This is a genomic window from Streptomyces sp. NPDC002088 (assembly GCF_040296605.1).
Taxonomy (GTDB): Bacteria; Actinomycetota; Actinomycetes; order Streptomycetales; family Streptomycetaceae; genus Streptomyces.
In genome coordinates, this window is record NZ_JBEOXO010000010.1 from 283,385 (window position 1) to 326,719 (window position 43,335).

At 70.6% G+C, this 43,335-nt stretch carries 33 protein-coding genes (1 of these 33 running past the window's edge); 16 read left to right on the forward strand and 17 right to left on the reverse strand.

The window, feature by feature from the left end; genetic code table 11:
• From ABT114_RS23465 to ABT114_RS23495, 7 genes are all read right to left on the reverse strand, one after another.
• Window positions 1-124 carry the 5' portion of a TcmI family type II polyketide cyclase gene (locus ABT114_RS23465; protein ID WP_351144778.1) on the reverse strand. 209 nt of this gene lie to the left of the window's left edge, so 124 of the gene's 333 nt are visible here — the first part of the coding sequence; it begins with the start codon at window positions 122-124; its stop codon lies off the left edge, out of view.
• Window positions 125-241: 117 nt separating this feature from the next.
• Window positions 242-721 (reverse strand): SRPBCC family protein, encoded by a 480-nt coding sequence (locus ABT114_RS23470; RefSeq protein ID WP_351144779.1) that lies wholly within the window; start codon window positions 719-721, stop codon window positions 242-244.
• Between the two features lies 1 nt (window position 722).
• Complete coding sequence (locus ABT114_RS23475; protein ID WP_351144780.1) at window positions 723-980, reverse strand: acyl carrier protein; 258 nt, start codon at window positions 978-980, stop codon at window positions 723-725.
• Window positions 981-993: 13 nt separating this feature from the next.
• Entirely contained in the window at window positions 994-2,244 is a 1,251-nt protein-coding gene (locus ABT114_RS23480) for a ketosynthase chain-length factor (RefSeq protein ID WP_351144781.1), read from the reverse strand.
• A complete protein-coding gene (locus tag ABT114_RS23485; RefSeq protein WP_351144782.1) occupies window positions 2,241-3,509 on the reverse strand; it encodes a beta-ketoacyl-[acyl-carrier-protein] synthase family protein in 1,269 nt (422 codons plus the stop codon). The genes ABT114_RS23480 and ABT114_RS23485 overlap by 4 nt, the downstream gene beginning before the upstream one ends.
• Complete coding sequence (locus ABT114_RS23490; RefSeq protein ID WP_351144783.1) at window positions 3,506-3,949, reverse strand: cupin domain-containing protein; 444 nt, start codon at window positions 3,947-3,949, stop codon at window positions 3,506-3,508. Before ABT114_RS23490 ends, ABT114_RS23485 begins: the two co-directional genes overlap by 4 nt.
• Window positions 3,950-4,021: 72 nt before the next feature.
• Entirely contained in the window at window positions 4,022-5,182 is a 1,161-nt protein-coding gene (locus ABT114_RS23495) for a SchA/CurD-like domain-containing protein (RefSeq protein WP_351144784.1), read from the reverse strand.
• A gap of 262 nt (window positions 5,183-5,444) precedes the next feature.
• On the opposite strand from ABT114_RS23495, the gene ABT114_RS23500 reads away from it, so the two are divergent.
• Window positions 5,445-7,085, forward strand: coding sequence for an FAD-dependent oxidoreductase (locus ABT114_RS23500; RefSeq protein WP_351144785.1), 1,641 nt, complete (start codon window positions 5,445-5,447; stop codon window positions 7,083-7,085).
• A gap of 57 nt (window positions 7,086-7,142) precedes the next feature.
• On the opposite strand, the gene ABT114_RS23505 is transcribed toward ABT114_RS23500, so the two are convergent.
• Window positions 7,143-9,125 carry a zinc ribbon domain-containing protein gene (locus ABT114_RS23505; protein WP_351144786.1) on the reverse strand — a complete coding sequence of 661 codons (1,983 nt, stop codon included), beginning with the start codon at window positions 9,123-9,125 and terminating at the stop codon, window positions 7,143-7,145.
• Between the two features lie 163 nt (window positions 9,126-9,288).
• Window positions 9,289-10,269 (reverse strand): ArsR/SmtB family transcription factor, encoded by a 981-nt coding sequence (locus ABT114_RS23510; protein WP_351144787.1) that lies wholly within the window; start codon window positions 10,267-10,269, stop codon window positions 9,289-9,291.
• Window positions 10,270-10,346: 77 nt separating this feature from the next.
• Between ABT114_RS23510 and ABT114_RS23515 the strand changes: the two genes are divergently transcribed.
• The 6 genes from ABT114_RS23515 to ABT114_RS23540 all read left to right on the forward strand — a co-directional run bounded on the left by ABT114_RS23515 (window position 10,347) and on the right by ABT114_RS23540 (window position 21,999).
• A complete protein-coding gene (locus ABT114_RS23515) occupies window positions 10,347-11,636 on the forward strand; it encodes an MFS transporter (protein WP_351144788.1) in 1,290 nt (429 codons plus the stop codon).
• 11 nt (window positions 11,637-11,647) lie between these two features.
• A complete protein-coding gene (locus ABT114_RS23520) occupies window positions 11,648-12,157 on the forward strand; it encodes a MarR family winged helix-turn-helix transcriptional regulator (protein WP_351144789.1) in 510 nt (169 codons plus the stop codon).
• A gap of 55 nt (window positions 12,158-12,212) precedes the next feature.
• Complete coding sequence (locus ABT114_RS23525) at window positions 12,213-12,551, forward strand: DUF3817 domain-containing protein (protein WP_351144790.1); 339 nt, start codon at window positions 12,213-12,215, stop codon at window positions 12,549-12,551.
• A 75-nt stretch (window positions 12,552-12,626) separates the two neighbouring features.
• Window positions 12,627-14,327 carry a coenzyme B12-dependent isobutyryl-CoA mutase large subunit gene (gene icmA, locus ABT114_RS23530; RefSeq protein WP_351144791.1) on the forward strand — a complete coding sequence of 567 codons (1,701 nt, stop codon included), beginning with the start codon at window positions 12,627-12,629 and terminating at the stop codon, window positions 14,325-14,327.
• A gap of 280 nt (window positions 14,328-14,607) precedes the next feature.
• Window positions 14,608-21,687: a hypothetical protein gene (locus ABT114_RS23535; RefSeq protein WP_351144792.1), complete on the forward strand. Its 7,080-nt coding sequence runs from the start codon at window positions 14,608-14,610 to the stop codon at window positions 21,685-21,687.
• A gap of 21 nt (window positions 21,688-21,708) precedes the next feature.
• Window positions 21,709-21,999: a hypothetical protein gene (locus tag ABT114_RS23540; protein WP_351144793.1), complete on the forward strand. Its 291-nt coding sequence runs from the start codon at window positions 21,709-21,711 to the stop codon at window positions 21,997-21,999.
• Window positions 22,000-22,073: 74 nt separating this feature from the next.
• Here ABT114_RS23540 and ABT114_RS23545 read toward each other — a convergent pair whose 3' ends face one another.
• Window positions 22,074-22,790: a hypothetical protein gene (locus ABT114_RS23545; RefSeq protein ID WP_351144794.1), complete on the reverse strand. Its 717-nt coding sequence runs from the start codon at window positions 22,788-22,790 to the stop codon at window positions 22,074-22,076.
• Between the two features lie 84 nt (window positions 22,791-22,874).
• On the reverse strand, window positions 22,875-23,510 hold the full coding sequence (locus tag ABT114_RS23550; protein ID WP_351144795.1) for a TetR/AcrR family transcriptional regulator: 636 nt from the start codon (window positions 23,508-23,510) through the stop codon (window positions 22,875-22,877).
• A 232-nt stretch (window positions 23,511-23,742) separates the two neighbouring features.
• Here ABT114_RS23550 and ABT114_RS23555 point away from each other — a divergent pair, with 232 nt between their 5' ends.
• The 4 genes from ABT114_RS23555 (at window position 23,743) to ABT114_RS23570 (ending at window position 28,118) form a co-directional block, all read left to right on the forward strand.
• Entirely contained in the window at window positions 23,743-24,714 is a 972-nt protein-coding gene (locus tag ABT114_RS23555) for a tetratricopeptide repeat protein (protein WP_351144796.1), read from the forward strand.
• 669 nt (window positions 24,715-25,383) lie between these two features.
• Complete coding sequence (locus ABT114_RS23560) at window positions 25,384-26,061, forward strand: DUF6230 family protein (RefSeq protein WP_351144797.1); 678 nt, start codon at window positions 25,384-25,386, stop codon at window positions 26,059-26,061.
• Between the two features lie 133 nt (window positions 26,062-26,194).
• Window positions 26,195-26,806, forward strand: coding sequence for a DUF6114 domain-containing protein (locus ABT114_RS23565; RefSeq protein ID WP_351144798.1), 612 nt, complete (start codon window positions 26,195-26,197; stop codon window positions 26,804-26,806).
• Entirely contained in the window at window positions 26,796-28,118 is a 1,323-nt protein-coding gene (locus tag ABT114_RS23570) for a hypothetical protein (RefSeq protein ID WP_351144799.1), read from the forward strand. The genes ABT114_RS23565 and ABT114_RS23570 overlap by 11 nt, the downstream gene beginning before the upstream one ends.
• Window positions 28,119-28,213: 95 nt before the next feature.
• On the opposite strand, the gene pyk is transcribed toward ABT114_RS23570, so the two are convergent.
• From pyk to pta, 3 genes are all read right to left on the reverse strand, one after another.
• A complete protein-coding gene (pyk, locus tag ABT114_RS23575; protein ID WP_351144800.1) occupies window positions 28,214-29,641 on the reverse strand; it encodes a pyruvate kinase in 1,428 nt (475 codons plus the stop codon).
• Between the two features lie 115 nt (window positions 29,642-29,756).
• On the reverse strand, window positions 29,757-30,965 hold the full coding sequence (locus ABT114_RS23580; protein ID WP_351144801.1) for an acetate kinase: 1,209 nt from the start codon (window positions 30,963-30,965) through the stop codon (window positions 29,757-29,759).
• Window positions 30,962-33,052, reverse strand: coding sequence for a phosphate acetyltransferase (pta, locus tag ABT114_RS23585; RefSeq protein ID WP_351144802.1), 2,091 nt, complete (start codon window positions 33,050-33,052; stop codon window positions 30,962-30,964). Before pta ends, ABT114_RS23580 begins: the two co-directional genes overlap by 4 nt.
• A 284-nt stretch (window positions 33,053-33,336) precedes the next feature.
• On the opposite strand from pta, the gene ABT114_RS23590 reads away from it, so the two are divergent.
• Complete coding sequence (locus tag ABT114_RS23590) at window positions 33,337-34,362, forward strand: ATP-dependent 6-phosphofructokinase (RefSeq protein WP_351144803.1); 1,026 nt, start codon at window positions 33,337-33,339, stop codon at window positions 34,360-34,362.
• A gap of 284 nt (window positions 34,363-34,646) precedes the next feature.
• Here ABT114_RS23590 and ABT114_RS23595 read toward each other — a convergent pair whose 3' ends face one another.
• Both ABT114_RS23595 and ABT114_RS23600 read right to left on the reverse strand, forming a co-directional pair.
• Window positions 34,647-35,345, reverse strand: a complete 699-nt coding sequence (locus ABT114_RS23595) for a response regulator (RefSeq protein ID WP_351144804.1) — start codon at window positions 35,343-35,345, stop codon at window positions 34,647-34,649.
• Window positions 35,342-37,036, reverse strand: coding sequence for a sensor histidine kinase (locus ABT114_RS23600; protein ID WP_351144805.1), 1,695 nt, complete (start codon window positions 37,034-37,036; stop codon window positions 35,342-35,344). Before ABT114_RS23600 ends, ABT114_RS23595 begins: the two co-directional genes overlap by 4 nt.
• A gap of 145 nt (window positions 37,037-37,181) precedes the next feature.
• On the opposite strand from ABT114_RS23600, the gene ABT114_RS23605 reads away from it, so the two are divergent.
• The 4 genes from ABT114_RS23605 to ABT114_RS23620 all read left to right on the forward strand — a co-directional run bounded on the left by ABT114_RS23605 (window position 37,182) and on the right by ABT114_RS23620 (window position 42,003).
• Window positions 37,182-38,606, forward strand: a complete 1,425-nt coding sequence (locus ABT114_RS23605; RefSeq protein ID WP_351144825.1) for a cation:dicarboxylate symporter family transporter — start codon at window positions 37,182-37,184, stop codon at window positions 38,604-38,606.
• A gap of 228 nt (window positions 38,607-38,834) precedes the next feature.
• Entirely contained in the window at window positions 38,835-39,263 is a 429-nt protein-coding gene (locus ABT114_RS23610) for a MerR family transcriptional regulator (RefSeq protein WP_351144806.1), read from the forward strand.
• Entirely contained in the window at window positions 39,260-39,592 is a 333-nt protein-coding gene (trxA, locus tag ABT114_RS23615) for a thioredoxin (RefSeq protein WP_351144807.1), read from the forward strand. The genes ABT114_RS23610 and trxA overlap by 4 nt, the downstream gene beginning before the upstream one ends.
• Before the next feature lie 188 nt (window positions 39,593-39,780).
• A complete protein-coding gene (locus tag ABT114_RS23620; RefSeq protein ID WP_351144808.1) occupies window positions 39,781-42,003 on the forward strand; it encodes a HelD family protein in 2,223 nt (740 codons plus the stop codon).
• Between the two features lie 52 nt (window positions 42,004-42,055).
• Here ABT114_RS23620 and glgB read toward each other — a convergent pair.
• Window positions 42,056-43,335, reverse strand: a 1,280-nt coding sequence (glgB, locus tag ABT114_RS23625) for a 1,4-alpha-glucan branching enzyme (RefSeq protein WP_351144809.1), incomplete at its 5' end; no start/stop codon positions are given.

The following is a 43,335-nucleotide window of genomic DNA, read 5'->3' on the forward strand; positions in this document are numbered from 1 at the left end:
ACAGGGTGCGGCGGGTGACGCCGATGAGGTGCGGCAGTTCGCCGCTGTCGGACTCCGCGAACACGTTCGCGATGTCCGGGGCCGAACCCGGCGTCATCCGGGCCACGATCAGGGCTTGGTGCATGGGGGAGCGTCCTTTCGCGGGACTTTCGCGGGACTTTCGGGGGCTGCCGGGGGCGACAAGCCGGGCGGACCGTCCGAAGGGACGGTCCGCGGGCCGGCAGGGGGGAGGGTGGAGGGTTCAGTCGGTGGTGACGGAGGCGGTCGCGCGCTCACGGGCGCGCTTTTCGACCTTGTCCCGGATGAGTTCCAGCTGGACGACCGAGTTGCGGTTGATGTTGTCGGTCATCCAGGCGTCGTCGACGGGCGCGTCGGGCTTCATCGCGAAGTCCTGCGTCCAGTGCATCCGTGTGCCGCCGGGGGTCTCCGAGTACACCCACTTGATGTTCATGTACGCGAAGGGCCCGGTCTCGACCCGGCGGGCGTTGACCGTGAGCTTCGGCCGGTCGGGTTCCCGCTCCGACACCCAGCTCCAGACCTTGCCGTTGTCGTCCGGGTGCATGGTGAGACGGAAGGTGGTCTTGCCGTTCTCCCGGGACAGGACCTCGACGGACGCGTACTCGCTGAAGAGCTGCGGCCAGTTCTCGATGTCGTTGGTCATGTCCCAGACGACGTCCAGGGGGGCGTCGATGACGATCTCGTTCTCGGTGTGTCCGGCCATGTCAGGCTCCCGCCACTACGTTGCTGCCGACGACGTCGAGGAACTCACGCGGGGTCCTGCAGCGCTCCGCGTCGGGCGGCAGGACCATGCCGTGGTTGTTCTCCAGCTCGCCGACGATGCCGAGCAGGCCGAGCGAGTCCAGCCCGAACTCGTCGAAGCCGGAGTCGAGCCGGTCCGCCAGCTCCGTCGCGTCGACGGTGACGCCGGCCGCCTTCTTCATCAGAGCGGCCAGTTCCTGGACGCTCAGTTGGTTGTCCATCTGTTTCTCCTTCTCATGAGAGGGCATGGGCGCCGTGCCGCAGCACGAGTGCCGCGTTGGAGCCCATGAGTCCCCGGCTGAGGACCAGCGCCGTGCGCAGTTCGGCGGGGCGGGCACGCCCGGTCACCAGGTCGAGGTCGTGGCAGGGGTCGAAGACGTTCGGCGTGGGCGGCACGAGGCCGTGTTCCATGGCGAGCACCGCCGCCGCCACGTCCAGCACCGGCGCCCCGCAGTACGCCCGGCCGATCCCGGTCTTGGGTGCCGTCACCGGCACCCGCCGGCCGTGCCCGCCCAGGACGTCGGCGATCGCCAGCGCCTCGGCACGGTCGGCCGCCGGCACCCCGAACGCGTCCGCGAAGACGACGTCGACCTCCTCGGGAGCGCACCCGGCCTCGTCGAGGGCGACCCGGATCGCCTGGGCCAGCCCCTCCCGGGACTGCTCCCAGCGGGACGCGCCGGTGAAGCTCGCCCCGTGCCCGGCGACGAACGCCCGGACGGTGGCGTCCCGCTCCCGCGCGACCGTCTCCGCCTCGACGACGAGCATGGCGCCGCCCTCGGCGGGCACGAACCCGCGCGCGCCGTCCGTGAAGGGCCGGTAGGCGTGCGTCGGGTCGTCGCTGGTGCTGAGGTCCTCGTAGCCGAGCTGGCAGACCATCGAGTACGGCGCCAGCGGAGCCTCGGCGGCACCGGCCACGACCACGTCGGTGCCCCGCCGGACCGCCCGGGCGGCGTGCGCCAGGGCGTCCAGGCCACCGGCCTCGTCGCTGGCCACCACGCCGCACGGCCCCTTGAAGCCGCCGCGGATGGACACCTGGCCGGTGCTCGCCGCGTAGAACCAGGCGATGGACTGGTACGGACCCACGAATCTGGGCCCCTGCCCCCACAGCCGCTGCAGTTCCCGCTGCCCGAACTCGCCGCCGCCGGATCCCGCGGCGGTGACCACGCCGACCGCGAACGGATCCCGCTCGGTGTCGGCGCGGCCGAGCCGGGCGTCCGCCAGCGCGCCGTCGGCGGCGGCCATCGCGAAGTGGCTGAACCGGTCCGTCTGGACCAGGAACCGCTCCTCGATCAGTGCCGCCGGATCGAATCCGCGGACCTCGCCGGCGATCCGCAGGGGCAGGTGCTCACACCCCTCGCGGGTCACCCGGTCCAGGACGCTGACGCCGTCCTGCGTGGACTTCCAGAAGGTCTCGGTGCTCAGCCCGTTGGGGGCGACGACACCTATGCCGGTGACGACGGCGCGCCGATCTCGCTGTGGCTTCATCGCGTGCTCCCATCTGGTCGGGTCAGGATCACCGCGGACTGGAAGCCGCCGAAGCCGCTGCCGACGGACAGCACGTTGCGCAGCTTGGCCTGGCGTGCGGTGCGTGGCACGTAGTCGAGGTCGCACTCGGGGTCCGGGGTCGTGTAGTTCGCCGTCGGCGGCACGACCTGGTGGACGAGGGCCAGGACACAGGCCAGGACTTCGATCGCCCCGATGGCGCCCAGGGAGTGGCCCACCATCGACTTGATCGAGCTCATCGGCGTCCGGTACGCGTGATCGCCCAGCGACCGCTTCACCGCGGCCGTCTCGTGCCGGTCGTTCTGCTGGGTGCCGGAGCCGTGGGCGTTGACGTAGTCGATGGCGGAGCCGTCCAGGCGGGCGTGGGCCAGCGCGTCGTCGATGGCGCGCGCCATCTCCAGGCCCTCCCGGGTGAGACCGGTCATGTGGTAGGCGTTGCCGAAGGTGGCGTAGCCGCCGATCTCGCAGTACACGTGCGCGCCGCGGGCACGGGCGTGTTCGAGCTCCTCCAGGATCAGTACGGCTCCGCCTTCGCCCATGACGAACCCGTTGCGGTCCTTGTCGAACGGCCGGGAGGCGTGCGCGGGGTCGTCGTTGTTCGGGGACGTCGCCTTGATGGCGTCGAAGCACGCCATCGTGATCGGTGAGATCGGCGAGTCCGAGGCGCCGGCTATGCAGACGTCGACCCGGCCCTCCTGTACTGCGTGGAAGGCGTAGCCGATCGCGTCGAGGCCGGAGGTGCAGCCCGTGGAGACGGTCTGCACCGGGCCGCCGGCCCCGAACTGCTCGGCGACCTCGGAGGCGAGGGCGCTCGGGGAGAACGCGCGGTGCAGATGGGGACCCGCCAGTCGGTGGTCGACATCCCACCGCCGCCCGGTCTCGCTGACCGCCACGTAGTCGTTTTCGAGGCGCGTGGTGCCACCGACGGCGGTGCCCAGGGACACCCCCATGCGCCAGGGATCCTCCTTCTCCGGGTCGAGTCCCGCGTCGCGCACCGCCTCCCGGGCGGCGACCATGGCGAACTGGACATAGCGGTCGGCACGTTCGCTCGTCGCCGCGTCGATTCCGTGGGCGGCCGGGTCGAAGTCGACCTCGGCCGCGATACGCGAACGCAGACCCGCCGGGTCGAAGAGCGTGATGCCCCTCGTCGCGGTGCGGCCGTTCGCCAGGAGGTCCCAGAACGCCGGTACGCCCACGCCACCCGGGGCCACGATGCCGACGCCGGTGACCGCCACGCGCCGGGTCATGACACCGCCTCGGCTCGCGCGGGCGTCAAGGCCTGTCCGGCTCCCTCCATCTCGTCGGTCACCTCGGTGTCGACGTGGCCGAGCTTGGGGCGCGGCGCCAGCGGGCCCAGGTGGAAGACCATCCGGGCCTCCACATCGCCCACATTGCGGAAGCGGTGCCGCATGTTGATCGGGATCAGCAGGCCCTGGTCGGCCCGGATCGGGAACGTCTCGCCGTCCAGGTCGACTTCGAGCGCTCCGTTCACGACGTAGACGAACTCCTCGGAATACGGGTGGTAGTGCTCCCCGATGCGGTCGCCGGGCTGGATGATGGCGAGGCCCATGAAGCCGCTCTTGGCGCCCACCGCGGTGGGCGTGAGCATGGCGCGCAGATCACCTCCGCGCCGGGTGTTTGGCTCGGTCTCGCTCAGGTCCACGATGCGTGGGCGGGGCGTGGTCATGTGTGTTTCCTCCGGTTGGTGTGTGCCGACGGCGCCTGCGCGTCCGGCCGCGGGCCGGGCCGGACGCTCCGGTCAGGAGCCCGATGAGGTGCGGTCGGTGATCAGCTGCATGTCGGACCGCTCCAGGAAGTGCGCGATGTCCTTCTCGGTCTCCGGCGCCCCGTAGACGCCGAGCGCGTCGCCGTCGAGCAGGCGGGTCAGGACAGCCCCGTTGCGGTCGCCCTTGAGACCGAGGGCCAGGACGGGGTCGTGCTCGATGTCGCCCCGTACGTCGACCAGGCGGACCACGATGTCGTCGCGCTGGAAGATCGTGCTGCCGTGCACGGGGTTGGCGGGGTCGTCGGCCGCCGCCTCGTCCTCGCGGGCGAGCAGCCGCGCCAGGGCCATGCCGTTCCCCGCCTTCGCCGGGTAGAACAGCGCGTGCCGCTTCACGTCGGACGGCTCGCCGGTGCCGATCGCCACGTGGTGCACCGCGGGCAGCGCCGCCCGGGTGAAGAAGACCCGGGCCGATCCCGGATCGCTGAGGTCCCGGTCCTGCTCCAGATAGGGGTTGATGGCCTCCTCGACCGCCCGGACCTCGGGCTGCCGGGACACATGGCGCAGGGCGGCCATCAGGTCGCCCTCCACCTCGATGGCCCGGACCACCCGGTTGCCGTGCATGAAGAGCGAGGTGCGGCGCAGCCGGGTGTTCTCGTCGACCTGCGCCTGCGGCGAGGAGTATCCGGAGAGGATCTCGGCGACGATCCGCTCGCTGCCCGGCTTCACCGTGAAGGTGAGGGCGTGGCGCACCACGCCGTCGCCGAGCCGTGCCGTCGGCTGGAGGTGGCCCTTCTCCGACTCGGGCAGCGGCGGGGAGACGTTGCCCGTCTCGCGCAGGACGCTGAAGCGCAGGGAGCGGGTGTCACGGACGCAGCTGTGCAGCGGCTGGACCGTCTCGACGTGCTCCTCGCTGTTCACCCAGGCCAGGAACGGCGGGGCGCTCTCCCACTCGCTGGTGATGAGCCACTGCGAGGGGTTCTCGATCGACTGGCACAGCTGGTCGCTGATGTGGCCGGGCACGGAGGCCACTTGGTTGCGCAGCTGCTCGTAGGCTTCCAGGAACTGCTTCTGGGCGCCGTCGTGAAGGTCCAGCAGCAGGACGACCCGCAGGCGGGAGCCGTCGAACGCGGACTGCGACACACGCTCCGACACACGTTCCGTGACACGTTCCGTTACTCGTTCCGTGATGGTCATTCAGCACCCATCTCCTCGGTGACAGCCGGGGCGCTCCCGGTGTCGGGAGCGGCGATCAGCCCGGAACCCGATCGTGGTTCGGTCTGGAGGACGGCGCGAGTCGCGTGAACCACGTGGGTGACCACCCGGGCGAAGCGGGTGACGAACCGGCTGAACCAGTCGGGTGAATGGGGCGAGCGAACCCCTCCCGCCGGGGCATGGAAGCCCTGTAGCCGGGGGTCCATGGAAGCCCTGTAGCCGGGGTCCGCTGCTGGAGGCATTGATGAACGAAGAAGTCGACCACCACGTGCCCGTTCTCGTCGTGGGGGGCTCTCTCGTGGGCCTGTCCGCCTCACTGTTCCTGGGCCGTCTCGGCGTCCCGCACCTGGTCGTCGAGAAGCACTCGGGCACCTCGATGCACCCACGTGGGCGCGGGAACAACGTGCGCACGATGGAGTTGTTCCGGGTCGCCGGGGCCGAACAGCGGATCCGGGAGGCCGCGTCGACCCTGGCCGACAACCACGGCATCATGCAGACCCCGTCCCTCGTCGGCGACGAGGGCGAATGGCTGTTCAAGGAGATCGACCCGGGCGGCGGTCTGGCCCGCTTCAGCCCGAGCGGATGGTGCCTGTGCAGCCAGAACGACCTGGAGCCGGTGCTGCTGAAGTGTGCCCGCGACCTCGGCGGCGACATCCGGTTCTCCACCGAGCTGCTCTCCGTCGACCAGGACCGCGACGGGGTCACCGCGGTCGTCAAGAACCGGGACACCGGCGCGCACACCACCGTACGGGCCGAGTACCTCATCGCGGCCGACGGTCCGCGCAGCCCCGTCCGTGAGGGCCTGGGCATCGGCCAGACGGGTCCCGGTGACCTGTTCCACAACGTGAGCATCACCTTCGACTCCCGTGGTCTCGCGGACGCGGTCGGCGACCGGCGCTTCATCTGCTGCTACCTGACCGACCCGGAGGCGGACGGGGCACTCCTGCCGGTGGACAACGTGGAGAAGTGGGTGTTCCACGCCCCCTGGCACCCCGAGCGGGGCGAGACGCTGGAGGACTTCACCGAGGAGCGGTGCGCCGCCCACATCCGCCGGGCCGTCGGCGTCCCGGATCTGGACGTGAAGATCACCGGCAAGGCGCCGTGGCACGCGGCGCAGCGGGTCGCAGAGCGGTACTCGGCGGGCCGGATCTTCCTCGCCGGGGACTCCGCCCACGAGATGTCGCCGACCGGGGCGTTCGGCTCCAACACCGGCATCCAGGACGCGCACAATCTCGCCTGGAAGCTCGCCGCCGTGCTGAACGGGTGGGCAGGGCCCGGGCTGCTGGAGTCCTACGAGGCGGAGCGGCTGCCCGTGGCGCAGGCGACGAGCGCGCGTGCCGCCGCCCGCTCCGTGGAGCACAGCCACCCGGGCTACGCCCCCGCGCCCGGTGCGGCCGGCGGCGGTGGACGACAGGGCGGCGTCCTCAAGGTGGCCCTGGGCTACCGCTATCCGCGCGGTGCCGTCGCCGGCACCGACCCCCAGGGCCCGGTCGTGCCCGAGCAGATGGCGATGACCGGCGAACCCGGCAGCCGCGCCCCGCACATGTGGCTCCTGCGCACCGGCGTCCGCACGTCCACGCTCGACCTGTACGAGCGCTCCTTCGTGCTGCTCAGCGGCGCCGACGACGACGCATGGCACACGGCGGCGAGCAAGGTCGCCGAACGCCTCGCGGTACGCCTCGACTCGTACCGCATCGGCAAGGGCCCGCACGCGGACCTCGCCCCCCAGGACGCCACGGACTGGTCCGAACTCCACGGCACGACACCGCGGGGCGCGGTGCTGGTGAGGCCCGACGGATATGTCGCATGGCGCTCGGAGGGCTCGGTGGCCGATCCGGAGACCACGCTGTACGACCTCATGGCATCCCTGCTGGACCTGGTCTGAGGCTCGCAGCCGCAGGATCGGAAGAACGGCACCCCTGAGGGATCTCAGCGTCTCTGATCAGCTTAGTGATCCCATGTCAGACATAGCGTCTGGCGTGGGTTGTGCCCACTGCGGAGGGGTGGCGTGGGCGTGCAGGTGGAAGCCCGCGCCCAGTGTTGCTCCTCGTGGCCGGTGTCGGCTGGTGGTGGGTGTGCTGATCGTTGTCACGCCCTGGTGCCGGTGGGCTGCGCGGGGCAGTCGTCTCCGGTCCGTTGATGCGTGTCCCTCCGGACGCTTGCCCGCCGGGCCGCAGGGGCCGGTGGGGGAGGGTGCCCTGCGTCGCCTGGGCGCGGGGCGTGTGGTTTTCCGCCGGGTGGGGCCGGTCTTGGACCGGTCGGTCCGGCGGGACTCAGGGGGCTCGGTGATGACCGCTTGGGTTTCGAACGTGTCCACCACCGTACGGATCACCATCTGCACGGTGGTCCGGTCGGTGACGGTCCGGGCCTGATGCGTGAGGCCGCGTGCGGCGATGCGCTGCCAGGCGCCGTGGTCGCGGTCGCCCTGCCAACCGCATCCGGCCCGGTCGGGGCACAGGGCCCACTTCCAGCCCTGCACGGTGGGGCGGTCGGGGGCCTTGCGGTGCCGCAGCGGGCTCAGGCAACGGGGGCAGTGCCGGGAGGTGTTCCGGGGCGGGACGGTGACGACGGCGATCCCCGCCTCGGCGGCCAGGTGCCGGATGCGGTCGGCGATCTGCCCGCGCACCGTCTGGGACAGGCGCGTGTTCATGGTGCGGCCCATGCCGCCCGCTTCCATCGAACGCAGGTCTTCCAGGTAGATCACCGTGGCCTGGGTGGCGATGGCCTGGTCCACCGTCCAGCGGGCGGCGGCCCGGGCGAGGGCGTCGTTGAGGTTCGACCTGCGGCCGGACACGAAACGGAGCTCGTCTTGCAGCAGCTGATGTCTGCCGGACAGCTCATGCTGCTCGTCGGCGTCGATGAGCCGCTCGATGTGGTCGGCCTTGGTGTGCAGGTGCTCCGACAGGCGGCGCAGGCGGTGCTGCTTCGCGAGGATCCCGGCGGCCCGGAACTGGGCACCGTGCCCCAGCGCGGTGATGTGCCCGTCGTCGTGCAGCCGGGCGGCGCCCGCGGACAGCAGGGTGTTCAGGCCCCAGTCCACGCCGAGCGCCACGGTGTGGCCGGTGCGGGACGTCTTCGGCACGGCGTGGGTGTAGGCCAGGTCGGCGCGTACCTTGCTGCCCGCGGGGCGCAGGGTGGGCAGGTGCAGCACGGCGCCGGGCGGGATGGTGGGCGGCAGCGTGACGGGGCAGGCCACCCAGGTCCAGTCCCGGTAGGAACGCGGTTCGGGCCGGGTGGGCAACTGCAGGCGCAGCAGAGCCCGCTGTGGGTCGTCCTCGCCGCGTTCGATGGTGGCCTGCTGGCCGTCGCACGCCGACAGCAGCAGCATCCGCGCTGCCCGGGGCGCAGTCTCCAGCTCGAACACATCGGCTGGCAGGCGGCCGTGCTGTGTGGCGAAGGCGGTGATCTGCCGCGTGCGGGAGCGGATCACACCCGACGGGAGATGCCGGCCCCCGGGGATCGCCTCGCGTACCCGGTGCCACTCCTCAGGGGTGCGCCTGCCCGGATCGCCCGGCCACGTCTCAAGTACTGCGCAGGTCAGTTCGGCCCGCCAGTGGGCCGAGCGCAGGGCGCGCCCGGCCTGCTCCTGGGCCATGCGCACCATCCGGTCGTTGACCCTCACGCCCTGGGCCGGGGCGGCCGTCCAGCCCAGTCGGCGCAGCGCCATCCACGCGTTCGACGGCAGCTTCCGCCCGCCCGCGTCCTCACCCGAAGCCAGGACGTCCACATCGGTGGCGTTCCAGTGCCCGGCCAGCAGTTCGGCCGCCATACCGGACACCAGATCGGCGGCCCAACCCACCCGCTGTACCAGCACAGCGGCCGACAGGACCTCGCCGGTCTTCTCCACCACGCCCGTACGCAACAGTCCACGAGCACAGACCGTCCGGGCCGTCTCGCCCTCGCCGAGCGGCAGCTTCCGGCTCACCGACCCCCCTTCCCACCCGCAGTGCTGTCATCCGATCAACGACGCTCCCGCGAAAAGGTCACGCATTCGATCCACGCACTCAGATACGACACCGAAACCGGTACCGGACACACGGCGCCGCACCGACGGACGATGCATCGCTACGGATTCCAAAGGAAACACATCAGCCTCCCGAGGCCAGCGCGATCCCCAGGGGTGTCCGCTCGTACAGCACCTGATGCCCGTACCGCCGCGCGGTCAGCAGGCCCGCGTCGCGCAGGGCCGTCAGATGCGCGGACACCGACGACGGTGCGAGCCCCAACCGGTGCGCGAGGGCCGTCGTGGTGGCGGCCTCGTCCAGCGCCGTCAGCACGGCGGCCCGGCCGCGCCCCAGCAGCCGTACGAGCGCCTCGGACAGCCGGTCCGCCGGCTCGGCCCACAGGCCGCCGATACCCCGCGCCGGGTAGACGAGCGTCGGCTGCCAGGGCGGGTCGAAGCCGCTGATGACGTCCGGCCAGCTGAACACGCTCGGCATCAGCACCAGCCCCTGCCCGCCGAGGTGCCGCTCGTACTCGACGTGCGCCTCGACGGTCAGCGTCCCGGCGTGCCAGCCGCAGCGCCGGTTGATCTCCGGCAGCACCCCGCCGAGACCGACCTCGGCCAGCCGGCGTGAGTGGAAGGCGATGTCCGCCTCCAGCAGGGCCCGCAGCCGGGGCCAGTCCGGGGCGAGGAGGGTGTGCCAGACCTCCTCCAACGTGTCGGACAGCTCCCGGATCATGCGTGCCGGGTCCGCCAGCCACGCCCGGCCCCGCGGCGAGTCCAGCGCGCCCGGGGTGTCCGCGAGCGACCGTGCCGTGTCCGCGCGGGCCGCCTCGGGATCGGCGGCGCGGACCGCGGCGATCTCCTCCTCGAAGCCGGCCGCCGGGCCGATGGGAGGCGAGCCCAGCCAGTCGGGGGAGTGGCCGCGGCGCGGCATCAGCAGCCACAGGCCGGTCAGGTCCAGCGCGTCGGCCGCGGTCCGGATCCGGCGCAGCCAGTGGGCGTGGTAGCCGTGCCGGTCGGGTCGCTTGAGGGTGCGCACCACTTCCTGCGTCTCCCACAGCGGGGAGAGCGCGAACCGGCAGCGGAGGAAGTCGTCCTCCCCGAAGTGCAGACGCACCGGCACGACGCCACCACCCCAGAAGATTCGGCCTGTGCCGAAACTCTACGGATACCGGTCCTCGCGGCCGCACGCTGCTGCTCATGCCGGAAGAACCCGAGGCCACGACGACCCTGCCCGCCCCCTCCGCCCCCGCCCCCGATCCCGCACCGCCCACGGGATACGCCCGCGTCTTCGCGGTCCCCGAGTTCCGGGCCGTCTTCGCCGCCCATCTGCTGTCCATGCTCGGCGTGGTGGTCAGCGAGATCGCGCTGTCCGTCCTGGTCTACGACCTCACCGGCTCGCCCCTGCTGAGCGCGCTGGCCTTCGCGCTCGGCTTCCTGCCGTACCTGGTCGGCGGCACCCTGCTCGCCGGCGTTGCCGACCGCTACCCGGCCCGACGCGTGCTGGTGGTGTGCGACCTCGTCTGCGCCGGATGTGTGGCGCTGATGGTGGCGCCGGGCGCGCCCATCGCGGCGCTGCTCGCGCTGCGCTGCGTCCTGGCCGTCGTCTCACCGGTGTTCTCCGGGACCCGCATGGCCACGCTCGCCGACATCCTCGGCGACGGTGACCTGTTCGTCCTCGGCCGCTCCCTGCTGCGGATCGTCGCGCAGAGCGCGCTGCTCGTCGGCTACGGGCTGGGCGGCCTGCTGCTCACCGCCGTCTCCCCGCGCCACGCGCTGCTGGTCACCATCGGCACCTTCCTCGCCTCGGCGGCCCTGCTGCGCTTCGGCACCCGGCGCCGCCCGGCCCGGGCACGGGACACGGGCGCCCTGGTGGGGGACTCCCTCAGGGGCGCCCGGCAGGTGCTGGCCGACCGGCGGGTACGGGTGCTGCTCCTGCTCTTCTGGGTGCCGCCGATGTTCTCCGTCGCACCGGAGGCGCTGGCCGCGCCCTACGCCGACGACCTCGGCGTCGGCTCCACCGGCCTCGGTCTGCTGATGTGCGCGCTGCCGGTCGGCACGATCGCCGGGGAGCTGTTCGCGGGCGCGCGGCTGCGGCCCGCCACCCGGGAACGCGTCGCGCTCCCGCTGGTCTGCCTCACCCTGCTGCCCTACCTCGGCTACGCCCTCCACCCCGGCCTCGCCCTCTCGCTGCTGCTGCTCCTGATCTCGGGTGCGGGCTCCGCGTACACGCTCGGCCTGGACCAGTGGTTCGTGCGGGACGTGCCGGAGGAGCTGCGCGGCCGGGCCATGACCCTGCTGACCGCCGGGCTGATGACGGTCCAGGGCGTGGGCATGGCGCTGGCCGGTGCGGCGGCCGAGGCCGTGGGCGTGACCGCGGCGGTCGCGGGCGCCGGGGCGCTGGGCACGCTGTGCTGCGTGGTGCTCGCGGTACAGACCTGGCGGACCGAAAGGCGAGACGGGGCTGACCGCGATATGACCGGCGGGTAATGTCTGGTGCCGTGCCGAAGCCCCTCAGTCTCCCCTTCGATCCCATCGCCCGCGCCGACGAACTGTGGAAGCAGCGCTGGGGAAACGTGCCTTCCATGGCCGCGATCACCTCGATCATGCGCGCGCAGCAGATCCTGCTCGCCGAGGTCGACGCGGTCGTCAAGCCCTATGGGCTGACGTTCGCGCGGTACGAGGCGCTGGTGCTGCTGAACTTCTCCAAGGCGGGTGAGCTGCCGATGTCCAAGATCGGCGAGCGGCTCATGGTGCACCCGACGTCGGTGACGAACACGGTGGACCGGCTGGTCAGGTCCGGCCTGGTGGACAAGCGCCCCAACCCCAACGACGGCCGCGGCACCCTCGCCTCCATCACCGACAAGGGTCGCGAGGTGGTCGAGGCGGCCACCCGTGACCTGATGGCGATGGACTTCGGGCTCGGCGTGTACGACGCCGAGGAGTGCGGGGAGATCTTCGCGATGCTGCGGCCGCTGCGGGTCGCGGCGAAGGATTTCGACGAGCAGTAGGACAGGCCGCGACCCGGGACAAGATCTCCCGGAACGGACGGTTACGCTCGTCGGCATGAAGAAAAGCGTGCTGACGCGCTACCGCGTCATGGCCTACGTCACCGGTGTGCTGCTCGTCCTGTTGTGCCTGAGCATGATCGCCAAGTACGGCCTCGACGTCGACGGCGCCGCCGACTTCACCCGTGTCGTCGCCATCGCACACGGCTGGCTGTACGTCGTCTACCTGGTCTTCGCCTTCGACCTCGGCTCCAAGGCGAAGTGGCCCGTGGGCCGCCAGCTGTGGGTGTTGATCGCCGGGACGATCCCGACGGCCGCGTTCTTCGTGGAGCGGAAGATCAGCCGCGAGCTGGAGGCGAAGGTCGCGGAGGGTTCCCCCGCGGTCGCCAAGGTGTAACCCACACCGCCGTACGGGTGCCGTGCGGCGGTTGCCCATCGACATTTACTAGGACGTCCTAGTAAATTCGAAGGTATGGACGCTGACGCCATCGAGGAGGGCCGCCGACGCTGGCAGGCCCGGTACGACGCCGCACGCAAGCGCGACGCTGACTTCACCACGCTCTCCGGCGATCCCGTGGAGCCGGTGTACGGTCCCCGGCCCGGGGATCACTACGAGGGCTTCGAGCGGATCGGCTGGCCCGGGGAGTACCCCTTCACCCGCGGGCTGTACCCGACCGGCTACCGGGGGCGAACGTGGACCATCCGGCAGTTCGCCGGGTTCGGCAACGCCGAGCAGACCAACGAGCGCTACAAGATGATCCTCGCCAACGGCGGGGGCGGGCTCTCCGTCGCCTTCGACATGCCGACGCTGATGGGCCGCGACTCCGACGACCCGCGCTCGCTGGGCGAGGTCGGGCACTGCGGGGTCGCCATCGACTCGGCCGCCGACATGGAGGTCCTGTTCAAGGACATCCCGCTGGGTGACGTCACGACGTCGATGACGATCAGCGGCCCGGCCGTCCCCGTCTTCTGCATGTACCTGGTCGCCGCCGAACGGCAGGGCGTGGACCCGGCCGTCCTCAACGGCACGCTCCAGACGGACATCTTCAAGGAGTACATCGCCCAGAAGGAGTGGCTCTTCCAGCCCGAGCCGCATCTGCGCCTCATCGGCGACCTGATGGAGCACTGCGCGGCCGGCATCCCCGCCTACAAGCCGCTGTCCGTCTCCGGCTACCACATCCGCGAGGCCGGGTCGACGGCCGCGCAGGAGCTGGCGTACACGCTGGCCGACGGCTTCGGTTACGTGGAGCTCGGCCTGAGCCGCGGCCTCGACGTGGACGTCTTCGCGCCCGGCCTGTCCTTCTTCTTCGACGCGCACGTCGACTTCTTCGAGGAGATCGCCAAGTTCCGCGCGGCGCGCAGGATCTGGGCGCGCTGGATGCGGGACGTGTACGGCGCGCAGTCCGAGAAGGCGCAGTGGCTGCGCTTCCACACGCAGACCGCCGGTGTCTCACTGACCGCGCAGCAGCCGTACAACAACGTGGTGCGTACGGCGGTGGAGGCGCTGGCGGCGGTGCTGGGCGGCACCAACTCGCTGCACACCAACGCCCTCGACGAGACCCTCGCCCTGCCCTCCGAGCAGGCGGCGGAGATCGCGCTGCGCACCCAGCAGGTGCTGATGGAGGAGACCGGCGTCGGCAATGTGGCCGACCCGCTGGGCGGTTCCTGGTACGTCGAGCAGCTCACCGACCGGATCGAGGCCGACGCCGAGAAGATCTTCGAGCAGATCAAGGAGCGGGGCCTGCGGGCGCACCCCGACGGGCGGCACCCGATCGGGCCGGTCACCTCCGGGATCCTGCGGGGGATCGAGGACGGGTGGTTCACCGGGGAGATCGCGGAGGCGGCGTTCCGCTACCAGCAGTCCCTGGAGAAGGGCGACAAGCGGGTCGTGGGCGTGAACGTCCACACCGGCTCAGTGACCGGGGACCTGGAGATCCTGCGGGTCAGCCATGAGGTGGAGCGGGAGCAGGTGCGGGTGCTGGCGTCCCGCAAGGCGGCGCGGGACGACATGGCTGTGCGCTCGGCGCTGGACGCGATGCTCGCCGCCGCGCGCGACGGCTCGAACATGATCGGCCCGATGCTGGACGCCGTACGGGCGGAGGCGACGCTGGGGGAGATCTGCGGGGTGCTGCGGGATGAATGGGGGGTGTACACGGAGCCCGCGGGGTTCTGAACGGGCGCCGTTTCGGCGCTTTCCCAGCTTCCGCACAGCTGGATCACACCCGTAACGATCTTGTTACGGGTGTGATCATTTTGTCTGCCCCTGGTGTCCTGTGGGTTCTTGGTGAAGATTCCTTGATCTTCCCTTGGTGAACCTGAGCGTGAGAGCGTCCCTCGCCAGCGGCAGTGTTCCGGACCCCCATGCGTGCATCCGGGGACTGTCGACCCTTCAGGACATTAGTTAGGTAAACTACATGTCATCGGGAAGATCCTACGGCAGGCGCCGAAAGCGCTTGCGCGACACTCTCACCAGAGGGACGGCGGGGACGGCACTCGTCACCGCCGTCGCTCTGTTCGCCGGTCTGATACAGACCGTGCCCGCCTCCGCCGACACGGCCGAGGAGGACACCGGCTTCTACCGCAACAGCATCAGTGAGGCGGCGCGCCTCGACCGCTGTCTCACCGGCGTGGCCCTGCACTACGGCGGCGCCAACATGAAGGCGAAGGCCGTCGAGGGGCTGTCCGGCAGCGCCGACGAACTCCGCGCCGTCGTCGGTGACGTCGGGTGGATCGGGCTCGGCCCCCTGGGCCAGGCGCGCGACGCCGACAAGGAGGCGGCGCTCGACTACCGGGACGCTTCCGACGCCCGCACCGACGCGCTCGACGCGGCCAACAAGCCGTACGTCCAGTCCGCGTACACCAGCGACGACATGCAGTGGCACGCGCCGGAATTCGACGCGGACGTACGCCAGTTCACCCTGTTCACGCAGGAGGAGATGGCGGGCCGCCTGGGCTGGGACGGGCACAGCAACGCCAGTGCCGAGGCGATAGCCCGGGCCAAGGAGATCACCGAGGAGAAGCGCGGCCAGGACACCTGGAACGACTGGGCCGCCGACGACATGCTGCAGGAGTCGAGCCTCGACCAGACGCAGTTCTCGGGTGGCACCACCGCCAGCGACATCGCGTCCTACCTGCGGCACGGCGGCTACCTGAGCGAAGCGCCCGCCGAGGGCTCCGCGGAGTACCGCATCGAGGTCGAGGACCTCAAGCAGGCCTGGGCCGCCTGCGACTACCAGAACCCGGTCGACGCCCGTCGCGTGCTCAACGGCCCGGTGATGACCGCGATGGCCGAGTGGGAGGTGGAGTACGCCGCCCAGGCCGCCCCGCGCGCCACGATCATCCAGGCGGAGGCGGACGCCGCGGCGCACACCCGTGAGGCCACCGACGACATGATCGAGGCCATCGGGCAGGCCTGGCTGGCCGAGCAGATCCTGACCTGGCAGAAGTACTGGCAGGACAAGCTCGCCGCGGACCCCGAGGCCCTGGACCCGCCGGACCAGGCGATGTACGACCAGGCGGCGGCCGACCTGGCGAGTGCCCGCGGCAAGGTGGCCGCCCTGGTCACCTCCGCCGACGACCACGCCGAGGCCGCCGCCACCGCCGCCCAGAAGGCCGTGACGGCCCAGCAGGAGGCGTGGGCCATCGCCGACACCGGCAACGTGCCGCGCGGCCGGGGTCTGATGTACGCCCAGCAGTCGGTCCAGGTCGCCCGTGCCTCCGGCGCGGCCGCCGAGGCCGCCGCGAAGGCGACGCGGACCACGCTGGAGGCCGCCAACGCCACCGTCGCCGACAGCGACACCCTGCTGGCCAAGGCACAGACCGAGTCGCACGCGGTGAACACCGAGTTCCGCCGGATCGCCGCGCAGGAGGCCGCCGCCCAGGCGAAGGCCGCCGCCGACACCGCGGACGCCAACGCCGAGGCCGCCGCCGACAGCGCCACGGACGCGAAGGCCGCCCAGGCCACCGCCGAGGCGAAGAGCGACAAGGCCCACGACGCCGCCGCCACCGCGCAGACCCAGCGCGCCAAGGCCGAACTGGAGCACGCCACCGCCGTAGCCTCCCGCGTCAGCGCCGCCACCGAGCGCACCAAGGCGCAGACGGCCGAAACGGAGGCCGAGACCCAGAAGACGGCCGCGCAGGACGCCAAGACGGCCGCCGGCACCGCCGCCGACACCGCCAAGGACAAGCGCGCCACCGCCGACGCGAAGGCGAAGGCCGCCCAGACCGCGCGCGAGGCGGCCGTCGCCGCACTGCAGAAGAAGCAGGCCACCGCCGCCCGCGCCGCGGCCCTCCAGGCCGCCGCCACGGCTGCCGAGGGCAGCGCGGCCGCCGCCGAGACCAGGGAGGCCGCCGACAAGGCACGCACCGCCGCGGACCAGGCGGCGACCGCCGCCACCGCCGCGCAGACCGCCGCGAACGACGCCACCGCCGCCGCGGTCACCGCCCGCTCCGCCGCCACCAAGGCGGAGGGCGCGGCCGAACGCGCCCAGGCCGACGCCGACAAGGCGTGGTCGGCCTACCTGAAGGCGACCGGCGCCGCCGCGACCGCGCACGCCGCGGCCGCCGAGGCCCTGGACGCCGCCCAGGACGCCGCCACCCGGGCCGACAACGCCGCCACCGCCTCGGAGAACGCCACCGAACTGGCCAAGAAGGCCGCGGCGGAATCCACCGCCGCAGGCACCGAGGCAGCATCCGCCGTCGAGACCGCCGGTACCGCGGCCGGCCGTGCCTACGCCGCCGGACAGTCCGCGCTCGCGGCCCGCGACAGCGCCACCGAGGCGGTCGCCGCCGCCAACGACGCCGTGGCCGTCGGAACTCCGTACCGGGAGACGGACTCCTCGGCCGCGTTCGCCGTGCTCGTCGGCCAGTCCTCGAAGTCCCTGGCGGAGCAGCAGGCCGCCGCGGCCGAGGCCAAGGCAGCCGAGGCAGCCGACGCCGCCGAAGCCGCCCAGCAGGCGGCCGACCAGGCACTCGGCGACGCCAAGCTCGCCGCCGAGGCCGCCGCCCAGGCAGCCACCGACTCGGTGCGCGCCGCACAGGCCGTGACCCGGGCCCAGGCATCCGCGGCGGAGGCCACGGTCGCGCAGAAGGCCGCGCAGAAGGCCGCCGACTCCGCCTCCGGGTACGCCCAGCAGGCCGGCTCGGACGCCGTCAGCGCCCGTCTCACCGCCAACGAGACCGACACCGAGGCCGCCCAGGCCGACCGTGAGGCCACCGAGGCCGAGCGCGACGCCGTGAAGGCCGGAGAGGCCGCAGAGCGGGCGGCCGGCGCCGCCGGTGACGCGGAGAACGAGGCGGCCCAGGCGGAACAGGACGCCAAGGACGCCGAGGCGAAGGCGGCCGACGCCGACGCCGACAGCACGGCGGCCGAGGACGCCGCCGAACAGGCCGAACAGGAACAGCGCGAACAGAACGAGGCCGACCTGGAGGACGCCCTCAAGGACGGCAACACGCCCATCGCGGGCGGGGCCGACAACTGGCCCGCACTCGGCGAACAGGAGGAGCAGATCCTCCTCGACGAGTGCGGCCAGACCTGCGTCGACGAGTACAACGACGGACTCGCCGCCGTGTCGGTCGACGTCCTGGAGTGGACCGCCGCCAACGGCGGCCAGATCCTCCTCGACGAGCTCGGCGCCACGAAGGTCAAGGAGTGCCTGACCTTCGACGGAACCGAGAGCTGCCTGTGGTCGCTCGTCGACATTCCGTCCTCCGCCGTGATCGTCGGCCGCATCCCCGCCCTCGCCGAGGCCATCGAGAAGGTCAGCACCGGCATCCGGCAGGTCTTCACCGACGCCTACGACGCCCAGCGCAGGCTGACCGAGCTGACCGAGGTCATCAGCAGCGTCCGCAGCACGCCCCGCCTGGAGCAGTGTGTCGCGGGTGTCGCCCTGCACGTCGGTGGCGCCAACATGAAGGCCAAGGCCATCGAGGGCCTGTCCGGCACCGCCGACGAACTGCACACCGTCGTCGGCGACATCGGCTGGATCGGACTCGAACCCCTCGGCCAGGCCAGTGACGAGGACCGCGCCGCGGCCCTCGCCTACCGGGACGCCTCCGCCGCCCGCAAGGCCGGCCTGGAGGACGCCAACCGCCCCTACGCGCTCAGCTCCTTCAGCGACGAGATCTCGCTGCACGCGCCCGAGTTCGACTCGGACATCCTGCAGTTCACCCTCTTCACCCAGGAGGAACTCGCGGGCCGCCTCGGCTGGGACGGCCACAGCAACGCCGGCGCGGACGCCATCGCGCAGGCCAAGCAGATCACCGAGCAGAACCGGGGCAAGGACTCCTGGAACGACTACGCGGCGGACATCATGCTGCGCGAGTCGAACCTGACCAACACCCGCTTCTCCGGCGGCACCACGTCCACCGACATCGCCTCCTACCTGAAGCACGGCGGCTTCCTGACCAAGGCTCCCGCCGTGGACTCCGCCGAGTACCGCATCGAGGTGGAGAACCTCAAGCAGGCCTGGTCGTCCTGCGACAGCGCGGACCCGGTGGACCCGCACAACGCCCTCGCGTCCGTCGTCTCCACGGCGACCGCCGAGTGGAACGCGGAGTACGCCGCCCAGGCCGCCCCGCGCGCCGCGATCATCCAGGCGGAAGCCGACGCCTCCGCCGCCACCCGGGCCGCCACCGACAACATGATCGAGGCCATCGGCCAGGCCTGGCTCGCCGAGCAGATCCTGCTCTGGCAGAAGTACTGGCACGACACGCTCGAGGCCGAACCGGACAACATCTTCAAGCCCAAGCAGGCGCTGTTCGACCAGGCCAACACCGACCTGGCCCGCGCCCGTGGCAAGGTGCAGGCGCTGGTCACCTCCGCCAAGCAGCAGGCCACCGCCGCGTCCACCGCCGCCACCCGCGCGGTGACCGCGCAGCAGCAGGCGTACGACATCGCCGACGCCGCCGGTGTGCCGCGCGGCCGGGGCCTGACGTACGCCCAGCAGTCGGTCCAGGTCGCCCGCGCCTCCGGCGCGGCCGCCCAGGCCGCCGAGAAGGCGACCGAGACGGCGCTCAACGCCACCAACGCCACTGTCTCCGACGTCAAGGCGCTGCTCGCCCTGGCCCAGACGGAGACCCACGCGGTGAACACCGAGTTCCACCGCATCGCCGCTCAGGAGGCCGCCGCCCAGGCGAAGGCCGCCGCGGACAGCGCGGACGAGCAGGCCGACGAGGCCGAGGCCAACGCGGCGAAGGCCAAGGCCGCGCAGGCCACCGCAGAGAAGGAGGAGGAGAAGGCCCGCCAGGCGGCGGCCACGGCCCAGGCCGAGCGTGCCGAGGCGGAGATGGAGCGCGCCAACGCGGCCGCCGCGCGCGCGGAGGCCGAGCAGCAGCGGTCCAGGGCCGAGGCCGCCGAAGCGGTGGCCCTCGAAGAGCAGGGCAGGGCCAGCTCGGCACGCGCGGACGCGGAGACAGCTGGTACCACGGCGGCCAACGGTCTGGCCAGAGCGCAGGACGCCGAGGCGGAGGCCAAGGCGGCGCGTGACCGCGCGGTCGTCGCCGAGCGTGACCAGAAGGCCGCCGAGGCACGGGCTGCGGCCACGGAGGCTGCCGCGGCCGCGGCGGAAGGCACGGAGGACGCCGAGAGCACCAGGGCCGCGGCCACCGAGGCCCGGGCCGCAGCGGACGAGGCCACGACCGCGGCGGTTGCGGCACGAGCCGCAGCGAACGAGGCGACCGACGCCGCGATCGCGGCCAGGGCCGCCGCGACCCGTGCGCAGGGCGCCGCGACCCGGTCGCGCGCGTCCGCCGACAACGCCTGGGCGGCCTACCTCACCGCGGCCGGTTCGGCCGCGATGGCACACGCTGCGGCGGCGGAGGCCATCGACGCCTCCGAGGCGGCGGCGCAGAACGCCAAGAACGCCGAGGCGGACTCCAAGAAGGCGTCCGCGGCGGCGGCCACCGCGAAGGCGGAGGCGACAGCGGCCAAGGACGAAGCCGCCGAGACGGCCAAGTGGGCCGCCGAGACGGCCGCACAGGCCTACGCCACCGCGCAGTCCGCGCTGGCGGCACGGGATACGGCCACCCAGGCCGCGGTCCCGGCGAACGAGGCCATCGCGATCGGTACGCCCTATCAGCAGACCGACTCGTCCGCGGCGTTCGCGGTGCTGACCGGCCAGAGCGCGCTGACCCTCTCGGAGCAGCAGGCCGCGGCCGCAGAGGCCAAGGCCCTCGAAGCGGCAGGGTTCGCCACGGAGGCCCAGCGTCTCGCCGAACAGGCGGCAGCCGACTCCAAGCTGGCCCTCGAAGCCGCAGCCGCCGCGGCCAAGGACGCCGAGCGCGCCGCGCGTGCGGTGACGCGGGCCCAGAAGGCGGCGAAGGAGGCCGAGACAGCCGCCAAGGCGGCACAGACGGCGGCGAACAACGCCTCTGCCTACGCACAGCAGGCCGGCGACGACGCCATCTACGCCAACTTCGCGGCGAACGAGGCCGAGTCCGACGCGGCCGCGGCCGACCGAGAGGCCACGGAAGCGGAGAAGGACGCCGCGAGCGCCCGTTCCGCCGCGACCACGGCCGAGAACGACGCCGCGAGCGCGCGTGCCACCGCCACTCAGGCCGAAACGGACGCCACGGCGGCCGAAGCGGCGGCGACGAACGCCCAGAATCTGGCCGAGGAAGCGGACGCGGCGGCGACGCGTGCACAGGCGGCCGAGCGTGAACGGGCGCAGCAGGAGCGCGCGCAGATTGTCCGGGACGGTTCCGCGTACGTCGGACCGGTGCTCTCGGACGACGACATCGAACTCCTGAAGCTGTACTGCGGTCAGGAGTGCGTCGACGAGTACAACGCGATGCGCAACCTCTCCGCGAAGGACGTCATCGACTGGGTCATCGACAACCAGGGCGAGATCCTCATCCAGGTGTTCGGTCTGGACAACATCAAGGCATGCCTGGAGACCGGCGACTTCGAGAGCTGCATGTGGGCTCTGGTTGACGTGGTCGGCGCCGTGGCCGTGCCGCTCTCGAAGGTCGGCCCGGTCGCCAAGGCGCTGTACCGGATCGGCAAGGGCATCGACGCCTTCCTCGACTCGACGAAGTTCGCCAAGCGCATCGTGCAGAAGTACGAAGGCATCCTGCTCAAGATGCGGAAGGTCGCGGCCTCCTGCCTGGTCGACGGGAAGTCGACCCAGCTGATGCGGGTGGCCGCCACCGCCACCGACGACGATGACGACGACGTCCCGTCGTGGCACGTTCCCGACCTCTGCGACGGGGACGGGCCGGTGGAGATGACCGACTGGTTCTACGACGACGTCCGTGACTACCACTTCAGGGGCGGCTCCAAGGTGGACGCCGGAAAGGGCCTCTGGAACGACGACACGAGCGACGAGCGTCTGCTGGAGATCTTCATGAAGGCGGCGCAGAAGTGTAGTTCCCTGTCGGACTGGCACCAGGGTTCGGCGCCCGCCTACCGGGTCTGCGCCTTCGACCCCGGGCTCGGACACATCGGTTCGACGAGGCAGGGCGGTTCCGCCACCACTATGGTCGAGATCGTCATCTCCATCTACGGCACCGTCGTGACCATGTACCCCAAGTAAATCGCCTCAAGGAGTCTGCCGGTGTCCATTGCAGTCCGAGTTCTGAACGGAGGAAAGCATGTCGAGTCCGTCTTCGAGGACGACGACGAACTGTCCCTGTTCAGATTTGTCGCGGATGCTCCGGAAGCCAGTGTCCGCTGGGGCATCAGCGAGTTCCGGGACACGCTGTTCAACTACAAGCAGGCGTTGCAACTGCTTCGGGAAATGGACGAGTTTCCCGAGGGCCAGTTGACGCCGGTCCTGCGGAAACTCCGCGAGAGTGCGGAGTGGGTCTACAAGAGGAGCGGTTACCTGCTATTCCTGGGTGACTGACCCGAGGTACGGAAACGGAAGAGGGCCGCCCGCCCGGGCGGCCCTCTTTCACGGGAAAGCAGTCGGCGCGATCGTCAGCCCAGCTTCGCCAACTGCTCCTCGATCACCGGCTCCGGGATCGCGCTGTCCTTCGGCGTCAGCATGTTGACGCCGTAGAACGCCGCGATCACCCCGTTCTTCCGCACCACCGTGTACGTCATCGGCACCGTCTGCTTGGCGACGACGTTCGTGATGCGGTAGCTGACCGCGTCGTCCCCGAGGTCCGGGTCCTTGAGCTGCTTCACGTCCTTGTAGGTGAGGCCGAGCGTCTTGAAGCCGTCGCACTTCTTCAGGGAGGTGCGCAGGTCGGACATGACCAGCTTGGCGTTCTTCTCGGAGTGGGAGGCGAGCCACATCGAGCCGATGGTGGCGTTCGTCGCCTCGGAGGGTTCCAGGGAGCGGTGTTCCACGCTTACCGCTTCGATGTGGGTGTAGCCGCCGGCGAGGCTCGCGATCGGCTGGCATTCGGTTTTGTCGGCCTTCATGTCCCGGCCCGCCTCGGCGTCCGCCTTGGAGACCTGCTTGAACTCGAAGCCCTTGCTCTTCCCGGAGATCGTCGCCTTTTCCAGGGTTTGCGGGTCCATCGCGCCGATCCGCTTGGCCTCGACGGCGGCCTTCGCCTCCGCACTCGGCGTGCTTTTTGCGGTCGGCGTGACCTTCTTGTCGTCGGATCCGTCCGAACCACTGCACGCGGATATCACAAGGAGGGCCGGCAGTAGGGCGACGACCGGAAGGACCCTTCGCAATCTCATGCTTATTCCTGACGTTTCTCGCGGGGTGAAGCATTGGCGAAAGGATCTTACCGACGGAAAACCCGTCCCCCCATTACGTTTTGACTACGCTGTTTCTGACTGCGCTGAAGCACCCGTCAGCCCGAGCAGCAGCACCCGGGTGAAGCTCCGCACCCATTCCGCGTCCGCCGGTTCCGCGCTCACCAGGGTGCGGTGCACCACCGCGCCCGCGACCACGTCGAAGATCAGGTCGACCGTGCGGGCCGCCTCCCCGGGGTCCGTCTCGGGGGGCAGTTCGCCGCGGGCCTGGGCGCGGGCGCGGCCCGCGAGGACCAGACGCTTCTGGCGGTCGACGATCGACGAGCGGATGCGCTCCCGCAGCGCGTCGTCCCTCGTCGACTCCGCGACCACCGCCATCAGTCCGCTCTTCGCCTCCGGCCGGGCCAGGATCGCCGCGAACTGCAGCACCACGCCCTCGATGTCGGCGGCCAGGCTGCCCCGGTCGGGGAGCTCCAGCTCGTCGAAGAGTTCGGCGACCGCGTCGACCACGAGTTCGTGCTTGCCCGCCCAGCGGCGGTAGAGCGTCGTCTTCGCGACCCCCGCCCGCGTCGCCACGTCTCCCAACGTGAGCTTGGACCAGCCCAGTTCGACCAGAGCCTCCCGTGTCGCGGCCAGGATCGCGGTGTCCGCGGCGGCGCTGCGCGGGCGTCCGGTACGGCTGACTGGGGTGCGGCTCTGCATCCGACGACCATAACCGGCGGGTCCTGTGGGGCCGTGAGGGAGATCACCGAGGGGTGGTGTTCCGGAGGCACTCAGTGCCATTACGCTACGACTCGTAGCGAAAGCTCGTGACGGACGTACACGGGCGACGACCACATGGCGTGGGGTGGGGACCCGGCGCCGAACAGCACACGGCCAGGCCCGTCATTGACGACGTTTTTCACCATGAGTGGGAACGGGGGAGGATAGACGCATGCAGCCACGGAACATGTCCATGAGCGGCGTCGTCGACCTCGCCGCGGTGAAGGCGGCCCAGGAGGCCAAGGCCAAGGCCGAGCAGACGCGCGCCGAAGCGGCCCGCCAGGGCGGGGCGGGAGCCGTCTCCCCGGCCGACCTCGTCATCGACGTCGACGAGGCCTCCTTCGAAAACGAAGTCCTCCAGCGCTCCGCCGAGGTACCGGTCGTCATCGACTTCTGGGCGGAGTGGTGCCAGCCCTGCAAGCAGCTGAGCCCCGTCCTCGAGCGGCTCGCCGTCGAGTACAACGGGCGCTTCCTGCTCGCCAAGATCGACGTCGACGCCAACCAGATGCTGATGCAGCAGTTCGGGATCCAGGGGATCCCGGCCGTCTTCGCCGTCGTGGCGGGGCAGGCGCTGCCGCTCTTCCAGGGGGCGGCCGGTGAGGAGCAGATCCGGCAGACCCTCGACCAGTTGGTGCAGGTCGCCGAGGAGCGCTTCGGCCTGACCGGCCTGACCGTCGACGCGGACGCCGAGCCGGGCGGCCGGCCGGCCCCCGAGGTGCCGGAGGGGCCGTACGACGCGCTCCTCGAGGCCGCCGTCCGGGCGCTGGACGCGGGCGACCTGGGCGGGGCCGTCCAGGCGTACAAGAACGTACTGAGTGACGACCCGGGGAACATGGAGGCCAAACTCGGGCTCGCCCAGGCCGAGTTGCTCCAGCGGGTGCAGGGCCTCGACCCGCAGCAGGTGCGCAAGGACGCGGCCGGCAAGCCGAAGGACGTGCAGGCGCAGATCGCCGCCGCCGACCTGGATCTCGTCGGCGGGCATGTCGAGGACGCGTTCGGGCGGCTGATCGAGACCGTGCAGCGGACGGCGGGGGAGGACCGGGACGCCGTACGGCTGCGGCTGCTGGAGCTGTTCGAGGTCGTCGGGGCCGAGGACCCGCGGGTGGCGGCGGCGCGACGGGCGCTGGCGCGCGCCCTGTTCTGAGCGGGGCGGAGGCCGGTTCCGGGCGGGGCGGAAGCCCCGTTCTGACCTGTCGCTAAACGCCAGGGCATGTGATGCCCGAGTGAAAGATTTGCCGACGAGACGCCACTGCGGCCGCGCTTTACCAAATCTTGGTAATCGCGGCCGCTGTTACTGCGAGTAAGTCCGGGGCGTTGTTCTGTCGGATTCTGTCCGATGATCAACTACTTTGTTCCCCCCTTGAGTGCCACCCTGCGTCGCGGGTCGAGACCTGTGGGTCGTTGTTCGGTTATCCGGCCGTTACTAGCCAGTAACGAACCCCCTTGTGCGGGCGGCGAGAATGCACCACGATCGGCGACGCTCGGTCCATTCCCGTACCCCGACAGCCGGTTGGGGCGACGGGACACTGTGGGTCCCCACCGGGCAGAGCCGACGGCAGTGGCGTCGGCTCTTGGACAGGGGGGTCTTCGCCCGACGGCGAAGCCTGTCCGGCAGGGTTGTGCGTGATGTGTGTCAGGCGCGACCAGTGGTTGTCGCTCGGGGGTGATCGCCGGTGATTCGGGCGCGGTTCGCGCCACCGAGTGCAGGCGCTCCCCTTCCCGAGGACGTAGCACTTCTCCCATCCCTGCCCGGCCGAGCCGCCGACTAGGGGCGAGCCGGGGGCAGGCGATGTACGTCCGAGAAGGAGGAAATATGGAGTCCCAGGTGCGTGGCGGGACCAGATGGAAGCGGTTCGCTGTGGTCATGGTGCCCAGCGTTGCCGCCACGGCGTGTATAGGTGTCGCCCTCGCGCAGGGTGCACTGGCCGCGTCGTTCAGTGTGTCGGGCCAGTCGTTCAAGGTGACGGCGAAGGAGCTCCACGGCAACGGCTTCGCGCAGTACGGGGCGATCGACTCCGGTTACACGCTGACCGGTGAGAAGACCGCTCACCCGGTCGCGGTGTCGTCGTTCAAGACTGCCACCATCCAGAAGATGTGCCAGTCGGTCGTCACGCCGAACATCCCGCTGCTCGGGTCCGTCACCCTGACGCTGACGGCAGGTGACAGCAGCGACCCGGAGAAGCAGGTCTCGGCCGACAACCTGTTCATCGACGTCGAGGACCTCGGCGCCGACAAGGCCGTGTTCACCGGCATCGACATCGGTGTGGCCGCGGGCAACACGGGTCCCGTCGCCATGGAGGGCCAGGACGCCGGCAAGAGCACGGGCATGAAGGGTGGCAAGGAGCAGGCCAACCCTTACGGCTTCGCCCAGCAGGCGACGAAGGCGGACCTGTACGGCGTGAAGCAGACGGCGTGGGCGACCACCGCCGGAACCTTCACCCTTCCCGGCCTCAGCATGAAGCTGTCCAAGGGGTCCAACGAGTGCTACTAGGCACTCCGTGACAGGCGGGGGAGCTGCAAGGCGCCCCCGCCCGTCACCTCCGCCCGACTTCGCAACACCCCGCATCCCTCCATCGCAGTACCACCCTCACCACAGCAAACGCCGCACCAGGGAGCTGTTTTCCATGAGCGCCGAGACTCCTGCCGCACCGGGCCAGTTCACTCGCCGGAGGCTGCAGTTCCGCGCCTGGCGGGGAACTCGACCGTTCTGGGCCGGTCTGTTCGTCATGATCGGCGGCTTTCCGATCATGTACTTCCCGTACGCGCACCTCCAGGTCGGCCATCTGACGCTGGCGATGTCCACCACCGCGGGCGCCGGGTCGCTGATCATCGGCGTCCTGCTCGTCGTTCTGGGCATCAGTCTCTGGTTCCAGAAGCATGTACAGGTCTTCGCGGGTGTCGCGGCGATCCTGCTGGGGCTGGTGTCCCTTCCCGTGTCCAACTTCGGCGGCTTCATCGTCGGCTTCCTGTTCGCCCTCGTCGGCGGCGCGATGGCCGTGTCGTGGGCGCCCGGCGCGCCGCCCGAGGCGGAGCCGGCGCAGGAGTCCGACACCGGGGCGGGCGACTCCCCCGAGAACGCGGTGACCGACGGCGGCACTCCCGCGGGCGGTGCGTACGACGCCTCGTACGGCGAGGGCCCGGACTTCACCAAGGGCCCTGGCGGAACGGGCGAGACGAACGATCTGTCAGGAACGATCCCGGCCAACGGGGCGAACGGGAGGCACAGTGTCGGCTGACGAGGTGACTCACGGGATTGACGCGGACGCGTCGCTTGTGAGAACCGGGCCGCGCCACGCGGCTCCCAAGAAGCCGCTGTTCACCAGGTTCCACGTGCCGGCCGGCAAGGCGATAGCCCTGGCGGCGATGCCGACGGCGGTCCTCATGGGAATGGGGCTCACGCCGACGCTCGCCCTCGCCGACGACCAGCCGACGTCCACCAGCCAGGCGGCCGAGGAGTACAAGGACTGCGTCGCGGCCCTCGCGGACTCCACGGATGCCTCGGCATCGGCCTCGCCGTCGCCGTCCGCGTCGGCGAGCGCCAGTGAGTCGGCCGACTCCAAGACGGACGACAGCACGGACTCGGGGTCGAAGTCCTCGGACTCCTCGGACACGTCGGGCACGTCCTCTTCGTCGGATTCAGGTTCCGACGACAAGGCCGAGCCCACGCCGTCGCAGTCGTCCTCCGCGAGCGACTCGTCCGCGTCCGGCAGCAGCGATACGAGTACGGCGTCGCCCTCGGCGTCCGAGACCAGCGACAACCTGCTGGACACCATCGGGGACACGCTCAAGGACGTCTTCACCGGAGGCAGCGGCTCCACGGAGAGCGCGAGCGCCACCCCGTCGCCGTCCGCATCGTCGTCGGCGAGCGAGGACAGCTCCTCCTCGGACGAGAGCGTGTCCGACACCGTCAAGGACACGACCGAGAAGCTCACCGACACGGTGAACGACACCGTGAAGGACACCACCGACACGGTGTCCAAGGCGGCCGAGGACACCACCGAAGCGGTGGAGAAGGCGGCGGAGGACGCCACCGCGTCCCCGAGCCCCTCGGCGAGCTCCACCACGGACCCCGACGACTGCGCGGCCGCCACGGACGCGGAAGGCGGAGTCGACAACAAGATGCCGCTGCCCGACAACCCCTGGTACCTGAACGCCAGTTCACTGACGCTGAAGGGTGCCTCCTACAAGGGCATCGTCAAGGTCAAGACCGCCAACGGCACGGTCAAGGAGGTCCTGAAGTACGTCATCTCCGACGGGACGGACATCGGCGACCTGCACCAGACGGTGAAGGACGAGCAGTCGGGCAAGACGTACCACGTGCAGGCGGGCAAGGGCACCACGTCCACGATCACCGACGGCGACACGATCATGTACACCGAGAGCATCTCGGGCAACCTGTTCGGTCTGATCCCGATCACGTTCAGCCCGGAGAACCCGCCGCCGCTGGACCTTCCGCTGATCTACTTCACCAACGTGAAGGTCCAGCAGGCCGGCCAGTTCGGTGGCACGCTGACCGTCCCGGGGATGCACCAGTACATCACCGACTGACGGTCCCACAGAGCCCGTTCGGGAGCCGCACGGACTGAGGGCGCCCCCTGGTGACCAGGGGGCGCCCTCAGTGCCGTACAGCCGTGTCCGCGGCCTTACTTGCCGCTCTCGCCCAGGTGGTGGACCCGGACCATGTTGGTGGTGCCGGGGACGCCGGGCGGGGAGCCGGCCGTCATGACCACGATGTCGCCCGTGTCGAAGCGGTTGAGCTTGATGAGCTCCTGGTCGACCAGGGCGACCATCTCGTCGGTGCTGTTCACGAACGGCACGATGTGCGACTCCACGCCCCAGCTGAGCGCGAGCTGGTTGCGGGTGCCCTCGTCGGTGGTGAAGGCGAGGATCGGCTGGGAGGCGCGGTAGCGGGAGAGACGGCGCGCGGTGTCACCGGACTTGGTGAAGGCCACCAGGCCCTTGCCGCCGAGGAAGTCGGCGATCTCGCAGGCGGCGCGGGCGACCGAACCACCCTGCGTGCGCGGCTTCTTGCCGGGGACCAGGGGCTGCAGGCCCTTGGACAGCAGTTCCTCCTCGGCCGCCTTGACGATCTTCGACATCGTCTTGACGGTCTCGATCGGGTACGCGCCCACCGACGACTCCGCCGACAGCATGACCGCGTCCGCGCCGTCCAGGATCGCGTTGGCGACGTCGGAGGCCTCGGCGCGGGTCGGGCGGGAGTTGGTGATCATCGACTCCATCATCTGGGTCGCGACGATCACCGGCTTGGCGTTGCGCCGGCACAGCTCGATCAGGCGCTTCTGCACCATGGGGACCTTCTCGAGCGGGTATTCGACGGCGAGGTCACCACGGGCGACCATCACGGCGTCGAACGCCATCACGACGTCCTCCATGTTCTCCACCGCCTGCGGCTTCTCCACCTTGGCGATGACGGGGACCCGGCGGCCCTCCTCGTCCATCACCCGGTGGACGTCGGCCACGTCCTTGGCGTCGCGGACGAAGGACAGCGCGACCATGTCGCAGCCCATGCGCAGCGCGAAGCGGAGGTCCTCGATGTCCTTCTCGGACAGCGCGGGCACGTTCACGGCCGCGCCCGGGAGGTTGATGCCCTTGTGGTCGGAGACGACACCGCCCTCGATGACGATCGTCTTCACCCGCGGGCCCTCGACGTCCAGCACCTTCAGCTCGACGTTGCCGTCGTTGATCAGGATCTGGTCGCCGCGCGAGACGTCGCCCGGCAGGCCCTTGTACGTCGTTCCGCAGATGTGCTTGTCGCCCGGCACGTCCTCGGTCGTGATGACGAACTCGTCACCGCGCTCCAGCTCCACGGGACCCTCGGCGAAGGTCTCCAGACGGATCTTCGGGCCCTGGAGGTCGGCGAGCACACCGATGGCCCGGCCGGTCTCCTTGGCGGCGGCCCGGACGCGGTCGTACCGCGCCTGGTGCTCGGCGTGGGTGCCATGACTGAAGTTGAACCGGGCCACATTCATGCCGGCCTCGATCATGGCGACCAGCATCTCGTGGGAGTCGACCGCGGGGCCGAGAGTACAGACGATTTTCGAACGGCGCATGGGGCGATCCTATCGGTTTGTTTCGCTCCGGAATATTCCGTCTGGCGGAAGATACAAATGGGCGGGACCGTGCTCAGGCGTGTATTACTCGCCGGTATTACTCGTCGGCTGTTGCTCAGCTGTTCTTTCCGACCAGCGCGTAGGTCTGTGTGGCGATCTCCAGTTCCTCGTCGGTCGGCACCACGGCGACCGCCACCCGCGCACCGGCGGGCGAGATCAGCCGCGGCTCGTCGGCACGTACGGCGTTCAGTTCGGCGTCGACCGCCGGGCCCAGTCCCTCCAGCCCCGCGATCGCGGCCTCCCGCACAGGCGCCGCGTTCTCGCCGACCCCGGCGGTGAAGGCGATCGCGTCCACCCGGCCGAGCACCGCGAAATAGGCGCCGATGTACTTCTTGAGCCGGTGAATGTAAATGTCGAAGGCGAGCCGGGCCTCTTCGTCACCCTCGTCGATCCGCCGGCGGATCTCGCGCATGTCATTGTCCCCGCACAGGCCGAACAGACCGCTCCTCTTGTTGAGAAGAGTGTCGATCTCGTCCATGGACATTCCGCCAACACGCGCCAAATGGAAGATGACCGCCGGATCCAGATCACCGGATCGCGTACCCATCACGAGCCCCTCCAAAGGCGTCAGTCCCATGGAGGTGTCCACGCACCGGCCCTGCTCGACCGCCGACGCCGAGGCGCCGTTGCCGAGGTGCAGCACGATCACGTTCACCTCCGACGGGTCCTTGCCCAGCAGCCGCGCGGTCTCCCGGGAGACGTACGCGTGCGAGGTGCCGTGGAAGCCGTAGCGGCGGATACGGTGGCGGTCCGCGATCTTCGGGTCGATCGCGTAGCGCGCCGCGGCCTCCGGCATGGTCGTGTGGAACGCCGTGTCGAAGACGGCGACCTGCGGCAGGTCGGGGCGCAGCGCCTGGGCGGTGCGGATACCGGTGAGGTTGGCCGGGTTGTGCAGCGGCGCGACGGGGATCAGCCGCTCGATCTCGGCGAGCACCTCGTCGTCGATCACGGTGGGCTCGGTGAAGAACATGCCGCCGTGCACGACCCGGTGTCCGATCGCGGCCAGCTCCGGTGAGTCCAGGCCGAGGCCGTCCCTGGTCAGCTCCTCGGCGACCGCCTTGAGAGCCGCGTCGTGGTCGGCGATCGGGCCGGTGTGCTCGCGGGTGTCACCGGTGGTGAGGCAGGTGTGCTTCAGCCGGGAGGTCTGCTCGCCGATGCGCTCGACCAGGCCCACCGCCAGTCGGCTGCTGTCCCCCATGTCCAGCAACTGGTACTTCACCGACGAGGAGCCGGAGTTGAGGACGAGGACACGGGTAGGACTCACTGGGCGGTTGCCTTCTCGCTAGGGGTCTGGGCCTGGATCGCCGTGATGGCGACGGTGTTGACGATGTCCTGGACGAGCGCGCCGCGGGACAGGTCGTTGACGGGCTTGCGCAGACCCTGCAGGACCGGGCCGACGGCGATCGCGCCGGCCGAGCGCTGCACGGCCTTGTAGGTGTTGTTGCCGGTGTTGAGGTCCGGGAAGATCAGCACGCTGGCCTGACCGGCCACTTCGGACCCGGGCAGCTTGGTCGCGGCGACGGTCGGCTCCACGGCCGCGTCGTACTGGATGGGCCCCTCGATCTTCAGGTCGGTACGGCGGGAACGGACGAGGTCGGTGGCCTCCCGCACCTTGTCGACGTCGGCGCCCGAGCCGGACGTACCGGTCGAGTACGACAGCATCGCGATCCGCGGCTCCACGCCGAACTGCTCGGCGGTGGCGGCGGACTGGATGGCGATGTCGGCGAGCTGCTCGGCGTTCGGGTCGGGGTTCACGGCGCAGTCGCCGTAGACGAGGACCTTGTCGGCGAGGCACATGAAGAAGACGGACGAGACGATGTCGGCGTCCGGCCTGGTCTTGATGATCTCGAAGGCGGGCCGGATGGTGGCGGCCGTGGAGTGCACGGAGCCGGACACCATGCCGTCGGCGAGGCCCTCCTGCACCATCAGTGTCCCGAAGTAGTTCACGTCGCTGACCACGTCGTACGCCAGCTCGACGGTCATGCCCTTGTGGGCGCGCAGCTTGGCGTACTTCTCGGCGAAGGCGTCGCGCAGTTCGCTGGTGGCCGGGTCGATCAGCTGGCAGCCGCCCAGGTCGATGCCCAGGTCGGCGGCCTTCTTGCGGATCTGGTCTTCGGGGCCGAGGAGGGTCAGGTCGCACACCCCCCGGCGCAGCAGCACCTCGGCGGCGTGCAGGACACGCGGCTCGGTGCCCTCGGGGAGGACGACCCGCCGCAGGTCGGAACGGGCCTGCTCCAGCAGCTTGTGTTCGAACATCATCGGTGTGACCCGGTCGCTGCTCGGCGCGGAGACGCGCCCCAGCAGGCCGGCGGTGTCGACGTGCCGCTCGAACAGGCCGAGCGCGGTCTCGGCCTTGCGCGGGGTGGCCGCGTTCAGCTTCCCCTCCAGGGAGAAGAGTTCGGCGGCGGTGGGGAAACTGTTGCCGGCCACCGAGAGCACCGGGGTGCCGGGGGCGAGGCGGGCGGCGAGGGTGAGGACCTCGTCGCTGGGCACTTCGTCGAGAGTGAGCACCATGCCGGCTATCGGCGGGGTGCCGGCGCTGTGCGCGGCCAGCGAGCCGACGACGAGGTCGGCGCGGTCGCCGGGGGTCACGACGAGGCAGCCGGGCGTCAGGGCGGTCAGCAGGTTCGGCAGCATGGCGCCGCCGAAGACGAAGTCCAGGGCGTCCCGAGCCAGCCCCGAGTCGTCGCCGAGGAGCACCTTGGCGCCGAGGGCGTGGGAGATCTGGGCGACGGTGGGGGCGGACAGGGCCGGCTCGTCGGGGAGGACGTAGCAGGGGACGGGGAGGCGTGAGTCGAGCCGCCGGGCGATCTCGGCCCGCTCTCCCCTGGCGACCCGGTTGGTGACCATGGCGAGGATGTCGCAGCCGAGCCCGTCGTACGCCCGGTAGGCGTTGCGCGTCTCGGCGAGCACGGACTCGGCCGGCTGCTTCCGCCCGCCCACGACGGGGATGACCGACGCCCCGAACTCGTTGGCGAGCCGGGCGTTGAGGGACAGCTCGTCCGGGAGCTGGGTGTCGGCGAAGTCGGTACCGAGGACGAGGACGACGTCGTAGTCGCGGGCGACGAGGTGGAAGCGGTCGACCAGCGTCGACACCAGCTCGTCCGTCCCCTGCTCGGCCTGGAGGGCGGACGCCTCGTGGTAGTCCATGCCGTAGACCGTCGCCGGGTCCTGGGACAGCCGGTAGCGGGCGCGCAGCAGTTCGAACATGCGATCGGGGCCGTCGTGGACGAGCGGACGGAACACGCCCACCCGGTCGACCTGCCGGGTCAGGAGCTCCATGACTCCCAGCTCGACGACCTGACGGCCGTCGCCGCGGTCGATCCCGGTCACGTACACGCTGCGCGTCACGTGTGCTCTCCGTTTCGTCTCTGTCTGCTTCGTCTGCTCTGTCTGTGTGGATTCGGCCATGTAGTGCACGGATTCATCCACGTACAAAAATCGCCCACCGAGGTGAGCAGAACCCTCTTGACAATACCTCTGCGGCTGGATAAGGCGCCCGTCAAGTCCGATGGTCCCGTGAGGGTCCGACAGGGCCGATCGGGACGGCCCGCACGGAAGCGACACCGTCCTGAGGGCCATGAAACAATCGGACTGGCTCACCGGTGTCAACAGCGAGCAGGAGACACAGCACGATGCGTATCGGAATTCTCACCGCAGGCGGCGACTGCCCTGGCCTGAACGCAGTGATCCGGTCGGTCGTGCACCGAGCGGTCGCACAGTACGGCGACGAGGTCATCGGCTTCGAGGACGGCTACCGCGGCCTGCTCGACGGCCACTACCGCACCCTCGACCTCGACGGAGTCAGCGGCATCCTGGCCCGCGGCGGCACCATCCTCGGCTCCTCCCGCCTGGAGCGCGACCGCCTGCGCGAGGCCTGCGAGAAGGCGACCGACATCGCCCGCGACTTCGGCATCGACGCTCTCATCCCGATCGGCGGCGAGGGCACCCTGACGGCGGCGCGGATGCTGTCCGACGCCGGTCTGCCGGTGGTCGGCGTTCCGAAGACCATCGACAACGACATCTCGTCGACGGACCGGACGTTCGGTTTCGACACGGCGGTCGGCGTCGCCACGGAGGCGATGGACCGCCTGAAGACCACGGCCGAGTCCCACCAGCGGGTGATGGTCGTCGAGGTCATGGGCCGGCACGCAGGCTGGATCGCGCTGGAGTCGGGCATGGCGGCGGGTGCGCACGGCATCTGTCTGCCCGAGCGGCCCTTCGACCCGGCCGACCTGGTGAAGATGGTCGAGGAGCGCTTCGCCCGGGGCAAGAAGTTCGCCGTCGTGTGCGTGGCCGAGGGCGCGCACCCCGCCGAGGGCACCATGGACTACGGCAAGGGCGCGATCGACCAGTTCGGCCACGAGCGCTTCCAGGGCATCGGTACGGCACTGGCGTACGAGCTGGAGCGACGCCTCGGCAAGGAGGCCAAGCCGGTCATCCTCGGCCACATCCAGCGCGGCGGTACGCCGACCGCGTACGACCGGGTGCTGGCGACGCGGTTCGGCTGGCACGCGGTGGAGGCGGCGCACCGGGGTGACTTCGGGAAGATGACGGCGCTGCGCGGGACGGACGTCGTGATGGTCCCGCTGGCGGAGGCGGTCACCGAGCTGAAGACGGTGCCGAAGGACCGCATGGACGAGGCGGAGTCGGTCTTCTAAGACCTTTCCCGGGACCTTCCTCAGGGCCTTTGTGGACCTCTGGGACCCTTTCGGGCCTTTCCAGGGCCCGTCCGGGCGGGCCTCGACGGCGGTCCAGAAGTGCTCGACGATCCGGTCGAGGAAGTCGCGGCCGCTGCCGCCGGAGTCGGCGGCGGCCGCCGTGCTAGGTCGGCGCACGGGGCACAACATAGGGGGATGGGAGTGTGATGACTACGGGGTGTTCGGCCAGGATTACGGATTGTAGGAAAATACATCCCGCCCGTTGACGTCTCACCCCGTCTCTCCTACCTCCCCCGCTCCACCCCCCGGACCCACCGATAGACCAGCTCAGGCCTGCCCACCTGCCCGTACAACGGCTTCCGCTCGGCCCGCCCCGCCTCCACCAGATGCTCCAGATACCGCCGAGCCGTGATCCGTGAGATCCCCACCGCCTCCGCGACCCCCGCCGCGGTGAGCCCCTCCTCGGCCTCTCGCAGTGCTCCCGTCACCCGCTCCAGCGTGGGCGCGCTCAGGCCCTTCGGCAGGGCGGCCGGTCCCGGTGCCCGCAGCGTGGCCAGCGCCCGGTCCACCTCGTCCTGCCCGCTCGCCTCGCCCGCAGCGCGACGGAACTCCGCGTACCGCACCAGCCGGTCCCGCAGGGTCGCGAAGGTGAACGGCTTCAGGACGTACTGCACGACACCGAGCGACACCCCCTCCCGTACGACGGTCAGGTCCCGTGCCGACGTCACCGCGATGACGTCCGCGTGGTACCCGGCCGCGCGCAGCGACCGGGCCAGCTGCAAGCCGTGTGCGTCCGGCAGATGCAGGTCCAGGAGCAGCAGGTCCACGGCCGTGCGGTCCAGCAGCCGCCGAGCCTCCGCGCCCGTGTGCGCCTTGCCGACGGCCACGAAACCCGGCACCCGGCCCACGTACATCACATGCGCGTCCGCCGCGACGGGGTCGTCCTCCACGACGAGGACCCGGATGGGCTGTTCAGTCGTCACGCGCCGCCTCCGGAAACCGTGCTTCCGGAAACCGTGCTTCCGGAAACCGCGCCCTCGGAAACCCCGTCTCCAGAGTCCGCGCCTTCCGACCCGGCGCCCGTCCGCAGCGGCAACCGCGCCACGAACTCCGCCCCACCCCCGTCGGCCTCCGCCACCGACAGCACACCCTCGTGCCGCGTCACCGCCTGCCGTACGAGAGCCAGGCCCAGGCCCCGTCCGCCCGGGCCCGCGGGCTTCGTCGAGAAGCCACGCTGGAAGACCAGCTCGGCATGGGCCGGGTCCACGCCCGCCCCCGTGTCCGAGACGCGCAGGACCAGGTCCGTCGCCTCCGTGTACGCCGTCACCGTCACCCGTGCCCGCCCGCTGCCCTGCGCCGCGTCCACGGCGTTGTCGATCAGGTTCCCGAGGATGGTGACCAGATCCCGCGCGGGCAAGGTCTCCGGCAGCACCGCGTCGTCGAGGTCGCTCTCCTCCGACACCACCAGCTCCACGCCCCGCTCGTTCGCCTGGGCCGTCTTGCCCAGCAGCAGCGCCGCCAGCACCGGCTCGCTCACCGCCGCCACGACCTGGTCGGTCAGTGCCTGCGCCAGTTCCAGTTCGGCCGTCGCGAACTCCACGGCCTCCTCCGCCCGGCCCAGCTCGATGAGGGACACGACCGTGTGCAGACGGTTCGCCGCCTCGTGCGCCTGTGAGCGCAGTGCCTGCGTGAAGCCCCGCTCGGAGTCCAGCTCGCCCATCAGGGACTGGAGTTCCGTCACGTCCCGCAACGTCACCACCGTGCCCCGGTGTTCGCCGCCCGACACCGGTGAGGTGTTCACCACCAGCACCCGTCGCGCGGTCAGGTGCACCTCGTCCACCCTCGGCTCCGACGCCAGCAGCGCCCCGGTCAGCGGCGCGGGCAGGCCCAGCTCCGCCACCGACCGGCCCACCACCTCGCCCGACACCCCGAGCAGCTCCTGCCCGCCGTCGTTGATCAGCGCCACCCGGTACTGCCCGTCCAGCATCAGCAGCCCCTCGCGCACGGCGTGCAGGGCGGCCTGGTGGTAGTCGTGCATACGGCTGAGCTCGGCCGCGTTCATGCCGTGGGTGTGGCGGCGCAGATGGGCGTTGATGACGTAGGTGCCGATCGCGCCGAGGGCGAGCGCGCCCGCCGCGACGCCGAGCAGGGCCGTGACCTGGTCCTGCACCCGCGCGCTGATCGCCTCGACCTTGATGCCCGCGCTGACCAGGCCGATGACCCGCTTGTCGTCGTCCTCGATGGGGGTGACCGCGCGGACCGAGGCGCCGAGGGTGCCGGTGTAGGTCTCGGTGAAGGTCTCGTGCTTCAGGGCGCGGGCGGTGTTGCCCCGGAAGCGCCGGCCGATCTCGTCCTGGTCGGGGTGGGTCCAGCGGATGCCCTGCGGGTCCATGATCGTGACGAAGTCGACGTCGGTGTCGCGCATGACCCGCAGCGCGTACGGCTGGAGCTGGGCCGTCGGGTCGGCGGTGTGGATGGCCGCATGGACCGAGGGGGCGTCGGCGACCGACCGGGCCACCGCCGTGGCCTGCCGGCCGGCCGCGTCCTCGGCCTGGCTGCGGTCGCTGACGTACGTGAACAGCGCGTACCCGGCGACGACGACCGCTATCAGCACGGCCTGCATCGCGAAGAGCTGCCCTGCCAGGCTGCGGGGTCTCGGGACGGGTATGCGCATGTCGTCAGTGTGCCTTCCACGTTAAGCGTGAACTAAATGAACGGAAGGGTGACCGCCCTCACAGCGCGCGAGATGCTCACCGCATTCCCCCTATCTCCCGGGAGCCCCGCTCCCACATCCCCCGGACGTGAGCCGCACGCCGGTGATGCCGACGAAGACGTCAAGGAGGGCAGCCGTGGCCGCCAGCACCCCCGATACGGCACCTGCCGCACCCGCCGCGAAGCGGGACCGCACGCAATATCTGTACATAGCCGTGATCGTCGCCGTGGCCCTCGGCATCGCCGTGGGCCTGATCTGGCCCGACGCCGGGGTCGAGCTCAAGCCGCTGGGTACGGGCTTCGTGAACCTGATCAAGATGATGATCTCGCCGATCATCTTCTGCACGATCGTGCTCGGGATCGGGTCCGTCCGCAAGGCCGCCAAGGTCGGGGCCGTCGGCGGTATCGCGCTCGGCTACTTCCTGGTGATGTCGCTCGTCGCGCTCGCCATCGGTCTTGTCGTCGGCAACGTCCTGCACCCCGGTGACGGGCTGCACCTGACCGAGGCGCTCAAGCAGACCGGGCACGCCCAGGTGTCCAGCGAGGCGCTGCCGCCCGTCGAGTTCGTGCTGTCGATCATCCCGCTGACCTTCGTCTCGGCCTTCACCGAGGGGCAGGTGCTGCAGACCCTGCTCGTCGCGCTGCTCGCCGGATTCGCGCTCCAGGCGATGGGGCCCGTCGGCCAGCCGGTGCTGCGAGGCATCGAGCACATCCAGCGGCTCGTCTTCCGCATCCTCGCCATGGTGATGTGGGCCGCCCCGATCGGTGCCTTCGGCGCCATCGCCGCCGTGACCGGTTCGGCCGGTCTGGACGCGCTCAAGAGCCTCGCCGTGCTGATGCTCGGCTTCTACGTGACGTGCTTCCTGTTCGTCTTCATCGTGCTCGGCGCGCTGCTGCGGATCATCACCGGCCTGAACATCTTCTCGCTGTTCAAGTACCTGGCCCGGGAGTTCCTGCTGATCCTGTCCACCTCCTCCTCCGAGTCCGCGCTGCCGCGGCTCATCGCGAAGATGGAGCACCTGGGCGTCAGCAAGCCGGTGGTCGGCATCACCGTCCCGACCGGCTACTCCTTCAACCTCGACGGCACGATGATCTACATGACCATGGCGTCGCTGTACATCGCGGACGCCCTGGGTACGCCGATGTCGGTCGGCGAGCAGATCCCGCTGCTGCTGTTCCTGCTCCTCGCCTCCAAGGGCGCGGCGGGCGTCAGCGGCGCAGGCCTGGCCACGCTGGCCGGTGGTCTGCAGTCCCACAAGCCCGCGCTGGTGGACGGCGTCGGCCTCATCGTCGGCATCGACCGCTTCATGAGCGAGGCCCGCGCCCTGACGAACTTCGCGGGCAACGCCGTCGCCACCGTCCTGATCGGCACCTGGACGAAGGAGATCGACAAGGGCCGCGTCCGGCAGGTGCTCGCCGGTGAGCTGCCCTTCGACGAGCGGACGCTGCTGGACGAGAGTGACGCCGCTTCGGCCGACGCCGACGTGCCCGAGCCGCGCGGGGGCGACGAGAAGGAACTCGCCAAAGCCTGACGTTCCCGACGTCCGAGGCGCCCGCACTCCCGGCGTCCGGCCCGGCCTGAACCCGGGCCGGGCCGCCCGGCTCACGGACACCGGGCGGCTGAGCAGCTCCCCCGTGGCTCAGCCGCCCGGTTTTTCATGCTCTCGTCCCCGGTGCGGCGGAAGCCGCTGCTGCCGCCGACGCCGTCTGCGGACTGAGCGCTTGCCTTGACGTCGGCGTCAAGGCTTACGTTCGTACGCATGCGAATCGGCGAGCTGGCCGCACGGGCCGGAACTACCACGCGGACGCTGCGGTACTACGAGTCGCGGGGGCTGCTGCCCGCGCGGCGGGACGATCACGGGCACCGGTCCTACGACGAGCGCGACCTGAAGCTGCTGCGGCAGATCAGGACGCTCCAGGACTTCGGGTTCGACCTGGAGGAGACCCGGCCCTTCGTGGAGTGCCTGCGGGCCGGGCACCCCGAGGGGGACTCGTGCCCGGCGTCGCTCGCGGTCTATCGGCGCAAGCTGGACGAGCTCGACGCACTGATCGGCGAGCTCCGGGCGGTGCGGGCGCAGGTCGGCGACCAGTTGGCGAAGGCCGAGCAGGCGCGGACCGAGCTGGCCGCCGAGGCGCTGGTTCCGGGCGGTCCGGAACCCCGGTGTGAACTGGGAGGGCAGGAACGGTGATCAAGGCAGACGGTGTGGCCGAGGTGACGGACGAGGACTTCGAGGCGGAGGTGATCGGCTCGGATCTGCCGGTGCTGGTGCAGTTCACGGCCGACTGGTGCGGGCCGTGCCGGCAGCTCGGGCCGGTACTGAGGGACATCGCCTTCGAGGAGGGGGACCGGATCAGGATCGTCCAGCTGGACGTGGACCGGAACCCGCAGACCACCATCGCCTACGGCGTGTTGTCGACGCCCACGCTCATGGTGTTCCGCGCCGGCGAGCCCGTGAAGTCGATGGTGGGCGCCCGGCCCAAGCGACGGCTGCTGGAGGAGCTGTCCGACGTGCTCTGACCCGGCGCAATACGGCTCATTGACACAAGAAATCCCCCGAGCAATTGCGCTCGGGGGATTTCTTTGCGTATATTCAATGGTTCGCGACTTCAAGGGGATCGGGTCGCGAAGAAGTTCAGTGAGCAGAGTATATCCGGGCGGGAGTGGAATTGTCAAACAGCGGTTTTCCACACAGTGAAGACATCGAATTGCGCGGCGAGCAGGAATTCATCGATGCCCTGTACGCGCGCGTGGACGCCCTGCGTGGGGACACCGAGGCCGGCGTCACGGACGCGCTCGCGCAGGGCAACACGCCCATGCAGGCCCGGCTGGAGCGGGACATCCTGGTCGCCGAGCGCTCGGGGCTGCTCGCTGCGCTGAACGCCGTGGACGGTTCACTCTGCTTCGGCCGGATCGACCTGACCTCGGGCACGAGCCACCACATCGGCCGCATCGGCCTGCGCACCGACGACGCCGAGCGCACGCCGATCCTGATCGACTGGCGTGCGGACGTCGCCCGCCCCTTCTACCTGGCCACCGGCCACACCCCGATGGGCCTGCGCCGGCGTCGGCACCTCACCACCAGCGGCCGTACGGTGACCGCTCTGCACGACGAGATCCTCGACCTGGGGGACCAGGAAAGGACCGGCCACGAGGACCCGACCGGCGACGCCGTGCTGCTCGCCGCGCTCGACTCCGCCCGCACCGGCCGCATGAACGACATCGTGCAGACCATCCAGGCCGAGCAGGACGAGATCATCCGGGCGCCGCACCGCGGGGTGCTGGTCGTCGAGGGCGGCCCCGGTACCGGAAAGACGGCCGTGGCCCTGCACCGGGCCGCGTATCTGCTCTACGAACACCGGGAGTTGCTCGCCAAGCGTGCCGTCCTGATCGTCGGCCCCAACCCCGCCTTCCTCGGCTACATCGGCGAGGTGCTGCCCTCGCTCGGCGAGACGGGCGTGCTGCTGGCGACGGTCGGGGAGCTGTTCCCCGGCGTGAAGGCGACGGCGACCGACACCCGCGAGGCGGCCGCCGTGAAGGGCCGCGCCGACATGGCGGACGTCCTCGCCGACGTCGTACGCGACTGGCAGGCGCTGCCCGACCCGGTGATCGCGATCGAGCACGACCGCGAGGTCCTGATGCTCGACGACGGCCTGGTGAACGTCGCCCGCGAGCGCACCCGCGCCGCCGGACTGCCGCACAACGTGGCGCGCGAGCACTTCGAGGGCCACATCCTCAACACGCTCACCGACATGGTCGCCGAACGCATCGGCACGGACCCGTTCGACGGCACGAACCTGCTGGACCCGAGCGACATCACGCAGATCCGCGACGAACTCGCCGAGAACCCTGAGGTCTGGGCCGCGATCGACCAGCTGTGGCCGCGTCTGACGCCGCAGCGCCTGGTCGTGGACTTCCTCGCCGACCCGGTGGGCTACGTCTGCGACGAGGACGCCAACGCCATCCGTCGCCCGGTGACGCGGGCGTGGACCGTCGCGGACGTACCGCTGCTGGACGAGGCGGCCGAGCTGCTCGGCGTGGACGAGCGGGTGGCGCGGGCGCGGGCGGAGCGCGAGCGGGAGACGCAGGTCGCCTACGCGCAGGGCGTGCTGGACGTGTCGTACGCCTCGCGCACCTACGAGTTCGAGGACATCGACGAGGAGGACTCCGAGGTCCTGTCCGCGCACGACATCATCGACGCCGAGCGGTTCGCCGAGCGGCACGAGGAGGACGATCACCGCAGCGCCGCCGAGCGCGCGGCGGCCGACCGGACCTGGGCGTTCGGGCACATCATCGTCGACGAGGCGCAGGAGCTGTCGCCGATGGCGTGGCGGCTGCTCATGCGGCGCAGTCCGACCCGCTCGATGACCCTGGTCGGCGACCCGGCGCAGACCGCGGAGGCGGCGGGCGTCGGCTCGTGGCAGAAGATCCTCGAGCCGTACGTCCAGGACCGCTGGGAGCACACCCGCCTCGGCGTCAACTACCGCACGCCCGCCGAGATCATGGAGCTCGCCGCGGCCGTGGTGCGCGCCGAGCAGCCCGGCTTCGAGCCGCCGAGTTCGGTCCGCTCGACGGGCGTACGGCCGTGGGTGCGCGCCACCGACGACCTGCCCGGCGCCGTCGCCAAGGCGGTCGGGGAACTGACCCCCGCCGAGGGGCGGCTCGCGGTCATCGCCCCGCGCCACCTGCACCGGAAGCTGGCCGCACGGCTGGACGGGGTGACGGCGGGCGCGGAGCCGGACCTGACGCAGACCGTCGTCCTGCTCGACCCCCGCCAGTCGAAGGGACTCGAATTCGACTCCGTGCTGGTGGTGGAGCCAGGGCTGTACGGCACGAGCGATCTGTATGTGGCACTGACGCGGGCGACCCAGCGGCTGGGGGTGCTGCACAGCCGGGCACTGCCGAAGGCGCTGGCCGACGCGTACGCGTGACCAGGGATGTTCGCCGGACGGGCGGAAAGAGCCCGTCCGGCGTTCGAGGAGGCTAGGCCGGGCGCAGCCACACCGTGGCGAGTGGCGGCAGGGTCAGGCGGATGCTCGCCGGGCGACCGTGCCAGGGCTGGGGTTCCGGTTTGACCGGGTCGGGGTTGGTGACGTCGCTGCCGCCGTATGCCGCCGCGTCGGTGTTGAGGGTCTCGTGCCAGGCGGGGACGTCGTCGGGGACGCCGAGGCGGTAGTCGTGGCGGACCACGGGGGAGAAGTGGGAGACCGCGAGGAGGGGGGTTCCCTCGGCGTCGTACCTCACGAAGGCGATGACGTTGTCCTCGGCCGCGTCGCCGACGAGCCACTGGAAGCCGTCGGGTTCGGTGTCGCGTTGCCAGAGGGCGGGGGTGTGGTGGTAGACGGTGTTGAGGTCGCGGACGAGGTCGCGTACGCCTCGGTGGTCGGCCTCCGCGCCGTACGCCGGGTCGAGCAGCCACCAGTCGGGGCCGTGGGCCTCCGACCACTCCGCGCCCTGGGCGAACTCCTGGCCCATGAAGAGGAGTTGCTTGCCGGGGTGGGCCCACATGAAGGCCAGATAGGCGCGGAGGTCGGCCCGCTGCTGCCACCAGTCGCCCGGCATCTTCGACACCAGTGAGCGTTTGCCGTGCACCACCTCGTCGTGGGAGATGGGCAGGACGTAGTTCTCGCTGTACGCGTACACCATCGAGAAGGTCATCTCGTTGTGGTGGTACTTGCGGTGCACCGGCTCGTGGCCGACGTAGTCCAGCGAGTCGTGCATCCAGCCCATGTTCCACTTCAGACCGAAACCCAGGCCCCCGAAGCCGCCCGGGCCCATGTGGTGCGTCGCGCGCGTGACTCCGTCCCAGGCCGTGGACTCCTCCGCGATCGTCACCACGCCCGGCACCCGCCGGTAGACCGTCGCGTTCATCTCCTGGAGGAACGCCACCGCGTCCAGGTTCTCCCGGCCGCCGTGCACGTTCGGGATCCACTGCCCCGGCTCGCGCGAGTAGTCGAGGTAGAGCATCGACGCCACCGCGTCCACGCGCAGGCCGTCGATGTGGAACTCCTCGCACCAGTACACGGCGTTGGCGACCAGGAAGTTGCGCACCTCGCGGCGGCCGTAGTCGAACTCCAGCGTGCCCCAGTCGGGGTGGGCGGAGCGGAGAGGGTCCTCGTGTTCGTACAGGGGCCGGCCGTCGAACTCGGCCAGTGCCCAGTCGTCGCGCGGGAAGTGCGCGGGGACCCAGTCCATGAGGACGCCGATGCCGGCCCGGTGCAGGGCGTCGATCAGGAACTTGAAGTCGTCGGGCGTGCCCAGGC

Bases quoted from the DNA above. Each gene is read 5' to 3' on its own strand.
- ABT114_RS23470 (WP_351144779.1), bottom strand. From the start codon at position 721: ATGGCCGGACACACCGAGAACGAGATCGTCATCGACGCCCCCCTGGAC.
- ABT114_RS23475 (WP_351144780.1), bottom strand. From the start codon at position 980: ATGGACAACCAACTGAGCGTCCAGGAACTGGCCGCTCTGATGAAGAAG.
- ABT114_RS23480 (WP_351144781.1), bottom strand. From the start codon at position 2,244: ATGAAGCCACAGCGAGATCGGCGCGCCGTCGTCACCGGCATAGGTGTC.
- ABT114_RS23485 (WP_351144782.1), bottom strand. From the start codon at position 3,509: ATGACCCGGCGCGTGGCGGTCACCGGCGTCGGCATCGTGGCCCCGGGT.
- ABT114_RS23490 (WP_351144783.1), bottom strand. From the start codon at position 3,949: ATGACCACGCCCCGCCCACGCATCGTGGACCTGAGCGAGACCGAGCCA.
- ABT114_RS23495 (WP_351144784.1), bottom strand. From the start codon at position 5,182: ATGACCATCACGGAACGAGTAACGGAACGTGTCACGGAACGTGTGTCG.
- ABT114_RS23500 (WP_351144785.1), top strand. From the start codon at position 5,445: ATGAACGAAGAAGTCGACCACCACGTGCCCGTTCTCGTCGTGGGGGGC.
- ABT114_RS23515 (WP_351144788.1), top strand. From the start codon at position 10,347: ATGCCGGAAGAACCCGAGGCCACGACGACCCTGCCCGCCCCCTCCGCC.
- ABT114_RS23525 (WP_351144790.1), top strand. From the start codon at position 12,213: ATGAAGAAAAGCGTGCTGACGCGCTACCGCGTCATGGCCTACGTCACC.
- icmA (WP_351144791.1), top strand. From the start codon at position 12,627: ATGGACGCTGACGCCATCGAGGAGGGCCGCCGACGCTGGCAGGCCCGG.
- ABT114_RS23545 (WP_351144794.1), bottom strand. From the start codon at position 22,790: ATGAGATTGCGAAGGGTCCTTCCGGTCGTCGCCCTACTGCCGGCCCTC.
- ABT114_RS23550 (WP_351144795.1), bottom strand. From the start codon at position 23,510: ATGCAGAGCCGCACCCCAGTCAGCCGTACCGGACGCCCGCGCAGCGCC.
- ABT114_RS23555 (WP_351144796.1), top strand. From the start codon at position 23,743: ATGCAGCCACGGAACATGTCCATGAGCGGCGTCGTCGACCTCGCCGCG.
- ABT114_RS23560 (WP_351144797.1), top strand. From the start codon at position 25,384: ATGGAGTCCCAGGTGCGTGGCGGGACCAGATGGAAGCGGTTCGCTGTG.
- ABT114_RS23565 (WP_351144798.1), top strand. From the start codon at position 26,195: ATGAGCGCCGAGACTCCTGCCGCACCGGGCCAGTTCACTCGCCGGAGG.
- pyk (WP_351144800.1), bottom strand. From the start codon at position 29,641: ATGCGCCGTTCGAAAATCGTCTGTACTCTCGGCCCCGCGGTCGACTCC.
- ABT114_RS23590 (WP_351144803.1), top strand. From the start codon at position 33,337: ATGCGTATCGGAATTCTCACCGCAGGCGGCGACTGCCCTGGCCTGAAC.
- ABT114_RS23600 (WP_351144805.1), bottom strand. From the start codon at position 37,036: ATGCGCATACCCGTCCCGAGACCCCGCAGCCTGGCAGGGCAGCTCTTC.
- ABT114_RS23605 (WP_351144825.1), top strand. From the start codon at position 37,182: ATGCCGACGAAGACGTCAAGGAGGGCAGCCGTGGCCGCCAGCACCCCC.
- ABT114_RS23610 (WP_351144806.1), top strand. From the start codon at position 38,835: ATGCGAATCGGCGAGCTGGCCGCACGGGCCGGAACTACCACGCGGACG.